The sequence below is a fragment of the Streptomyces sp. NPDC055013 genome (genome assembly GCF_053608645.1).
The window spans coordinates 1-55152 of record NZ_JBSGVW010000040.1 but is presented as its reverse complement, the minus strand read 5'-3'; the positions used below and the strand labels follow the sequence as shown (position 1 = coordinate 55152).

Sequence of the window (55152 nt, the reverse complement as noted above, 5' to 3'; positions counted from 1 at the left end):
CACCACCGGCGCCCGCACCGGCCGCCCGCACACCACCCCCGTCGGCTACCTCCCCGACGGCGCCGACCGCATCCTGGTCATCGCCTCGGCGGCCGGCGCCCCCAGCCACCCGGCGTGGTTCCACAATCTCCTCGCGAACCCTCAAGTCACCATCGAGAGCGGCGCGTTCACGTACGAGGCGCGGGCTGCCGTACTCGACGGCGAGGAGCGTGACCGGGCCTTCGCGCGGGCCGTGGAGGCGGATCCGGGCTGGGCGGAGTACCAGGACAAGACGCGGCGGGTGATCCCGGTGGTCGCCCTGCACGAGATCGCCCAGGACGGCCCTCCGAACATCAACGCCTCGTCCATGGGCGAGGCCATCAAGGTCGTCCACGACGCCTTCCGCCGCGAACTCGCCCTGATCCGCGAGGAGATGGCCAAGGGCGGCGCCACTCTGGGCGCCCAGCTCCGCGTCAACTGCCTGACCTTCTGCGCCGGACTGCACAACCACCACACCGGCGAGGACGTCGCCCTGTTCCCGTTCCTGGCCGACCGGCACCCCGAGTTCGCCCCCGTCCTGGCCCGTCTCGGTGAGGAGCACGAGCGCATCGCCGCCCTCGTCGAGGACCTGCGCCTCGCCGTGACCGCCGACCACCCGGACCCGGCCACCGCCCGCGACGAGGTGGAGCGTCTGACGGCGGAGCTGGAGGCGCATCTGGCGTACGAGGAGGAGCAGTTGATTCCGGTGCTGGACGCCGCGTAGGGAAGCACGGGAGGCCGTCCGCACGCCACCGCCCGCAGAGCTCTCCGGGCCTTCAGAGCTCTGAGGCCTCTCAGGTCTCTCAGGTCGCTCAGAACGGCAACGGCCTCCCGTGCACCACCTCCAACCCCGCCACCGCCCGCGTCACCACCACATACAGCCGCTGCAACCCCCGCTCCTCCGCCGCCACGATCGCCGCCGGCTCCACGGCGACGACATGGTCGTACTCCAGCCCCTTCACCACGCTCGCCGGTACGACGGTCACCCGCGCGCCCAGCTCGTCCGCACCCCCCGCCTCGATCCCGGCCGCCACCAGTGCCTCCCGCACCCGGTCCGCGTCCGCGTCGGCCGCGACGACCCCGACGGAGCCCTCCCGGCCCAGCGCATCCCGCACGGCCCCCACGACCGCCCCCGGCAGATCGCCCTCGGCCTCCCGGAACCGCAGCTCCCCGTCCCCCCGCAGCGAGCGAGCCGCCGGCACCTCCACGTCCAGCCGCTCCAGCAGCCGGTTGGCCAGCGCCAGTACCGCGCCGGGCACCCGGAACCCCGTCGTGAGCGGGACGACCACCGCGTCCGGCTTCCCCAGCTGCCCCAGCACGCTCTCCCACGACCGCGCCGCCCACGGCGTCGTCCCCTGCGCCAGGTCCCCGAGCACGGTCACCGACCCGAAGACCGCCCGCCGCGCGATCGCCCGGCACTCCATCGGTGACAGATCCTGCGCCTCGTCCACGACGACATGGCCGTACCCCTTCGGATGCTCGACGAGCCCCGCCACCTCGTCCAGGAGCACGAGGTCGGCGGCCGACCAGCGCGCCGACTTCCACGATCGCGGCGGCTTCGCCCACAGCACGGCCTTCTGCTCGTCCGCGTCCAGCAGCCCGTCGGCGGCGTCCCCCAACGCCCCCGGGTCGCCGAGCAGTTGAGTCACGACCTCCTCGGGCCGCACCCGCGGCCATACGGCATCGACGTAAGCCCCGACCGCACGCGCCCGCGAGATCCGCTGCACCCATGCGTTGCTCCGCGGCCCGGCCCGCCGCTCGGCCTGCGCCTGGATGCGTCGCACCACCCGCGTACGCACCCGCTCCCGACCGACGCCGTACGGCGGCGCCTCGGCCCGCACCCCCGCGACGATCCGCAGCAGTTCCTCCTCCGGAACCCGCCACCGATACGAACCGTCGGTCAGCACGAGGGCGTCGACGCGGGGCGGTCCGCCCACTCGCGCGTACAGCGCCCGCCGCAGCACCTCCGCCATCCGGGCGTCGTGCTTGAGACCGGCGGCCCTCTCGTCATCCACCCCGGTGACCGGATGCCGTGCGATCTCGTCCCGCAGCGTGGACTGCCGTACCCCGGTCTCGCCGAGGGCGGGCAGCACCTCGGAGATGTACGACAGGAAGGTCGGGTTGGGCCCGAGGATCAGCAGGCCGCCGCGCCGGATGCGCTGCGGGTGGGTGTAGAGCAGATACGCGGCGCGGTGCAGGCCGACGGCGGTCTTGCCGGTGCCGGGAGCGCCCTGCACACACACGGAGACGGCGAGGTCACCTCGTACGAGATCGTCCTGCTCGGGCTGGATGGTGGCCGCGATGTCCCGCATGGGCCCGACGCGGGGCCGTTCGATCTCCCGGGCGACGATGTCGCTGACGCGCGACTCGCCCCGGTCGAGGTGCTCGTCCTCGAGGCCGGTGAGGTCGGCGGAGTCGCCGCGGCTGCCGGGTGCCCAGCCGAACCGGCGCCGTACGTTGACGCCCTGCGGGTCGCGCGGGCCGGCCTGGTAGAAGGCGCGGGAGACGGGAGCCCGCCAGTCGACGACGAGGGGCGGGGCGGCGACATCCTCGCTGATCCGCATCCGCCCGATGTGCAGCGCCTGCCGATCGGCGTCCAACCGCCCGAAGAACAAGGGCCCTACGGGCAGCTCCCGCATCGCCTTCGCCCGGCTGCGCAGCCGGTATCCGAGCACCTCGGCGTCGGCACCGGAGGCGGAGACGTCCTCGGCGGTGACGACGTGCTCCTGGGCGCCGTCGACCATGGCGGCGAGGGCGGTTCGGCAGCGGTCGTGGTGGGCGCGTTCGCGGGCGAGCTCGTGTTGCAGTGACGTCATTCCAAGAAGCGTACCGAAATAACGTGACCGAGTTAAATTTTTTACTGAGCCTCATCCATCGGTGCGTCGACCCGCGGCAGGCACCCCCGCCGCCAACAGCCCGAACGCCCGCTCGGCCGCCGCCACGGCATCCCCCCGCACATCGGCCGCCCGCTCTCCCGCCGCGATCCGCCGCCAGTTCTCCAGCGCGAGAATCCGCTGCACGGCGACGATCTGCCCGGCGGCCAGCCGCCCGTCCAGCCCTCCCCCCAGCGCCTCGGCGAGCGCGGCCTCCGAACGCTCCAGATAGCCGTACAGCCGGGCGGCCAGCGCGGGTGTCCCGTACAGCAGCGACTGATAGGCGAGCACCTCGGGATGATCATTCAGCCCGGTGATGGGGTCGCACCGCTCCAGCCCGTCGAGAAAATGCCGCCGCAGCGCCTCGACGGGCGAGCCGCTCCCCTGCCGCACCACCCGGGCCGCCTCGCCCTCATGATCGGCGAACCGGTACAGGACGAGGTCCTCCTTCGCCGGGAAGTACCGGAACAACGTCGGCTTGGAGATCTCGGCGGCGGCGGCGACCTCGGCCACGGAGACGGCGTCGAAGCCCTTCTCGAGGAAGAGGCGGATGGCGGTGTCGGAGACGGTTCGATACATCCGCTGCTTCTTGCGCTCGCGCAGGCCGGTCGCGCCCGCACCCGCCCCGTTTCTGCCGGTCTCGCTCATGCGGTGAGCCTACGCGCGGCCGGAGCGGGGGTGCGGCGTGCGGCGGCGCGGCGGTGCCATCAGGCTGGCGCCCACCGCGGCCAGTCCGGCCTCTTCGCCAGGGATCAGAGGTCTGCGGTCACCTCCGCAGCCGCGATGCCCGACAGGACGTCATATCCCCGTGGACGAACCGCCTTGGGTGAAGTCACAGTGCCGACTAACTCAGGGCACGGGCAAGATACGGGTTCGCCGCCGGGCCGGCCGGCAGGCCGAGAAAGGCGGTGGCCGCGGCCAGGGCCATCGGGTATGAGTCCACTGCGCGGCGCACGTCGGAGGCGTCCAGGCTCGCGCCGGTGACCAGGCGGTCGAGGTCCACATAGGCGGAACGAACGGTCTCGATGCCCCGGTAGACCGGCCAGTCACGCCGCCAGTTCCTGGTGCACTCCCCCGGCAGCCCGCGCTCCCAGCGCCGGAACATACGCTCCCGGATCTCCGCCCTGGTCGGCGTGAGGTGCATGTGCCGGACCAGGTCGTAGAGGGGGTCGCCGACCACCGCCATCTCCCAGTCGATGATGGTCACCGCGAGGCGGTCGTCGCGGCGCACGAGATTCCACGGGTTCAGGTCACCGTGCAGCAGGGCCGGCTCCCGGTCGGTCAGCTCGTAGCGGGACAGGATCACTCGCAGCCGGTCGGCGTCGGGCAGTCCGAGGAGCCGGGCCAGTTGCTGCGACTCCTTCGGCAAGTCCCGTACCCACAGCACGAGTTGGTCCCTGAGCCACTGGAAGAAGCCCCCGCCGCCGGCAGCCGGGTCGACCTGCTGGTAGTCCACCTGTGTCAAGGCGCACAGCTGGTCGACAAGCCCGTCCGCCTCGTGCGGCAGCAGGCCGTGCACGGGGTGGCTGGGAGGAAGGTCGCGTGACCCCACGTAGGTGTGGATGGCGAAGGGGTCGCTCGGATAGCTCGCGCCCAGCGCGAGGGCCTTCGGCGCCGCCACGTCCACGGCCGCCTCTTCGATCGCGCGGAGTACGGCGTGCTCGCTGAGATGGCTGGGCTCCCGGCGGCAGACGCCCGGCAGCCTGCGCCGCACGACAACGGGGAAGTCGATCCCGGGCACCGAGACGACCGAGTTGAGGTGCGCGGTGCCCTTGAACACCCGGCCCGCCGGGGCGGCTCCTTCCACCAGGAGGGCCTTGCGTACGGCTGAGGCCGGAAAGTCGGTCCGCTCGCCGAGCCGCCGGTCGGGCTTCCAGGTGAAGGCCTTCCTGACCCAGGCCCGGCCGTTGATTCCGCCGTGGCTGCGCGAGGCCAGCCATCGGAAGAGGGCGCGTTCGATCTCGGGTCCGCTCGGCACGTTCCCCAGCCGGAGCGGTTCCGCCGCCGTCTCCAGCGCTCGCAGCACCTCCGCCGTCGCCTCGTCGAGTCTCTTCTGAGTGAACGGTTCCTCCAGCGACCGCGCGGCGCGCATGACGTCCGGGTAGACGGACTGTGCCCGCTCGAAGGCCAGGTAGTGAGGCAGATCCTTGCGCAGCCCGTTGACGGCCGCGGGACGGATCTCCAGCATTGCCTCGGCCCAGGCGTCGGTCACCTCGGCCCACTGGTGGGACGGATACCGCATGCGCACCAGGTGCGTCGCCAAGTCGTGCAAGGGATCGCCGTAGGTCGCCAGCTCCCAGTCCACGCAGATGAGGGGCGGATCACCGTCGTACGACACGATCAGGTTGTCCCGGTGCAGGTCCGCGTGGAGCAGACTGTACGGCCGCCGGGCCATCGCGGGCACTCGCTCGGCGAACCGGATCAGCGCATCCTCAGGGATGCCGAGGGCAGCGAACAGCCCGCCGAATGCCTGCCAGTTGGGCTGCCGGATCTGCCGGTCGGCAAGGCGCGCCAGCGTCTGCAGAAACCCCTGGCTGTCCGTGTCGTTGCGCGGCCAGGCCGTCGGCAGCGGGGGCAGAGCGCCTCTGCGCACCTGGGCCATCTGGGCAAGCAGGCCGGCCAGCGCCCTGACGAGCAGAGTGTCGACGGGTTTGCCGTCCCCGCAGACGCTGGAGAGCGGCACGCCGTCCACATAGCTGTGGATCGAGAAGCCGTCACGTTTGACGAGGCACCGGGGCGCGTGAGGCAGGACTCCCCTGATGGCGTCGAGGATCTGCGCCTCGTCGTGCCAGGTTCTGATCACGACGCGCAGCGCGTCCTCGCGCCGGATCCGCACCGTCACGGAAGTGCCGGCCTCCCGGCCCACCAACGGGGCCACGCAAGCCGTGAGTGGCACCACGTAGTTCCGGTTGTGATGTCCACTGCTCGCGGTGCCCAGCCTCTCGGCCCGCTCCACGAACTCCCTGATGGTGTCGTCGAGCATGTCACGCCCGCCATGCAAAGGACGGGCGAGAGGAGGTGCGCCCACTGGCCGCTCCCGGGTGTCACGCGGAGGAGGGACGGAGCAACACCATACGACCACAACCACACTCGGAGCAGTCAGTCAGTGTGAAGCGCACTCACCGGTTCCTGGGCACGGCACCATCGTCTGAGCGCCGTCATGATCTGAGGCGGACTCGGAACATGATCCAGCCCCAGCGGACCGGCGGCGGCCGTCAGGATGCGCCACAGCTTCAGTGCCGAGTGGACAAGTTGTCCCCAGTTTGAATCCGGCTCCCCACCCAGCTTCAGGGCCTCGCGAATGACGTCGGTGAACACGGACTGGGCCCGTTTGTAGTCAATGAGCCGATCCAGATCGTCCTCCATACCCTTCGTGCCACCGGGACGGACTTCATCGACGGCCAAACGCCACTGCTTCGCCATCCGGCGCGCCTGACGCTGCGGGTACCGCATCAGATACAGATGCGTGGCAAGGTCGTAGAGCGGATCACCGACCATCGCCAGTTCCCAGTCGATCGTCCAAAGCGTTCGCTCAGGATCGACGATGAAGTTCTCCCGATGCAGATCGGCGTGCAGCAGGGAAAAGGGACGCGGCTGAAGACCCGCCACGCTCTTGCGCAACTGCTTGAACGCGTCGGCCTCCACCCCGAGGTCTTCGAAGAGCTGCCCGAATCTACTCAGGTTCGCCCCATAGACTTGCTCTTCGGTGAAACAAACCAGGCGTTCCAGGAATCCGTCGGTGTCACGGTCCTCCTGCCGGTCCGCGGAGTCGCACCGCCGGTCGACTGCGAGGTCATCGGCAGCCACACCCACCAATTGACAGAAGAGATCCACGATCTGCCGGAAGAGGTGCTCGGGAATTTCTTGCCCGGACTCATGAAGCGACCCGAGAGTGACCCCTTCGATGAATCGCTGCAGGCGAAAACCATTGACGTCGATCACGTCCGGGATATAACTGATTCGCCCCCGCAGAGCGGGCAACAGCTGCTCCTCCGAAGCGAAGCACCGTCTGTCGAACCACAGCAGATTGCTACGAGGTTCCCGGCATTTCCACCGCACCCGATCCCCCCAGCCCGCTCTCGTGGGCAGCGACAACACATAGGTCTCGTGGTGGTAGCCCTTAAGTGGTCCCTCGACCGCACCGGGGTCTCCACTCATCCCGACCGCGTGCAGTCGAGCGACGGAAGCTGGTTCGGGTGACATGGCCCGTTTCTTTCACCTTGGGCCCTTGACAGAGGGGCACCGGAGTGGCAGCACAGTACTCCCCGTCGGCCAGTATCGTGCCAGAAGCCCGCGACACGTCGGAGTCGAACCCACTCCTCACGGCTGACAGCCGCGCACGGCTGCGCCGAGAGATACACCCGTCGCACCCATCCAGGTCTGAATTGCAGGCCATGACCAGCGAAGCTGGCCGCCCGAACCGCAGTGGTCCACACTGAATCGAGTGGCCGGGAGGAGACCGATGGGCGACTCGTCAGACGAACAGGGAACCTTGCTCGCACTTCTCGAGAGCGCGGAGGCCGTGCTTCTCGACTTCGACGGTCCGGTGTGCGATCTCTTCGGGGACACCTCCACCGCACCCGTCGCCCGCGAGATCAAGGCCGCCGTGTACTCCGCCTGGGGCCGTGACCTGGATCAGAGGGTCAAAGAGTGCGACGACTCCCACGGCATTCTTCGGCGCGTCAGAGAGATGTACGACGGTCCGGAGCCCCTGCCCGACCGACTTCGCGAGGCTCTGAAACTGGCGGAGGACATCGTGCAGGACCAGGAGTTCGCCGCCGTCGCATCGGCCCGCCGGGCACCGGAGGTCGTCCCGCTCGTGAGGGCGCTCCGTAAGAAGGGCAAGCGCCTCGCCATCGTCAGCAACAACGCCCCGGACCCGGTCGCGTCGTACTTGTCGCGCCTGGGAGTGCGTGGGGAGTTCGCTGCCGTCATCGGCCGCGACCCGCACAATCCTCTCCTCATGAAGCCCGATCCCTATTCCGTGAACTGCGCCGTGAAGTCCCTGGGACTACCGCCGTCAGCCTGCATCCTGATCGGCGATCAACTCACCGACCTTGACGCCGCTCAGGCCGCCGGCACCCCCTTCATCGGATACACCCAGTCCCCGGAACGCGCGGCACGGATGAGGGATCGCGGCACCAACGCCGTCGTGTCGTCGCACCGGCCCCTCATCAGCGCTGCGAAGATGCTGCGGAAGCCGAACTGACCTTCTGGCGCTGCCGAGTTGGCCCGTGCATCATGGGACGTTCGGAGATCGACAGGCATCGTTGCCGCGTACGTCCCGCGGCGCACAGGGGGTACAGGTGTCGCCTCACGGTCCGGGGGACGGCAGCCCGTCCAGACTGGAACTCGTACGTCATGCGCTCAGCGCGTGGAAGCCCCGGATCGTCAAGTCGCTCCTGGTCTGTGTCGCAGCTCTGGGCATCGCGGCCGAGGTCATCGATCCTCTTGGGGCCCTGCTCAAGGGCCAGGGTTTTATGGGCGGTTCCTTCGCCGCCATCATCGCCCTCATCCTCTTCGACGCAATCAGCGGATCCGATTCCCGGCAGGAGACCGACGGCGTCCACGTCATGGCGACGTGGCACGACATGTTCCACCCCATGCGTGAAACGTTCAGGGCACGGCACGTCCGTATCGACTTCTCCGGATTCACGATGGAGACGCTGCTCACGTTACTCAGGCCGTCCCTCGAGAGGCTGGCCGATGAAGAAGTGCACACTCAGGAACTGACCCTGCGCATCATCATCGCCCACCTCAATCTGCCGATGAGCCTCCCGGGCAGGCTCGAACCCGCGCCCGCGAGCGCCGGCCTGCCCGCCGGGACTCTCTACTTCACGGACTCCATCGAGAACCGCGAGCGCATGCGGGACCATTTCACCAAGCCCAACTGGAACGAACTCAAAGGTCTACTGGACCGGGTCCGCGAGCGAAATCCGCGGATCACCATCACCTGCGAGGTGCGGGAGTCGCCGAAGATTCCGGAGCGGAAACTGTACATCCTGAATCAGGAGAAGGTCTTCCATCAGCCGTACGGAATCAAGGACCGGACGTTCGACTGGAACGGCAGCGATCTCCACATTCTCGACACGGAGGGTTTCGGGCACAGGTACGGCAAGGCTCGTGTCGTCGGGTGGGACATGCGCTCGACCTCCCGGCAGAACCAGGAGATAGCGGAGCATCACATGGAGTGGCACCGGAATCTCTGGGAAATGCTGGAGTACATAAAACCCCAGAGTCCCGTCATCGCCGATCCGCGTTGGGTGCCGCCCGAGGCGCGGGGCGGACGGTGACAGGTCGGCCCCTATTCGCCCTCGGACAGCAGAGCCCAGACAGAGTCGAACCACTTCTGCATGCTGTCCACGAATACCGTGCCCGATGAATCGGGATCCTCGTCCTTCGCGTGGTGGGTCAGCGTCGCGTTCAGGCCCAGGACGTCGAGCGCTGTGAGCACTTCGTCGTCCTCCAGCATGATCTTGCGCTCGATCACCTCATACGGCCCGTGCAGCGCTTCGGCCCCGTTGAACAGGTAGAGCTTGAAGGCCGGGGTGAGCGGCGCTCGGCGGATCTCGACGTCGACGGACGGCACCAACTCCTCGGCCTGGAGGGATGCGAGCGACTCCCGCAGCGACTTCGCATGCCGCTCCGTGATGTCATGCAGCCGCTCACGCAACCGCGGATCCCCCTTGTCGTCCTTGACGCGGGGATACGGCAGAGACTGTGTCTCGGCAGGCAGGAGCATGCGCAGGGTGATGCGTCCGGGGCTGATGGAGCGCCCGCGGATGCGCTCGGCCTGCTGCTGGATGCGCCAGTACAGGGACTCGGACGTCAACGTGTAGACGTCCAGGGTCACTTCGGGCTGCTCGAAGGCCTCGCTGATGAGGGACTCGAGGGTGATGCCCCGGCGCGACCGGGTGGCCTTGGGGGTCGGCGAGTGTATCCGCTGGGCCTTGATCACCCGGGACCCGCTGCCCTGCCGCGACTCGATCCAGCCCTCGTCGACCAGGTCCCGCAGGGCACGTTGGACGGTGTCCCGGGAGACGCCGAACTCATCCGCGAGGTCACGCTGGGACGGCAGGTAGGAGCCCGGCGAATACGGCCCCTCGGTCATACGGGCGCGCAGCTCGTCAGCGACGCGCCGGAACTCCCTGTGGCCGCCGTCCACCCCGCCCACTCCACGATTCATCCCCTGAGAATGTCCAGCAACGGCCTCAGCGAACCCACGATGTGTGTGGCCCCCTCTTCCTGCAACAGCCTCTCCTTGCGCCCGTTACGCGCGTAGCCCAGGAACGGCACACCGGCCTTGCGGGCGGCCTCGCAGTCCGTGGGAGCATCGCCGATGAACAGGGCAGTCGACGGTGCGGCTCCCATGGCCGTCAGAGCGCGGTTGAGGTAATGCGGGTGCGGCTTGAGGTACTGGAGGTCCTTGGTACGGCCGTAGATGTGGGGACGGAAGCAGCCCAGAAGCCCTCGGTCAGCCAGATATCCGTGAACCGCCTTGGGAGAGTTGTTCGTGGCGATGGCCAGCCGGGCCCCCACCGCGGTCCAGGTACGAATCAGCGGGTCGGCGAACGCGGTGGGCATCGCCTTCGGTACAGCCCGCAGTTCCTCCTGTGTGAGACGTTCCTCCAGCTCCGCCACCAGGTCGCTGCCCGGATGCCGGCGGTCCACGGCGCGCAGTACCGCGTGCGGGTCCGCGGTGTCCCGTTCGCCTTCAGCCAGCAGGCCGTGCAGCCCTCGCCCTTCGAGCCACTCCACCAGCTCGATCGCCACCCGCGCCGCCGAATGCCCGGCGAAGAGCCGGCAGATCGGCCCGTCGAAGTCCCAGACCACGACGCGGGCATTTCTGATCATTTCGCGCGCAAACTCCGTCTGTATTGCCACCTGTTCAGTCTGCTTCGTATCAGAAGTCACTAGGAGAGTGTCATGTCCGTGGTGATGGTTTCCCAGAGGGCGTCGAACCACTTCTGGGATTCCTCCACGAACGCGGCGTCGCGCTGCCCGGCCTGCTTGACGAAGGAGAAGAGGAGGGACTGGGAGCCCAGGGCGTCGTACATGTCCAGGGTGCGGCTCTCGTACTCCTCCTGGCGTTCGGTGAGGACGTAGTAGCCGATCAGCGCTTCGTCGCCGTTGAGGAGGTAGAGCTTCACCGGGGGTGTGAACGGCAGGGCGCGGAAGGTGACGTGGACGTCGATGCCGTGGGTGGAGCGGACGGCCTGGAGGTTGTGGCGGAGCACCTGGGCCTGGGCGTTGCGCATCGCCAGCCAGCGTTTGTGGACCGGGTCGTCGTCCCCCCGCCCGTCCACCAGGACCGGAAAGGCGAGATGGATGTCCCGGGACGGCAGCAGGAGCCGGACATCGATCGACTCGGGATGGATCGAGCCCTCGTGGATCAGGCGGAGGGGTTCGCCGAGGGCCAGCATCAGGGTTTCCGAGGTGTGGCATACGACGTCCACGCGGACGTGCGGTGCGGCGAAGGCCTCCGTCAGGCGGGGGGCCAGACTGACCATCGTCGGCTGCGGTGCGCCCCGGGTGGGGGCCGGCAGGGCGATGCGCGGCGGGCTGCCCTTGCTGACGTTGGTCAGGAGGCCGTCCTCCTGGAGTGCGCGCAGGGCCTGGCGGACGGTGCCTCGCTCCACGCCGAACTCCTCGGCCAGCTCGGCCTGGGTGGGCAGGCGGTCGCCCGCCTTGAGCTCTCCGACGCGGATCCGTTCCCGCAGGATGTCGGCGATCTCCTGCGGCGAGAGTCTCCTGCTGCCGTTCACTGCCACGTTCTCCTGAGTCACGACCAAACGCTACAACTCTCACCCATCTATGGGCAGTTGTTTGTAGCTTGTTTCAAAGTAGGCGCCAAGTGGGGACAACTTAGTTGGAGTTGGCGCCAAGTTGGTTGAGTTGGCGGAAGTAATCCTTCCATCCCCAGAAGCCCGAAGGGGGAAACACCGATGCCCGTTCTCGCACTCCTCTCCGCCGTGTTCGTCGTCGGCGTCGAGCAGACCCTCCAGTGGAAGTACGGTGCCACCGGCATTGTCGGCCTGCTGCTGCTCACCGTAGGCATCAAGGCCAAGAGCCCGACCGTGAGCTCGATAGGGGCCGTAGTCCTCGCGATCCTGCTTTCGGGCCCCGCCCTATGACAAGGACAAAACACTCAGGTCAAACACTGTGGGGGATGATCAGCTCGTGAGCAGCAGCTCCGAACTGATCGTCTCCCACAGCGCGTTGAACCACACATGCGACTGCTCCACGAACGTCGTGTCCCGCAGCCCGGCCCCCTGCTCGAAGGCGAACAGCGTCGACTGGATGCCGGGGGCGTCGTACATCTCCAGGTGCCGCTGGCCGATCTCCACCTCGCTGCGCGCCAGCGTGTAGTAGGCGAAGAGCGCCTCCGTGCCATTGAGGAGGTAGAGCTTCACCGGCGGCGTGAACGGCAGCGCCCGGAAGGTCACCTGCACGTCGATGCCGTGCGTGGCGCGCAGCGCCAGCAGATTGTGCCGGAGCACCTGGCCCTGGGCGTTGCGCTGGGCCAGCCAGCGCCGGCGCAGCTGTCGGTCGGCGTCGTCGGCAGAGGCGTCCACCGCTGTCGGGAACGCGAGCGAGATGTCGCGGCTCGGCAGCATGACGCGGACGTCGACCTTGGCCGGTTTCAGCTGTCCGGCGTGGATCTGGCGGAGCGGTTCGCCCATGGCGAGCGTGAGGGAGACCGAGGTGAGGCACAGCGCGTCGATCTCGACGTGCGGGGCGGCGAAAGCGGCCGCTATCCGCGGGGCGAGGGCCACCATGGTCGGCTGCGGTGCGGCTCCGGGGCCGGTCAGCGCCCTGCCGAGGTCGGGGGCGACGGTCGCCGGGGCCCCTTTGGACACGTTGGTGAGCAGATGCTCCGACTGCAGGATGCGCAGCGCCTGCCGTACGGCTCCGCGCTCGACGCCGAACTCGTCCGCCAGCTTGGCCTGGGTGGGCATGCGCTGGCCGGGCTGCAAGGCGCCCGAGCTGATGCGGGCGCGCAGCTCATCGGCCACGTCCCGATGTGACTTCTGTGGCCGCTGTGAACTCTTCCGCCCATTGACGGAGGCGTGTTTCGGCTCCACGACCAAACACTACAACTTCCCGCCATCTTTAGGCAGTTCCAGGGATGGTGGTTATGAGACGTTCCAAGCGGTCATAAGTACAGTGAAGTTGGTCGCCAACTTAAGCAACATGGTCAAACTTCAAGAGGGTTGGCCACCAGAGTCGGTTCTGTCGACCATCGTCCCCGAGAGGAGACCGGCATGCCGCTCATCTACCTGGTCGTAGCCGCGGTCGTCATTGGATTCGAGCAACTCATCCAGTGGAAGTACGGCCCGATGGGCATCATTGCCTTTCTCGCCCTGACCATCGGTATCAAGGCCAAGAACACCATGATCGGCGGCATCGGCGCGGTGATCCTCGTCATGCTGCTCGCCCACTAGGCCTTCCCGCGAAGGCTTGGCGACCAGGTTCGGCCGTCCGGGCTCCCTTCCGGAGGGGAGCCGGGAGCCCGGTCGGTCAGCACAGCCACAACTTCACACCGACAACCGAATATCGATCGCACAGCCACAACCGCTCGGCCCAACCGGATACGGGCGCACAGCCCACCACCACAACTGAACAGCTCGCTACGGATGAGCAGACCTGTCACCGGCAGAGAGGAGACCTCAGAAAACGTCTGGGCACCACGGTCGCCTGGACGTACGCAGCAGGGCGTCGGCCACCCGGGCGGCGCCCGCTCGTTCTTCCCGGACCCGCCCCAGCGCGGTGAGCCGTACGGCGGACTCGTCTCCGAGCCACAGGCTGCCCAAGTCGGCGACGTCGAGGGTGAGTTCGGGCGCCGCCGTGGTCGGCGCGCAGGAGGCCCCGTCGGTCGACGCCTCCAGCAGGTAGCGTCCGCCGGCCAGCCCGCCGCCGTCCACGACCTCCAGCACCAGCGATCCCTGCCCCTGGTACGTCCGCGCCTCCAGCGCCCGTACGACGTCCAGGATCCGCACCCACAGCCAGTCCGCCAGCGTGGTGACCCTGGCCGCCCGCGGGTCGGGGAGGTAGAGGGGCAGGAGGTCGTCGGGAGCCCGCCAGCCGCTCTTGACCGTCGTGATCCAGTCGATCGAGCACAGGTAGCGCCACAGGGCGCGCTCGGCGTCCGGGGTGGCGGCGACGAGCCAGTCCACGGTCGCCGTGTTGAGCGGCTGCTTGCCGTCGCCCCAATGGTCGTCCGCCTTGTACGACGCCAGTCCCTGGACCTCGCCGCCCGCCGACCGGTACACGGCGAAGAAGGGCTCGGTCCACGGGGACCTGTCCAGGCGCAGCGCCCCGGTGCTGACCTGCCACCAGCGCTCGTCCCGGTCGACGGCGCCCGGCTGGGCGCGGCGCACCCGCTCGTACAGCTCCGGGCCGATCTTGCGTACGTCCGCGCCGTCCACGAGGTCGATACGGCCGCCGTCCTCGGGGCCGGACCACCTCGGGTCGAGGCCGGTGCGGGGGACGTCCACGGTCCACTGGGCCGTGTAGGTGGCGGGGCCGAAGCCGTAGCGGCCGTAGATCGGGTACTCGGCGGCGATCAGGGTGGCGACGACGTCGCCGCGGTCCTTCGCGGCCGCCAGGTCGTGGGCCATCATGCGGCTGAGCAGGCCGCGGCGGCGGTGGGTGGGGGAGACGGTGACGTTCGAGACGGCGTCGGCGGGGACCGGGGCGCCGCCGACTGCGGTGATCTCCTGTGCGAAGGAGCGGAAGGTCGCCACGCAGCGGCCGCTGTCGAAGGCGCCGAGCGTGCGGGACGGGACGATGTACGACGCGCGGTCGGCGACCTCTGTCTCGGCGACGTCGGGGCTGCGCAGGAAGCCGGTGTTCAGGGCCCGGGTCCAGTCGGGGATGTCGGCCTCGGTGATCGGGCGGACGTCTATGGGGGTGGGAGGTTCGGGACGGCTCATGGGGTCACGGTAGGTGGGCGGGCATGAGGTGTCGCCGGGTTTTTACTCGCCCTCGAACTCCCTCAAAGGGGGCACCCCCGGCCGGGCAAAAGGCAAAGCCCCCTCCCGGGTGGTGGGGGCTCGCCTCAGGCGCCGGACCTCGGACTGCTCCGACCGGCGTGCTACGTCAGCAGGTCGTCCACCTGCGCCTCACCGTCCCGGTACCGCCGTGCGATCTCCGCGCTGCAGTCGTCGGCCGTCCGCTGCAGGCGTTGGCGGCGGCGGGACACCTGCTGCTCGTAGCGGACGAGGCGTCCCATGGCGGTGTTCAGTTCGGCGTCCGTGCGGGCCTCGAGGTCCGAGAGTTCGACCTCGGCCAGCATCTCGGCCGCCAGCAACCGGTACTCCTCGCTCTGCGGGGTGCCCAGCGTCACGTGGCGGGCCGAGGAGCGGTGGCGGGCCGGGGCGTCGGTCAGGATCTCCGGGAGGCGGTCGACGACGGACGCCGCGCCCGCCGGCGAGCGCCGTGCCACCTCCGCCCGCAGGATGTCGATCCGCCCCTGCAGCAGCCGTCGTACATAACTCAGATCCGCCTCGTCGCGCTGGGCGTCCCGGCGCAGGGTGCGCAGCTCGGGCAGGCTGAGTGCGGTCAGGTCGTGCTCGGGCGGTTCCACGGGCAGCCTCGGGCCCGGATCCTCGGCGGTGCGTTGCGTGGGCGGCCGCAGGCCGTCCAGCTGGGCCGCGTGGCTCAACACGACAGCCCCAGGAGGCTGCCCTGAACTCGGTGTGCTCATATGCCTCTACCGTCCCCTCGACCGGCGTGTGGAAGCATGGTGCCATCCCAACTGGCCGCAATGTGACCGAGTGCCCCCGAACGGGCCCAGATGGGCGGTTAAGGATCAAAAAAGAAACCCCCGAAGAGGCCACTCCCCCGCACACGGCATGATGGCCGCATGCGAGCTGTGGTGCAGAGGGTGGACGGCGCGAGTGTCGTCGTGGACGACGAGACGGTCGGGGAGATCGACGGCGAGGGGCTGTGCGTACTCGTCGGCGTCACGCACGAGGACACCAAGGAGAAGGCGGCCCAACTCGCCCGCAAACTCTGGTCGATCCGCATGCTGCACGACGAGAGGTCCTGCAGCGACATCGACGCCCCACTCCTCGTCATCAGCCAGTTCACCCTGTACGGCGACGCCCGCAAGGGCCGCCGGCCCACCTGGAACGCGGCCGCCCCGGGCGATGTCGCCGAGCCGCTCGTGGACGAGGTCGTCGCCCAACTCCGCGCCCTGGGCGCGACGGTGGCGACGGGTCGGTTCGGGGCCCGGATGCGGGTGGGCTTGACGAACGACGGCCCGTTCACGGTACTGATCGAAATCTGATCACCGGCTGATCACTTCCGATCGAGATCCGGTCATCGCTGCCACCGTCCTGGGGGGACCATGAAGAGATCCGCGTATGTCACCGGAGTCGCTCTGCTCGCACTCGTGGCCTGCTCGGCGGAAGGGAAGACCGAGGCCGGCACCAAGGGGAGCAAGGAGCAGCAGGCCCCGACGGTTCCTCGTGCCTCTCCCTACACGGCGAAGGAACTGAAGACCGCACTGCTCACCACGGCGCAGACGCCGAGCGGCTTCGAGGTATACCGAACCACCGCCACCGAACCAAGCAGCCCTCCGGCCGATGCCTCGGAGAAGGTACGGCCGGCGGAGTGCGCGGTGCTGCGCAATCCGGACGTCAAGGCGAAGGGGGAGACCGTCTTCGCCAGGGCGCAGCTCCACCGGGCCAGCGAGGGACTGGACCTGCACAGCATGGCCCTGGCCGGCTGGTCCGAGACCGACGCGAAGGCTCGGATGGCGGCGCTGCGGAGCGCGCTGGAGAAGTGCGGGTCGATCGAGTACGAGAACATCGACAGCAATGGCGTCAGGCAAGCCCGCTTCCAGGCCGAGAAAGCCCCGGATCTGGGCGACGAGGCACTGCGGTTCTCACTGAAGTCGCCCTCGTCCTACCAGGGTTTCACCGTCGTACGCGTTCAGGGAGTGATCACGTACGTGAGGTCCGATACCATCTTCGGCCCGAACCTGACCGACCGGCAGCGCGAAGAACTCACCCCCGAACACCAGGAGCAGCTCATCCGCGCCCAGGTCGCCAAGGTCGAACGAACCCTGCGCTAGCGGCGCCCACGGTCAGGGCTCGACCACCGTCTCCTGCGCCGCGGCCGTCGTGTCCGCCATCAGCGGGGCGTCCACCGGGATGTTCCGCTTGACCAGCGCGAGCGCGACCGGGCCGAGCTCGTGGTGCCGTACGGACGTCGTGATGAAACCGATCTTGCGGCCGTCGGGGCCCTCGTCGGCGAGGCGGATCTCGGTGCCGGGCGTCGGCAGGTGCACCTCGCTGCCGTCGAGGTGCAGGAAGACCAGCCGGCGCGGCGGCTTGCCGAGGTTCTGGACCCGGGCGACGGTCTCCTGGCCGCGGTAGCAGCCCTTCTGCAGGTGCACCGCGCTGCCGATCCAGCCCAGCTCGTGCGGGATGGTGCGGTGGTCGGTCTCGAAGCCGAGGCGCGGGCGGTGGTGTTCGACGCGCAGCGCCTCGTAGGCGAGGATTCCGGCCGGCGGGCCGGCCTTCTCCGCGTACGACTCCAGGTCGGCGCGCGGGAGGAACAGGTCGCGGCCGTACGCCGTCTCGCGTACGACGGCGTTCTCGGGCACCTCGGCGATGGACCCGGCGGGCAGGTGCACGACCGCGAACCCGGCGGTCCGGTCGGCGACTTCGACCTGGTAGAAGAACTTCATCGACTCCAGGTACGCGATCAGCGCGTCCTGGGTGCCGGGCTCGACATGGGCCCAGACCGTCGTGCCGTCGTCGACCAGGTACAGCGCGTGCTCGATGTGGCCGTGCGCGGAGAGGATCAGCGCCTCGGTGGCCTGGCCCACCGGGAGATCGCTGAGGTGTTGCGTGAGCAGCAGGTGCAGCCAGCTCAGCCGGTCCTGGCCGGTGACGGCGATCACTCCGCGGTGCGAGAGGTCGACGAAACCGGTGCCGTCGGCGAGGGCACGCTGCTCGCGGAACAGGTCGCCGTAGTGGGCGGCGACGCCTTCGTCCACGCCCTCGGCGGGCACGGCACCGGGCAGGGTCAGCAGGGGGCTCTTCATGGGCACAAGCCTACGACTCGGTAGTTGAACTCTTGCCGTTCGAGCCCTGGGCCGAACGGTCCGGCTGACCTGCACGCTCCGCGCAGTCCTTGCAGCGGCCGAAAATCGCGAAGTGCTTCATGTCCGTGTCGAACCCGAAGGTCTCGCGCAGTTTCGCCGTGAAGTCCGCCGCCACCGACACATCGGCCTCGATCACGTTGGTGCAGTCGCGGCAGACCAGGTGGAGGTGATGGTGCCGGTCCGCCAGGTGGTACGTCGGCGCGCCGTGCCCCAGGTGGGCATGGCTGACCAGCCCGAGCTCCTCCAGGAGCTCCAGGGTCCGGTACACGGTGGAAATGTTGACCCCCGACGCCGTCTTCCTCACTTCCACGAGGATGTCGTCGGGGGTCGCATGCTCAAGGGTGTCCACGGCTTCCAGGACAAGCTGACGCTGAGGCGTCAGCCGGTAGCCGCGCTGCCTGAGGTCGCTCTTCCAGTCGGTGCTCACCACACCCAAGAGTCTAGGACTACTTGAAGAAAGCGATGCCGTCGTCCGGCATGTCATCGGGCAGGGCCTTCGCCCAGCGCTCGACGTCCTCCGGGCTGACGACCTTCTTCAGGTGGGCCGACATGTAGGGGCGCAGCTCGACCTCGGGGGTCTGCTTCTCGCCGACCCACATGAGGTCGCTCTTGACGTAGCCGTACAGCCGCTTGCCACCGGTGTACGGGCCGGAGGCGGCCGTGCGGGCCACCGCGTCCGTGACCAGGTCGATCTGCGGCTTCTTGTCGGCCAGCTCGCCGTACCAGATCTCGACGACGCCGTCGTCGCGGACCATGGTGACCTCGACCTTGCGGTCGGCGTCGATGCGCCAGAAGCCGTACTCGGACTCCAGCGGCTTCACCTTGTTGCCGTCGTTGTCCAGCACCCAGGTGTGGGACCGGTACTCCAGGAAGTCCCGGCCGTCGTGGGTGAAGGTGACCTCCTGCCCGAAGTTGCACTTCTCGGAGCCGGGGAAGTCGTGCACGCCCGCGCCCGCCCAGCTGCCGAGCAGGAAGGCGAGGGGGACGAGGTCCTTGTGAAGGTCGGACGGGATCTCGATCATGAGCAGCTCAGAAGTCTCGTACGTCGGGTGATGGGGATCAGCGCTGGCCCTGGTACAGCTTCTTCACGGCCAGCCCGGTGAAGGCGAGGACGCCGACGCAGACCAGGACCAGCAGGGCTTCGAAGAAGATCTCCACGGGGTTGCTCCTCGATTGAGCGGAGAGTGTGCGGTACGTACACAGGGCCGGGCCCCAGCTTACGCGGCCGGGGACCGGCCCTCCGTGTGAGGTGCGCCCTCGCGGGATCAGCCGAGCAGCTGACTCTGCAGGACCACCGTCTGCTGGAACGGGACGGCCGCGGCACCGCCCTTGCGGGACTGCACGACCAGCCCCAGGACGTCACCCGACACCAGGTACGCCTGCCGTACCTGCTCGGCGCCGTACGGCTTGGCCTCGGTGTACGCGTAGTGCCGTACGTCGCCGACCCCGGCCTCGGCGGGGAACTCCTCGTCCGTGTGCACCTCGGCGGCGCCACGCAGGGCGTGCTCGGGCGAGTCGTAGCTGGTGAAGTGGTCCTGCTGGAGCACGTCGGCCACCTGGGCGGACTCGAACTGCAGCAGGTAGATCCGGGTGTGCGTGCCGTCCGGGGTGGTCCAGCCGCGGGCCGCGACGTGCCGCAGGGCGTGGTCCTTGAGCACCTGGGCGAGCGCGTCCCGGTCCTCCGCCGACTCGTACGCCGCCAGGAAGTCCTTCGTCGCCAGCCAGCCGTTGCGTCCGCTCAGCGCCTTGTCGGCCTTGTCCGTCCTGGCCCCCGCGGGCGCCGGCAGCAGCAGCTTGCGCAGGTCCGCGTGGTGCAGGGCGGCCGCGTTCTCCTCGGCGAAGGGCGCGGGGCTGCCGGAGGGCAGCGGCGGTTTGGTGATCGCCGGGTAGGCCCAGCGCCCGTCCGCCTCGGTCTCGAGACCGGGGACGTCCGTACGTTCCATCCGCGTGATGCCGTACGCGGTCGAGGCGCCGACGGCGGCGAAGACGACGACGGTGGCGGTCCAGCGCAGGACGGCGCGCAGGACGCGGCGATCCTTCTTCACCGGAGGGGACGGGCTCTCCGGGTTCACCAGGCTTTCCGGAGTCGCGGGGGGAACGGCAGGGACGGGGGGTGCCTCCGGCGTCGGCGGCGCGTCCGCGGCGGGCGCCGTCGCGATGGGCTGCTGCTCGGTCATACGGCCTTCCCCGGGTCGTCGATGCGGTCGAGCTGTCGGGTGACGAACATCCCGATGCTGTTCAGGTCGAGCGGTCGGATGCCCGACGCGGTGGCGCTGATCAGCACGTCTCCCGAGTAGGCCGCGCAGAACACCCGGTCGAGCTTCTCGTCGTCGATCTTGGGTGTCAGGAAGCACTTGGCGTTCTTGTGGCCCTCGATCTTCGGGCCCTTGCGGAAGATGCCGAGGGCGGAGAGGAACTCGTTCTGGGCGGTCGCGACGTCCCGTGCGTCGTCGCGGCTGTCCATCCGCGCCAGTACGACGCTGACGGAGAACGCCGTCTTGTGGTGCACGTCGTAGGGGTCCGCGTTGAAGTAGCTGCGCATCGCCATGCCCTTGAGGCTCCGCTTGTCGAGCTCCTTCTCCAGCTTCCGGCGCTCGCTGCGGGGCAGGTCCTTGAGCGACTCCTTGCGCAGGGCGGTGGCCTGACGGCCACTGAGCTCGGCGTCGGAGCCGAACTCCCCGAGGTCGGGGCCGCGGGTGTAGCCCTTCTCGTCGTACGGCAGCAGCAGGCCGGCCAGCCCCGTGGCCGTCCCCTTGGCCTCCTCCGTCTTGTCGCCGACCGCGGCGGGCTTGGGGAACTTCCAGGTCGGCTTGCCCGCATCGCGGTCGGCGTCCTGGACGGTCACCACGGTGTAGCCGGCACCGCCGACGACGGCACCGAGCAGCAGAACGGTCCCGGCGAGGGCGGCGATGCGCGCGGCGCGCGGCCGCTTGGGGCCGGGGCTCGCGGGGAGGTTCTCGGGGCCGGAGAGGATCTCGGCGCTGTCGGAGGTCGGCAGGGCCTCAGGGCTCTGGAGTCCCTCGGGGCTCCGAACCTCCTCAGGTGTCTCGCTCACAGCCGGCCCACCTGCCGCTTGGCCAGGTCCATGATCTTCTCCTTGGGGATCGGCTTGGTGTCGTAGACCCAGATGTCCACCGCGAGGTCACCGCGCCAGGCGTGCGCCTCGGCCGAGTACAGCGGGAGGTAGCCGGGCTTGCGATCCGGGGTGTCGTGCACGTACGCCATGCCGTCACCGGTGCCGGGAATCGGCCAGCTGCGGGTGTCGGACTGCTCTTCGGCCCAGTAGTAGGAGCCCTCCGCGTTCTCGGCGGCCGACAGTGCCTGCTCCTGGCGGTACTGCACCAGGTGGATCATGACGTTCTGCGTGCTGCCCACCCGCCAGCTCGTGCCGGCGGCACGGCGGAACTGCTCCTCGATGAGATCGCCGACGACCTCGTCCGGCTTCTTGAAGGTCTCCGCGTATTCGGCGAGGTCCATCCAGCCGTCCGTGCCCAGCTCGAAGACGGTGTCCCGCGCGCCCTTGGGCCGCTTGAGCAGCAGCTTGCGCAGGTCGCCGTCCGTCTTCACCCGACGGTCCTCGGCGGCGGACAGCGGCTCGACCTCGCCCGTGGCCTGCTTGACCACGGGCTGGGACAGGGACGGCAGCTCCGTGGGCTCGCGGTCGGCCTGCACGAGATACCCGGTGCAGGTCCCGGCGACGACCCCGAGCACGACGGCTCCGGCGATCAGCAGTGCCGTACGCCCCCGCCGACGGGGCCGGGGCACGGCCTCGCCGACTTCTTCAGATTCATCCAAAACGTCCCCCCACGGAACGTGAAGTGCGCATTCCGTATGCGCGCGCACAGGAGACCCATGGCCAATGCACCAGGTTGTAAGGGAGTTGATTACGATTCGGCCATGGCGAAGAAGCTGGTGATCAAGGTGACGGCGGGGGCCGATGCCCCCGAACGCTGCTCACAGGCGTTCACGGTGGCGGCGGTGGCGGTGGCCAGTGGCGTCGACGTCTCCGTGTGGCTGACCGGCGAGTCCGCCTGGTTCGCCCTCCCGGGCCGTGCCGCCGAGTTCGAACTCCCGCACGCGGCCCCGCTCCCCGACCTGATCGACTCCGTCCTGGCCACCGGCCGTCTCACCCTGTGCACGCAATGCGCGGCCCGCCGGGACATCACGGAGAAGGACGTCATCGAGGGCGTACGGATCGCGGGCGCGCAGGTCTTCGTGCAGGAAGCCCTCGGGGACGACACGCAGGCGCTCGTCTACTGAGACAGCCACGCACCTCGCGGCGGGCCGGACCGCCGGGCGCCGCTCACTGCCGCGGCCGCTTCTTGCCGTCCAGTTCGTCCCACCACTCGTCGGACTGGGGGTCGCCGGACGGGTCGTCCCACCAGCGGTCCTCCGGGCCGCGGCGGTTGGCGACCATGGCGGCGAGCGGCGGAATGACCATGGCGACCAGGCACATGCCCACGGCCACCGGGACCGACCAGAGGCGTACGACGCCCCAGGCCAGGACGAAGAGCGTGATGCAGATCCCCATCATGGCGAAGTACCGGTGACGTCGCCGTGCGTACATGACTCCAGGGTAAATCCGCGTCGGCCGGCTCACAGGTTTCCCTCCGCGGAGGCCGCGACCGCCCGCCTCCGCACAGGACGAAGGGCCGCACCCCAGGCGTCCAACCCGCGGGGTGCGGCCCTCCGGCCGATCAGGAGTGCCTCAGACCGCGATCGCGATCTCCGCCAGGCCGCCCTGCTGGGCGACGACGGTACGGTCGGCGGTGGCGCCGGGGACGAGTGCGCGCACGGTCCAGGTGCCCTCGGCCGCGTAGAAGCGGAACTGGCCCGTGGCGGAGGTGGGGACCTCCGCGGTGAACTCGCCGGTCGAGTCCAGCAGACGGACGTAGCCCGTCACCGGCTCGCCGTCGCGGGTCACCTGACCCTGGATCGTGGTCTCACCGGGCTTGATCGTCGAGGCGTCCGGGCCGCCGGCCTTCGCTCCACACATGTCTTTCTCCAGAAGGGGTCTGACCGGAAGGAAGGCCGGTCGGGATTTGCGGGTCTGTGCTCTTGCTACGGGGCTTACTTGTTGGCGCCGAGCTCGATCGGCACGCCGACGAGGGAGCCGTACTCGGTCCAGGAGCCGTCGTAGTTCTTGACGTTCTCCACGCCGAGCAGCTCGTGCAGCACGAACCAGGTCAGCGCAGAGCGCTCACCGATGCGGCAGTAGGCGATGGTGTCCTTCGCCAGGTCGACCTGCTCCTCGGCGTAGAGCTCCTTGAGCTCGTCGTCCGACTTGAAGGTGCCGTCGTCGTTGGCGTTCTTCGACCACGGGATGTTGCGGGCGGACGGGACGTGGCCCGGACGCTGCGACTGCTCCTGCGGCAGGTGGGCCGGCGCGAGCAGCTTGCCGCTGAACTCGTCGGGCGAACGGACGTCGACCAGGTTCTGCGAACCGATGGCCGCCACCACGTCGTCACGGAAGGCACGGATGGAGGTGTCCTGGGCCTTGGCCTTGTAGTCGGTCGCCGGGCGCTGCGGAACCTCCTCGACCAGCTCGCGGGCGTCCAGCTCCCACTTCTTGCGGCCGCCGTCGAGGAGCTTGACGTTGTCGTGGCCGTAGAGCTTGAAGTACCAGTAGGCGTACGACGCGAACCAGTTGTTGTTGCCGCCGTAGAGGATCACCAGGGTGTCGTTGGCGATGCCCTTCGCCGACAGGAGCTTCTCGAAGCCCTCCTGGTCGATGAAGTCGCGGCGGACCGGGTCCTGCAGATCCGCGGTCCAGTCGATGCGGATCGCGTTCTTGATGTGGTTCTTCTCGTAGGCGGACGTGTCTTCGTCCACCTCCACGATCGCGATGTTGGGGTCGTCCAGGTTGTCCTGGACCCAGTCGGCGTCGACGAGGACGTCGCTGCGGCTCATGCTCTTTCTCCTCCGGGGCAGTTGCGGCGGGGCGTGCGAGTGAGAGGGGTGCGCGCTCGGACCGAGACGACGCACCTGTGCCCTGGTCAGGGCAGCGGGGAAACGCAGAAGTCGGAGCTTCCGCTCAGAAGGGGCGACAGAGCATGGCGGCAACGCGGCAGAGGTCTACTGCCCGCCGCTTCGTGAGATCCGCCTGTCGCTTCATGGGCTCGATCGTAGGGACGGACAGGCAGGCGTGTCACCGGCGTGTCGCATGCTGAGACGAGATTGTCCGGGATGCGGGACGCAAGGACCGCCGAGGCGGCTCCGGCCGGGCTTCCGGGCGGACGTATCGGCGGTCACATCTACGGTGCGGACGGCACCGTCTCATCAGCCGGACAGGGGGCAGCCGGGGGCCGGAGCACGCCCCCGGGACCGACACCGGTCCCGGTACTACCCGGCGAGGCGGACGTTCGAACCCCGCACCGTGATCTCGACGCCGTCGTTCGCCGCCCGGACGCTGTCGAGCCGGATGCCGCCGGGGAGGCCGTCGATCTTCTGCTCGAAGTCGGTGATCGCGCGGGCGCGGTCCTCGGCGATGTCGGCGCCGCCGAAGTCGGGCAGGGTGTCGGCCTTCACTCGCACGGTGTCGCCCTGCGCGGAGACCGAGCTGAGGACGTAGACCGGGTTGGGGAGCTTGGTGCCGAGGACGGTGGCCTCGATGGCGACCTTGATCTTGCCGTTGCCGCCGTCGGAAAGGCCGACGACGTTCGCGGTGACGCCGGGGGCGACCTGGGTGGGCTCGGACTTGGCGGTCTTCAGCAGCTCGGCGTAGGTGATGGACGCGGTGCCGGAGGCGGTCGTCGCGGTGGCGGAGCTGTAGTCCCCGGAGAACTCGACGCCCTTCATGTTCGCCGTGAGGTCGTCGATCCGGATCGTCTTGCCTTCGGTGCCGGCGGTGGCCTCGTAGTCCTTGATCCCCACCTCGACGTCGTCCAACGAGCCGCTCGCGACCTGCGTGAGGAACGGGAACCCCTTGATGGACACGTCCGGGGCTGCGGCAAGGTTCTCGCTCGCCTGAAGCTTCCCGGCCGCCTCATCCTCGGCGAACCCGACGGCCAGCCGGTCGGCCAGCACGAAGAGGCCGCCCAGGATCACGACGACTATCAGCAGTATCCGCAGGGCGCGCATGTTGTGGTGTTCCCCCCACCTCGGCGTACGTCAACGACGCGAGGGTAACCCCGTGGCGGGGTTGACCGGCGAATTGTCGATCATCTGTGACAGGGGGTTTGCCTGCGGGCCCCGCCCTCAGCGGCTACGCCCCTCGGCGCCGGTCCAGACATTCCAGCCCGTCCGGCGTTTGAGGACTGAAGAACCCCCGCCTCAGACCAGCGCCCGCCCCAGCAAGTAGACCGCCGGAGCCGCCGCCGCCAACGGCAGCGCAACCCCCGCCGTGAAGTGCACGAACCGCGACGGATAGTCGTAGCCGGCCACCCGATGGCCGATCAGGGCACACACCCCGGCCCCGACCCCGAGCACGGCCCCACCGGACCCCATCCCCGTCATCGCACCGACAACAGCCCCCGCCCCGGCCCCCGCCACCAGAGCGGCCACGACAGAAGCCACCGTCGGCAACGGCAACGCCCGTGCCAGCACCGCGACAGCGACCGCCACCGCCCCGACACTCACCGCATCCGGCTCAGCCGCGAGATACCCCGCCGCGACGATCGCCAGCGCCGCCGAGACAACCGTCGCCATCAGCCCGTACATCCGCTCGTCCGGATCGGCGTGCGAACGCAGCTGCAGAACCAGAGTGAGCAGCACCCAGACACCCAGCGTGCCGAGGATCGCCGCAGGCGCCCCGTCGGCCACCAGCAACGCCACATCCGCCGCCAGCGCCCCCGCGAAGGCCAGCGCGATGCCCTGCCGGGCAGGCCACATGCCGTTCAGCCGGAACCAGCCGGCGGCCGTCACGGCCTGCAGGGCGACCAGGGGCACCAGCAGGGCGTACGACCCGACCGCGGCCGTGACCGAGAGCAGCAGTCCCAGCAGCGCGGTGAGCGCGGCCGGCTGAATCCCGGGCTCGATGATCGGCGAACGGCCCTCGAGCCGGGCCCGCTGGGCGTCCGTGACCCGGGTGTTGCCGGCGACGGTCGCGGGACCGTAGTCGGGGCCGTCACCGGTTCCCGCCTCCGCCTCGGCCCGGGGGGCCTGGGCGTGGGACGGCTGAGCTCGGGATCGCTGAGCGTGGAAGTGCTGACCATGGCCCTGCTGGGCGCGCCCCTGCGGCTGAGCGGCGGCATGCCGGCCGTGGGCCTGGGCCTGCGACACCCCGTCCCACCCCTGGGGCTCCGAAGCACCGCCGTACCCCGCATACGCCCCCGCGCCCTGCGAGGGCAGGTAGGACGTCTCCGCCGCAGAAGCCGGCGGCTGCACCTGGGTCTCCCAGGTCTGCCCCTGCCACTGCTGCGTGTACTGCTGGGCGGCCTGCGGATCGTCGTACGCCTGCTGCCCCGGCCACCCCTGCGGCGCGGTCGGCTGCTGCGGCTGCTGCGGCTGCTGCTGCTGCTGCTGATACGGGTCGTACCCGTCGTAACCGTCGTACCCCTGATACGGCTGGTCGGTCATCGTCACCCTCCTGCGAACGGCGGGAGCACCTCGACCGTGCCGCCGTCGGCCAGCCGTACCGTCTCATGTTCGCGGGTGCCCACGGGGTCACCGTCGACGAGGAAGGAGCATCGCTGCAGGACGCGCACGAGTTCACCGGGGTGTCGCTCGCGTGCGGCGTCGAGCGCCTCGGCGAGGGTGGCCGCGTCGAACGGCTCCTCGGCGATCCCGGCCGCGGCCTTCGCGGCGGCCCAGTAGCGCACCGTGACCTTTGGCATCCGGTTCCTCTGTCGATCGGCTGTGTACCCCGTCAGGCTAGCCGCCCCGTGCCGCGGCCCAGCCCCCGATCCGGGCCAGCAGTTCCTCGGAGGCCGCGTGCTCCGCATGGCCCATGCCGGGCTCCAGCCAGAGTTCGCCGTGGTCACCGGCCGCCTGGGCCAGCATGCGGGGGTGGTCGAGGGGAAAGTAGCCGTCCAGCTCGCCGTGCACGATCAGCAACGGGGTCGGCGCGATCCTCGGGACCGCCTCCACCGGGGACATCGGCACGGGGTTCCAGTCCCGGTGGTGGATCCGGGTGCGGAATCCGTAGCGGCCCACCAGCCGCCCCTCGGGCCGGGTCACCAGCCAGTGCAGGCGGCGCATGCGGGGCGTGCCCCGGTAGTACCAGCGCGCAGGCGCGCTGACGGACACCACCGCGTCCGTGTGCGCACCGCGGCCCCGGTGCGCCCCGGGCGTCCCCAGCTCCTCGCCGGCCTCGCCGCCCCCATCGTCCCCGCCGTTCTCTCCGTACAGCGCCGCGTGCCGCAGCACCACCGAGCCGCCCATGGAGAAGCCGATGGTCGCCACGCGCGTGTGCCCGAGTTCGCGGGCCCATCGCACCGCGGCCGCCAGGTCGAGCACCTCCTTGTCCCCGACCGTGGACCGCCCGCCCGACGCGCCGTGCCCGCGGAAGGAGAAGGTGATGACGGCCGCGTGCCGGGTGAGGACCTGCGCCACCCGTCGTACATGCGGCCGGTCCACATCGCCGGTGAAGCCGTGAGCGACGACGAACACCAGGTCACGGGCAGATGGACGTGAGGAGTCGTATACGACCGCACCCGGGTCGTATACGGAATCGATCGTCACGCCGTCGTCCGTGTGCAGAAACGTCCGCATAGGTGTACGTCTGGTTGTCTCAGAGTTCGGACGAACCGTAGATCGTGCCACATCACCTGCCGGACCCATGCTCATGTGGGCTATTCTGCTGGGCAGAGGACTCGGGCAGCGTAGCCCCCGGGTCCTTTTGTGCTTTCGGAAGCGTTGTATACGACGCGGGAAACCTCAGGTGACCGCAGGTGTACGGGCCCCCGGGATCGCAGAGCAGTTCCGTACCGCACACGTCCTCGCAGGGACCGAGGAGGAACCAGACGTATGAGTTCTCTGCTGCTCCTGACCAACGCCCTCCAGCCGTCGACAGAGGTGCTGCCCGCACTCGGCCTGCTGCTGCACAACGTGCGCGTGGCTCCCGCGGAAGGCCCGGCACTCGTCGACACCCCGGGCGCCGACGTCATCCTGATCGACGGACGCCGCGACCTCCCACAGGTCCGCAGCCTGTGCCAGCTCCTGCGCTCGACCGGGCCCGGCTGTCCGCTCGTCCTCGTCGTCACCGAGGGCGGCCTCGCCGCGGTGACCGCCGACTGGGGCATCGACGACGTCCTCCTCGACACCGCCGGCCCCGCCGAGGTCGAGGCACGGCTGCGGCTCGCGATGGGCCGTCAGCAGATCGTCAACGACGACTCCCCCATGGAGATCCGCAACGGCGACCTGTCGGTCGACGAGGCCACCTACAGCGCCAAGCTCAAGGGCCGGGTCCTCGACCTCACCTTCAAGGAGTTCGAGCTCCTGAAGTACCTCGCCCAGCACCCGGGCCGCGTCTTCACGCGCGCGCAGCTCCTCCAGGAGGTCTGGGGCTACGACTACTTCGGCGGCACCCGGACGGTCGACGTCCACGTACGCCGGCTGCGCGCCAAGCTCGGACCCGAACACGAGTCGCTGATCGGAACCGTCCGGAACGTCGGTTATCGATTCGTTACGCCCGAGAAGGTGGACCGCGCCGCCGAGGAAGCCAAGGCCAAGGCTGACCGGGCAAAATCGGCGGATGCGGACGAGATGGCCGCCCTGGACGGCGCCGAGGTCCGTGCCGAGGCGTGACGGGCGCCCGGACGGGGTGTCGCGGGCGTCGCGTTCGCGCGGAGAGTGACGGCGGGGCGGCAGGCAAGCTCCTTCACGCCCTGCCCAGAGCAGGTCCATCCGCGTAGACTCCGCGCGTGGCCAAGGTGACTCGCGATGACGTCGCACGGCTGGCAGGTACCTCCACTGCCGTCGTCAGCTACGTCATCAACAACGGACCCCGGCCGGTCGCCCCGGCCACGCGCGAGCGTGTCCTCGCCGCGATCAAGGAACTGGGGTACCGGCCCGACCGGGTCGCCCAGGCCATGGCCTCGCGGCGCACGGACCTCATAGGCCTGATCGTTCCGGACGCCCGCCAGCCCTTCTTCGGGGAGATGGCGCACGCGGTCGAGTGGGCCGCCGCCGAGCGCGGAAAGATGGTGCTCGTCGGCAACTCCGACTACGTCGGCGAGCGCGAGGTCCACTATCTGCGCGCCTTTCTCGGTATGCGGGTCTCGGGGCTCATCCTCGTCTCGCACGCCCTGAACGACCTGGCCGCCGCCGAGATCGAGGCCTGGGACGCCCGGGTCGTCCTCCTCCACGAGCGGCCCGAGGCCATCGACGATGTCGCCGTCGTCACCGACGACCTGGGCGGCGCCCAGCTCGCCGTACGCCACCTCATCGAGCACGGCAACGAGTACGTCGCCTGTATGGGCGGCACCGCGGAGACCCCCGCGGTCGGTGACCCGGTTTCCGACCACGTCGAGGGCTGGCGGCGCGCGATGGCCGAGGCCAAGATCCCCACCGAGGGACGGCTGTTCGAGGCGCCGTACAACCGCTACGACGCGTATCGCATAGCGCTCGACCTCCTCTCCGGGCCGCAGCGGCCGCCGGCGATCTTCTGCTCGACCGACGACCAGGCGATCGGCGTGCTGCGAGCGGCGCGGGAGTTGCGCATCGATGTGCCGGGGGAGCTGGCTGTCGCCGGTTTCGACGACATCAAGGAGGCGGCGTTGACGGATCCGCCGCTCACCACGATTGCCTCTGATCGGTCGGCCATGGCTCGGGCCGCCGTGGATCTGGTCCTGGATGACGGATTGCGGGTCGCGGGTTCCCGACGGGAGCGGTTGAAGGTGTTTCCGTCGCGGCTTGTCGTCCGACGGTCGTGCGGGTGCGCCTGAGCACTCGGGGGGCTCTGATGTCGGGCGGCTCACGGTTGTGTGTGGTTGCTCGCGCCCACGCGGCGGAGCCGCACATTGATACAGCCCCGCGCCCCTAAAGGGGCACTGCCAGAACCGTCTTTACATCGGGCATACGGCCTTCTGCCGGGCTTCTCAGGCGGCGCTCAGGAAGCTCTCATGGTCGGGCGACAAGCTCATTGCCATGACCGAGAGCTTCCGCCGCAGCGGCGATTACGAGAACCCGTACCAGGGCGCCCAGCAGCAGCACGCCTCCTCCCCCGTGAACCCGGAGTGGCCGCCCCCGCCGGCGTACCGGCCGTCGGCGGAGCAGGCGGGCGGCGGAGCCCCCACCGCTCTCCTGACCGAGCCCGTCGCCCAGCAGCCGAGGTCGCGGCGCCGGCCCCGCGGCCCCGTCGCGCTCCTCGCCGCCGTCGCGATCGTCGCGGCGGCGATCGGTGGCGGCACGGCGTACGGCATACAGGAGCTGACCGGCAGCGACACCGTCGCCGCGTCCAGCTCCACCAGCACGAACGCCGTCCCGTCCAGCCAGAAGGGCACGGTCTCCGGGGTCGCCAAGGCGGTCAGCCCGAGCATCGTCGAGATCAACGCGGCCTCGAACGCCGGGTCGTCCACCGGCTCAGGCGTGATCATCACCGGTGACGGCGAGATCGTCACCAACAACCACGTCGTCGCCGGCGCCTCCTCGGTCAAGGTGACGACCAGCGACGGCAAGGAGTACACCGCCGAGGTCGTCGGCACCGACAGCAGCAAGGACCTCGCGCTGATCAAGCTGCAGAACGCGTCCGGCCTGCAGGCGGCCACCCTCGGTGACTCCTCCGGTGTCCAGGTCGGCGACGAGGTCGTGGCGATCGGCTCCCCCGAGGGCCTCACCGGCACGGTCACCAGCGGCATCGTGTCCGCGCTCGCCCGTGACGTGACCGTCTCGACGGACGAGGGCCAGCAGCAGCAACAGCAGCAGGGCGGCGGCGGATGGCCGTTCGAGTTCGGCGGTCAGGAGTTCAACGGCGACACGGGTTCGTCGACGACGACGTACAAGGCGATCCAGACGGACGCCTCCCTGAACCCCGGCAACTCCGGCGGCGCGCTGATCGACATGAACGGCAACATCATCGGCATCAACTCCGCGATGTACTCGGCCGCCGGGTCGAGTTCGTCCAACGCGGGCAGCGTGGGCCTCGGCTTCGCCATCCCGATCAACACCGTCAAGGCCGACCTGGCGAAGCTGCGGTCGGGATCGCAGAGCTGAGCCGAGCTCACCGAGCTGAAGGGGTACCTAATGATCAAGCAGCTGGAGAAGGTCGGCCGGGTCGAGCACACCGCGGCCGGCGTCGGACCGGCCGACCTCGGCCTGGCCCTGGCGGTCGCCGGCGCCCTGCCCGCGCCCACCGCCCCGTCCCGGTCGCCGGAGGTGGCCACCACCCGCCCGGTCACGGCTCGCCGGACGGCCGCCGCCCGCAGCCGCCGCCGTACCGTACGAGGCTGAGAAAGCATGCGAGGCTGAAGGCGTCCAGCCCACTCAGCCCGCTCAGCGCCTGTCCTGCCCTCCCGTCCCACCGCACCCGAGGATCCCGAGCCCATGAGCCCCGCCGACGGCGACCGTGACCCCCAGCGCATCCTGATCGTCGACGACGAGCCTGCGGTGCGTGAAGCACTCCAGCGCAGCCTCGCCTTCGAGGGATACGACACGGAGGTCGCGGTCGACGGCGCGGACGCGCTGGAGAAGGCGACCGTCTACCGGCCCGACCTGGTGGTCCTCGACATCCAGATGCCCCGCATGGATGGCCTGACCGCCGCCCGCCGCATCCGGGGCGCCGGCGACACGACGCCGATCCTCATGCTGACCGCCCGTGACACCGTCGGCGACCGTGTGACGGGCCTGGACGCCGGGGCCGACGACTACCTGGTCAAGCCCTTCGAACTGGACGAGCTGTTCGCCCGGGTCCGCGCGCTGCTGCGGCGCAGCTCGTACGCGGCGGCGGCCGGTGCGGGCGCGGTGGAGGAGGACGAGGCACTGACCTTCGCCGACCTGCGCATGGACCTCGCGACGCGCGAGGTGACGCGGGATGGGCGGCCGGTGGAGCTGACCCGTACGGAGTTCACGCTGCTGGAGATGTTCATGGCGCATCCGCGCCAGGTGCTCACGCGTGAGCAGATCCTCAAGGCGGTGTGGGGCTTCGACTTCGAACCGTCGTCGAACTCGCTGGACGTGTACGTCATGTACCTGCGCCGCAAGACCGAAGCGGGCGGCGAGCCGCGGCTCGTGCACACGGTGCGGGGTGTGGGGTATGTGCTGCGCCAGGGCGGCGCCGAGTGAACAAGGTGCTACGCCGGTTCCGGTCCCTGCCGATTCGCTCGCGGCTGGCGATGCTGGTGGCGGCGGCGGTGGCGTTCGCGGTGGCGGCGGTTTCGGTGACGTGTTGGTTCATTGTGCAGGGCCGGCTCTACGACCAGGTGGACGACGATCTGCAACAGGCTCGGATGAAGCCCGGGCAGAATTTCGAGATGTCGAGCGCGCTGTCCAACTGCACGCAGACCCCCCAGGGCACCCAGCCCTTCCGCAACCTCTACTCGCAGGTCGTCAAGGCGGACGGAACTCCCTGCGTCACCGACGAATCTGTCGGCAGGATTGAGGTCACCCAGGCCGACAAGGACGTGATCAAGGACGGTGGTGCCAGCGATGGCATCATCCGCAACGGCACTGCCGAGGACGGCACTCCGCTGCGCGTGATGACCATTCCACAGGTCGCCAGGAACCAGGCCACGGGCGAGCAGTCCTACGTCGCCGTCACCGTCGCCGTGTCCCTCAAGGGCACCCAGTCCACCCTCAACGACCTGGCCCTCATCCTTCTCCTCGTCTCCGGCATCGGAGTCATCGGCGCCGGTGCCGCCGGCCTGGCAGTCGCGCGGGCCGGACTCCGTCCCGTCGACAAGCTCACCGAGGCCGTCGAGCACGTGGCCCGCACGGAGGACCTGAACGTCCGTATCCCGGTCGAGGACGACGCCGAGGACGAGGTCGCCCGGCTGTCCCGTTCCTTCAACTCCATGACGTCCGCCCTGGCCAGCTCCCACGAGCTCCAGCAGCAGCTCATCGCCGACGCCGGCCATGAACTGCGCACCCCCCTCACCTCCCTGCGCACCAACATCGAGCTGCTCACCCGCAGCGAGGAGACGGGCCGTCCGATCCCCGAGGCCGACCGCAAGGCCCTCCTCGCCTCGGTGAAGGCCCAGATGACGGAACTGGCCTCCCTGATCGGCGACTTGCAGGAGCTGTCCCGCTCGGAGGGCCAGCGCGGCGAGCGCGTTCAGGTGGTCTCGCTGGAGGACGCGGTCGAGTCGGCCCTGCGCCGGGCACGGCTCCGCGGCCCCGAACTGACAATCACCGCAGACCTCCAGCCCTGGTACGTACGGGCGGAACCGGCGGCCCTGGAGCGCGCGGTCGTCAACATCCTCGACAACGCCGTGAAGTTCAGCCCCGAGGGCGGCGCCGTCGAGGTGCAGCTCGCCGGCGGCGTCCTCACCGTCCGCGACCACGGCCCCGGCATCCCCACCGACGAACTCCCCCACGTCTTCGACCGGTTCTGGCGATCGCCGAGCGCACGCGCGTTGCCGGGCTCGGGCCTGGGCCTGTCGATCGTGGCGCGTACGGTGCAGCAGGCGGGCGGCCAGGTCACCCTGGCCCGCGCGCAGGGCGGCGGCACGGTGGCGACCGTACGGCTGCCGGGGGCGCCGACGGCTCCGCCGGAGACGCCGTAGGGCGCTCCCGAAGGCCCTGGAGGGGGGTCGAACGGCTCTCCCGGGGCGGCAACCTTTCCGTGCGAGGCGGCGACTGATCCGCGGACCATCCCCCGCACGGAACGGATCGCCGCATGAGTGAGCAGCACAGCAAAGCGCGTCACCGCAGAGGCAGGAAGGCCCTTGCGGTCGGGGTCCCGCTGACCCTGGCCGCCGCCGGAGCCCTCGCCTACGGCACGGACCTCGGCGTCCTCGGTGCCGGTGTCCGGCAGGCGTCCGCCGCGACCGCCGCCGCCCCCGCCTGGGCCACCGCCACCGCCGACGGCTTCGCGTCCGTCAACTCGCTTGGACATAACGGCACTTATGGCGGGCGGGACGGACAGACCGTGACCGTCAGGACGCAGGCCGAGCTGGAGAAGTACGCGACGGCCACCGAGCCCTACGTCATCGTCGTGGCCGGGACGATCACCATGAATCCGGTCGGCAAGGAGATCAAGGTCCGGTCGGACAAGACCATCGTCGGGTCCGGGACGTCCGGACACATCGTCGGCGGAGGGTTCTTCCTCGGCACCGGCGTGCACAACGTGATCATACGGAACCTGATCATCCGGGACGCCTACCAGGGCATCTGGAACGACAAGGACCACGACTTCGACGCCGTCCAGATGGACGGCGCCCACCATGTGTGGATCGACCACAACGACCTGCGGCACATGGCGGACGGACTCATCGACGTCCGCAAGGACAGCACGAACGTGACCGTGTCCTGGAACAAGCTCAGCCAGAACAACAAGACCTTCGGCATCGGCTGGACCGAGAACGTCACGACGGACATCACGATCCACCACAACTGGATCCGCGAGACCGAGCAGCGCAACCCGTCCACCGACAACGCCGCCCACGCGCACCTCTACAACAACTTCCTGGAGGACGTGGCGGGCACCGACATCACGTCGTCGTACGGCAACTACTCGCGCGGCCGGACGGCGATGGTCCTGGAGAACTCCTACTTCCAGGGCATGAACAACCCCGTCACCAAGGACAGCACCGCGACGCTCGTCCAGCGCGGCAACGTCTTCACGGGCACCAGCGGCCGTAACGAGAGCGGCGGTACGGCCTTCGACCCGAAGGCGTACTACTCGTACACCCTGGACTCGGCCGCGAACGTGCCGTCGTTGCTCAAGTCGGGTGCCGGGCCGAGGAGTTCCATCGGTACGGCGGCGACGGGAGCCACCGCGAGCACCAGGGCCGCGACGACGCTCACCGTCGCCAAGGACGGCAGCGGGCAGTACCGGACCGTGCAGGCCGCGGTGGACGCCGTACCCGCGAACAACCCGTCCCGTGTCGTCATCTCCGTGAAGCCGGGGACCTATCGCGAGGTCGTGAAGGTTCCGGTCGACAAGCCGCACGTCACCATCCAGGGCGCGGGCGGCAGCCGCAAGGACACGGTCATCGTCCACGGCAACGCGGCCGGCATGCAGAAGCCGGACGGTTCGGGGACCTACGGCACCCCGGGCAGCGCCACCGTCTCCCTCCAGTCCGACGACTCGCAGCTGCGCAACCTCACCGTCACCAACGACTTCGACGAGGCCGCCAACCAGTCCCTCTCCGGCCATCAGGCCGTGGCGCTGCTGACCTCCGCCGACAAGATCTTCCTCGACGGGATCATCGTCAACGGCGACCAGGACACCCTGGAGCTGGAGACCGCCGCCAAGGACAAACCGGGCCGCGTCTACATCGCCAACTCCTACGTCACCGGCAACGTCGACTTCATCTTCGGCCGGGCGACGGCCGTCGTGGACAGGTCCGTCATCACGCTGAAGAAGCGTTGGAACGGCACGTCGGCGAGGTACGTCACCGCACCGAGCACCCCCGGCAACCGCAAGGGCATCCTCATCAACCGGTCCACCGTCAACGGCGACGTGGCGAGCGGCAGTTTCCACCTCGGCCGCAACTGGCACCCCGGCGGCGACACCACCGTCGACCCCCAGACCACGGTTCGGGACAGCACGCTGAGCGCCGCCGTCAAGGCCACGCCCTGGTCGGACATGGGCGGCTTCTCCTGGAAGGACGACCGCTTCGCCGAGTACCGGAACACCGGCCCGGGTGCCGGTTCCGCGAGCTCCGAGCGGCCCCAGCTGACCGACGCCCAGGCCGGCGGGCAGGAGGTCGCCGACTGGCTGGGGGACTGGACGCCCACGGCCTCCTGAGGCCCTGCGGCAACCGCTCAACGTCAAGGCGAGCGCGGGAGAACGTCAAGGGCGGTCCAACGTTCGATCATGACTTCCCCGCGCTCGACCATGATTCAGCAACGTGAACATGTGTTTCGATGCTCGGGCGTACGTTCCACGCCGTGAACTCCGACAGATCCGTCGGCGCCCAGCCGACCGCGGCCGCCCACCAGCGGTTCGCCCTTGCCTCTCCCGCCCGCCGCGCACTCCTGCGGTTCGGGCTGACCGGGGCCGCGGCGCTGGGGGCGACCGCAGCCCTCGGCACGGCTCCCGCCTCCGCCACCACCCCCACCACCGCCTCGCGTCGCCGGCCCGGTACGCCGGAGGAGGCCCTGCGGGAGCTCGCCGCGGGCAACCTGCGGTGGCGCACCTTCCGGCAGCGCCATCCCGACGAGTCGCCCGCCGTGCGGCAGAGCCTGACGTCGGGTCAGCAGCCCTTCGCCCTCGTCCTCGGCTGCATCGACTCCCGGGTCCCTCCGGAGCTGGTCTTCGACCAGGGCCTCGGCGACCTGATGACCGTGCGCTCCGCCGGCGAGGTCCTCGACGAGGCCGTACTCGGCAGCGTCGCCTACGGCGTCCTCGAACTGAACATCCCCCTGGTCATGGTCCTCGGCCACCAGTCGTGCGGCGCCGTGAAGGCCGCCGTCGAGTCGGATCTGTCCGGCGAGCGGCTGCCGGCCCACATCCAGTACATCGCCGACCGGATAGCCCCGAACATAGACCGCGCCCAGGAGGGCGACGCCCGCATCGACTCCACCATCGACGCCAACGTACGGGCCATCCGCACCCACCTCGCGGCCGAACCGGACCTCGCCGCGAAGGTGACCTCCGGCCAACTGGCCATCGTGGGCGCCCGTTACGAGCTGACGACCCAGCGGGTCCATCGGGTCGGCTGACAGCCGGGAGCGGCGGCGGGGTCAGCGCCTGAGGACGAGGGTCTCCTCCGTGGGCACCCCCGGCACCGGCCCCGCCAGCCCCCCGTACACCCCGCCCCGCGCCACCAACTCCGCGTGCGTACCCGCCTCCACCAGCCGCCCGTCGTCCACGACCAGCACCCTGTCCGCCTCCGGCGCCAGGCTCAGGTCGTGCGTGATCACGAGGGTCGTACGGCCGGACATGAGGCGGCGAAGCGGCTGGACGACCTGGCGGGCGGCCACCGAGTCGAGACCGGCCGTCGGTTCGTCCAGGACCAGGACGGGGGCGTTGCGCAGCATCGCGCGGGCAATCGTGAGCCGCTTGAGCTGACCGCCGGAGAGGGCGGCCGTGCCGGGGGCGATGCGGGTGTCGTATCCCTCGGGGAGCGCGGCGATGAACTCGTGGGCCGCCGCCGCGCGCGCCGCCCGCTCGATCTCCCCGTCGCTCGCGCCCGGTCGGCCGCACGCGATGTTCTCGCGGACGGTGCCGTTGAGGATCAGGGTCTCCTGCGGCAGCAGCGTGACGTTCTCGCGCAGGAACCCCAGGTTCAGGTGCGGGAGCGGCACGCCGTCCAGGGTGATCGCTCCGGCCCCGGGGTCGTAAAACCGGGTCAGGAGCTTGGCCGCCGTCGACTTGCCGGCGCCGCTTCGGCCCGTGATGATCACCAGCTCGCCGGGGCCGGCCGTGAAGGTCAGGCCGGTCAGTGAGTCCCGTGTGGCGCCCGGGTGGCGGAAGGACACCCCGTGGAAGCCGACCCAGCCTCGGACCGGCCACGGCCCGACCGGTTCAGCGGGGTCGGTGACGGCCGGCTCGGCGTCCAGGATCTCGCCGAGGCGCTGGGCTCCGGCGGTGGCGGCGGTGAGGGTGAGGCCGAGTTGGCCGAGGTTGCGGACGGGCGGGTAGAGGTAGCCGATGAAGGCGGCGAAAGCGAGGAGCTGCCCCAGGGTCATACGGCCGGCGGAGATCTCCCACACCCCGAGGCCGATCACCGCGAGCACGCAGATCGTCTCCACGACCTCGACGAACTGCTCGTACATCTCACTCAGCCGCGCACCCCGCACCGACGCCTTCATCCAGGCCCGTGCCTCGCGGTCGAGCCGCTTCTCCTCGTCGCCGTGGCGGTTGTAGGCCTGGGTGAGGAGGACGTGGCCCAGCGACTCCTCGACCACCGAGGTGATCGCACCGTCGGCGACCCGCTCGTCCTGGGAGGCGGTGCGGATACGGCCGGCGAAACGGCGCGCGGCCAGCAGGAACAGGGGCGCCAGGACGAAGGTGGCCAGGGCCAGGTCCCAGCGCAGACACAGGGCGGCCGCCGCGTAGAAGACCGTCGAGAACGCCGCCGCGACCGCGCCGACCACGCCCGAGACGACCATCTCCTCGATGGCCTCGACATCCCCGGTGAGCCGCTCCACCAGGTCCCCGCGCCGGTGCTTCCGGAAGAAGTGCGGCGGCAGGTCCTGCACATGCCGGAAGACCTTCGCGCGCAGCCGCAGCACGAATCTCTCGGCGGTCCAGGTGGCGAGCGAGTTCCCGAGATACCCGACGACCGCCCCCAGTACGGCCACGCCCAGCCAGGCCGCCGCCGGACCCCAGAAGGCCGAGAGCGAACCGGCTTTCAGCGCGTCGTCGGTGAGTTCCGCGAACAGCAGGATCGACGCGGTCTCGGCGAGCGCGGCGACCACCACGCAGGCGACGATGACCGCGAGCCACTTGCGGTGGCCGCGCGTCAGCGGCCAGAAACGCCGGAAGGCCGTACGCGATTCCCTCATGCTCAAGTCCCTTTCCCAGCACCCGACATGACGGGCATAGGACATGACGGAGGCGGGGCCCCCGAAGCCCGATCGCTTCGGTGACCCCGCCTCCCGTGTCGTGTCCTCAGCCCTTGTGTGCGACCGGACGCCGCTTCGGAGCGGCCTTCTTCGCCACCGGCTTCTTCTTGTGCGCCGGGGCCGGGGCGGCGGGCTTGCGGGTCTTCTTGACGGGGGCGATCTTGTGGAAGCTCATCATGTTCTCCTTTGTTTCTGAATCGATTGCATCGATTGCGCCGATCGCATCGATCGCTTTCGACACGGAAAACATTACGGGACCTCGAACCACGAAATCGCCAATTCCGCTGAGACCTCTATTAATTGAGCCTGAGAGGTTTTTCAGGGAATTCCCGGAACTAATCGCGAACTCACACAGAATTGATTACCGGCGCCCCACCGCCAGCCCGGCGCCTTGCAACCGCACCCTGATCCCGTCCTCCTCCACCCGCACATCCCGCAGCCGTACGTCCCCGCTCGGCGGCTCCGGGAGGCGGAAGCCCAGGGAGAGCCGGTCGGCGAGGACCGGGCGGGTCAGGCGGGGGAGGGCGTCGAGGAGGGCCGGGTCGAAGCCGAGGAGTTTGAGGAGCTGGGGGTGGTCGAGGGCCAGGTCGATCAGGTTCAGGCGCATGGCCTGGCGGATGAACTTCGGCGTGCCGGTCAGCTCGGTGAGCTTGGACTCGTGGCGCAGGGCCTCGCGGACGACCGAGTCGGGCACGCCCAGGCGCCGCACGACGGCCGGGACGGACAGCAGCGCCTTCGCCTTGCGGGTCTCGTGGGCCAGGCGGGCCGCCGACGCACGGCTCAGGTGCAGGCCCTCCGAGGTGCGAGCACCCGGGCGGTACGTGGCCAGGTCGCCGATGTCCAGGCGCATGCCGCCGATGTGGGTGGCGATGCCGCGGTCGCCGTTGCGCAGGATGCGGGCCTCGGCGCGCAGGTTGAGGTCGTGTCCGGCGACCGGCAGGGTGCCGCGGGCCCGGATGCGGTCGTGCCCCTCGCCGGTGAAGGTGACCTGGGACGCGCCGAGTTCACGGTTGAGGTCCGCGAAGGAGAGCAGGACGTCGCCCTCCAGCTCGGGGACGTCGGCGCCGCGCACCGACAGCGGGCCGTCGGTGTCGAGCCGTACGTCTGACGCCGTCGCCGTCACCTGGGCGAGCGAGATCCGGTCGGCGGCCACGTCGGGGACCGTCACCTTCACCGAGTCCAGCCGCTCGTCGGCGAGTTGGGTGAAGAAGGGGAAGCCGCCGATCTCCACCTCGGGAGCGGCCGCGAGGTCCAGGTGGGTCTTGAGGGTGTCCGCCGCTTTGCGCTCGGCGTAGAGGAGGGCCCAGCGGTCGGCGAGGCTGAGGAAGGCGGCGAGGACGACGAGGCCGACGACCGCCTTCATCGCGAACGGAAGTCCCGCGAAGCGGCCTCTGCGCCGGCGGCGGCCGTTGCGGCGGTGATTGGGCGCGGCCCAGGGATCGTCCTGGGCCGCCGCCGCGTCCGCTTCGTCCGGCTCGTCCGGTACGTCGTCGTGGAGGAACTCCTCCAGCGGACCGCCGTCCAGTCTGCCGAGCTCCTCGTACGGGTTCGTATAGGGAGCGTTTGGATGGGGATGCGCCGTTATGTGGTGGGGGGAACGCATCGGCCCATCCGACCATGCGCACGCCCCCCACCCGCAACCTCTACCGGAGGTTTGCGATCTAGTTCACGCTACTTCACTTCACTACTGCACAACCGTGATCCGGTTCGCAGCCGGCGGAGCGATCGGGTTCGTCGCCGAGGAGTTGGCCGTCAGGTACTTCTCCAGCACCGTCAGGTCGTCCGTCCCGACCAGGTCGTTCGTGCCCTGGCCCAGCGTGGGGAAGCCGTCGCCGCCGCCCGCGAGGAAGTTGTTCGTGGCGACCCGGTAGGTGGCCGTCGGGTTGATCGCCTCGCCGTTGAGCTTGATCGAGTCGCTCACCACACGATCCGCGCCCGACTTCGTCAGGTCCAGCGTGTACGTCAGGCCCGAGGAGATCTGCAGCACCTTCGGCGAGGCCGCGTTCGTCCCGCTCACCTGCTCCTTGAGCACCTGGATCAGCTGCGCGCCGGTGAGGTCCTGCAGGTTCACCGTGTTGGAGAACGGCTGCACCGTGAAGCCCTCGGCGTAGGTCACCACACCGTCGCCCTCGGCGCCCTTGGCCGCGAACGTCAGCGGCGCCCGGATGCCGCCGGGGTTCATCAGCGCCAGGTCCGTCTCCGGGTCCAGCTCCTTGCCGTACGCCAGCTGCGCGTCCGCGATCAGGTCGCCGAGCGGGGACTCGGTGCCGGCGCTCGGGATGTCGGCGGAGATGTAGCCGATCGCGCGGTTGCCGATGGGCGCCGCGAGGGTGTTCCACTTGCTGATCAGCCGGGTCATGTCGGGCGCCTTGGGGACATCCCGGGTGACCACACGGTTCGCGGACTTCACGGCCGTACGGGCGATGTCGCCGGTGTAGCGGTCGTACGTCAGCGTGGTGTCCGTGTAGAGGCGGCCGAAGGACGCGGCCGACGTGACCATGCGGGGCTTGCCCGACGGGTCGTCGATCGAGCAGACGTACGCGGCGTGCGTGTGGCCGGTGACCAGCGCGTCGACCTGCGGCGTGATGTTCTTGGCGATGTCGACGATCGGGCCGGAGACGCCGTCGCCCGCGCCCGGGGCCTCGCAGTCGTAGTTGTACGAGGCGGAGGCCGGGGCACCGCCCTCGTGGATGAGCGCGACGATCGACTTCACGCCCTGGCGCTGGAGCACCTTGGCGTACTTGTTGATCGTCTCGACCTCGTCCTTGAACTTCAGGCCCTTGACGCCCTCGGCGGAGACGACGCCCGGCGTGTCCTCCAGGGTCACGCCGATGAAGCCGACCTTGACGTCCCGCTTCTTCCACACCCAGTAGGGCTTGAGGATCGGCTTGCCGGTCTTCTCGTCGAGGACGTTCGCGGCGAGGTAGGGGAAGTCGGCGCCCTTGAACTTCTTGTCCGTGTAGCAGCCGGCTGTCGGGTGACAGCCGCCCTTCTGCAGGCGGGCCAGCTCCTTGGCGCCCTCGTCGAACTCGTGGTTGCCGACCGAGGTGACGTCCAGGTCGAGCTTGTTCAGCGCCTCGATGGTGGGCTCGTCGTGGAAGAGGCCCGAGATCAGCGGGGAGGCGCCGACCATGTCGCCGCCGGCCGCGGTGATGGAGTACTTCTCGCCCTCGCGCGCCTGGCGCAGATGCGTGGCGAGGTACTCCACGCCGCCCGCGTCGATGGTCTTCGTCGTGCCGTCCGCCTGCAGTTCGGTGACCCGGCCGGAGGAACCGGCCGGCGGCTCCAGGTTGCCGTGCAGGTCGTTGAAGGACAGCAGCTGGACGTCCTGGTAACGGCTGTGCTGGTGCCCGTGGCCGCCCTTGTCCGAGCGCTCGCCCGCCGACGCCGTCGCGGGCAGCGCCGCGGCGAGCGCACCCACGGTGGCGAGACCGGCGGCGGTCGCGATCAGTGCGTACGTACGGCGTCTGCGGTGCTGCTGGTGGGATGTGGCTGACATCCGCCCCCCTGTGAGTCGTGAGTCGTGGGTGACATGGCCCCGTCGGGCGGCAGCCTAGAGTCAACGCGCGTAGCGCGACAGGGGGTTCCGGGTTACAGGCTGGTTGCTTCTGTGCCGGGACTTTGGCGGAGGCGCCCCTTACCCTCGTACGCATGACCAGCGACGACACCGCACACCCGCTTCCGACCCGTTCCATCGAGACCCGTCTCGCGCTCTCCCCGGAGCAGACCGAGGCCGTGCTCGAACTGCTCGCGGAGGCCGCCCGGAACGACGGGCAGCAGGCGGTGTCCGAGCAGGGACGGCTGCAACTGGGTGGCGGGGAGCGCGAGGGCGTGTCGCATCTGCTGCTGACGGTCGGCGGCGAACTCGTCGGCTACGCCCAGCTGGAGGACACCGACCCGGTGGAGGCCCCCGCCGCCGAACTGGTCGTGCACCCCTCGCACCGCGGCCACGGACACGGCCGCGCGCTGGGCTCGGCCCTCCTCGGCGCGTCCGGCAAGCGGCTGCGGGTGTGGGCCCACGGCGGCCACGCCGCCGCCCGCCACCTGTCCCAGGTCCTCGGCCTCACGCTGTTCCGCGAACTGCGCCAGATGCGCCGCTCGTTGACGGACCTGACACTGCCGGACCCGGTGCTCCCCGAGGGCGTGACGGTCCGCACCTTCGAGCCCGGCCGGGACGACGCGGCCTGGCTCGCGGTGAACGCCGCCGCCTTCGCCCACCACCCCGAGCAGGGCTCCCTCACCCAGCGCGACCTCGACGACCGCAAGGCCCAGCCGTGGTTCGACCCGGCGGGGTTCTTCCTGGCGGAACGGGCCGGCGAGCTCATCGGCTTCCACTGGACGAAGGTCCACGCGGAGGAGGGGCTCGGTGAGGTGTACGTCCTCGGCGTGCGACCGGGCGCGCAGGGCGGCGGCCTGGGCAAGGCCCTCACGACGATCGGGCTGCGCCACCTGGCCGCGCAGGGGCTGCCCACGGCGATGCTCTACGTCGACGCCGACAACAAGGCGGCGGTGTCGGTGTACGAACGGCTCGGGTTCACCACGTACGAGACGGACCTCATGTACCGGACCGAGACCTGACATTCAGCGCGTAAGGGGCGGCGATCTTGACGCCGCCCCTTTCTTGCACCACCCTTTCACTACTCAATTAGTGAAAGGGTGGTGGAACGGATGGTCGAGTACCGCATCGACCGGCGCTCCGGCGTCGCCACCTATGTGCAGATCGTCCAGCAGACCAAACAGGCCCTGCGCCTGGGCCTGTTGGAGCCGGGCGACAAGCTGCCCACGGCCCGTGAGGTCGTCGAGGCAACCGCCATCAACCCCAACACCGTCCTCAAGGCCTACCGCGAACTGGAACGCGAAGGCCTGGTCGAGGCACGCCGGGGGCTCGGCACGTTCGTACGGCGCGGACTGAACACCGCACCGGCCGACTCGCCTCTGCGCATCGAACTGGACGCGTGGGCCGTACGGGCCCGCGAGGCCGGGCTGGACCGCGACGACGTGGACGCTCTCTTCACTTCCGTACTGGACACGCACTTCAAGGGGGACGAGTCATGACCGAGACCGCCATCGAGGCGGCCGCACTGGGCAGGAGGTTCGGGCGGCGCCGCAAGCGGGCGCTGGACGGCTGCGACTTCCGCCTCCCCACGGGGACCGTGTGCGCCGTCGTCGGGCCGAACGGCGCGGGCAAGTCGACCCTGCTCTCCCTCGCCGCCGGTCTGCTGCCCCCCACCGACGGCACGATCAGCGTCCTCGGCCGGGCCCCGGCGGCGGTCCGCGAGCGGATCGCGTACGTCGCCCAGGACAAGCCCCTGCACCCCCAGCTCACCATCGCCGACACCCTGCGCTTCGGCCGCGAGCTGAACCCCGGCCGTTGGGACGACCGGGTCGCCGAGCGGATCGTCGCCGAGGGCGACCTCGACCCGGCAGCGAAGATCCGCACGCTCTCCGGCGGCCAGCGCACCCGCGTCGCACTCGCCCTCGCCCTCGGCAAGCGCCCCGAACTGCTGCTCCTGGACGAGCCGATGGCCGACCTCGACCCGCTCGCCCGGCATCAGCTGATGGCCACGCTCATGGCCGACGCGGCCGAGCACGGCACCACGGTTGTCATGTCCTCGCACGTCGTGGCCGAGTTGGAGGGCGCCTGCGACCACCTCCTGCTGCTCGGCGCCGGCCGGGTCCGCCTCGCCGGACCGCTGGACGACCTGCTCGCCGCGCATCGGCTCGTCACGGGCCGCGCCGACGCGCCCCTGGACCCGCACACCGTGGTCGAGTCCCGCTCCACCGGGCGCCAACTGACCGCACTCATACGCCCCGAGGGCCCCCTCGGCGACGCATGGCAGGCCACCACCCCAACCCTGGAGGAACTGGTCCTGGCCCACCTGCGCGCCCCCGAGGCCCCGGCTCTGCGCCTCGACGACGTACGGGAGGCCGCCGGATGACCACCGTGACCATCGAGACGTCCACCACCGCCATGCCCTCCCGGGGGCCGCGCGGCCTGGTCTGGACGATGCTGCGACTGCACCGCTCGGCGCTGTGGTTCTGGGTGATGCTCGTGGCCGTGGCCGCCGGGTCGCTGCTGTGGGCGTACGGGCCGGGAGCGGACGCCGCCTGGGCCGCGTTCCGGAAGATGGGCTGCGCCTCGCCCCAGGACGGAATGGGCTGCGACGTCACGGCCCCCGCCGTATCCCGGTACGGCACGGTCGTCGCCGTCGGCGCCGGGCTGCTCGCCCTCACGCCGGTCCTGACCGCCGCCTGGGCGGGCGCCGCCCTCATCGGGCGTGAACTGGAGAGCGGTACCGCCCAGTTGGCGTGGACGCAGTCGGTCTCGCCGGCCCGCTGGCTGGCCGCCAAGGCCGCCGTCCCGGCCGCCCTGCTCGTCTCCGGCACACTCCTGCTCACGCTGCTGCACCGCATGCTGTGGTCGGCCGACGGTGCGCTGCTCGCCACGAGCTCGCGCCAGTGGGACGACAGCACCAGCTTCGTGGCCAACGGCACCCTCGCCACCGCCTACGCCCTCCTCGGCCTCGCCGTCGGCATCCTCGCGGGCGTGCTCCAGCGCCGCGCCCTGCCCGCGCTCGGCACGGCGGTCATCGGCCTGATGACCCTGCTGTACGCGCTCACCGCGCTGCGCCCGCATCTGTGGCCGGTCGAGACGCTCGTCGACAAGGACGAGTACCCGCCGTACATCGGCATGGTCGTCGGCGAGGGCGCCCTCACCTCCGCCGGCGCCCGCGTCCCGGACCCCATCTGCGTCGACGACGCCAAGTGCCTCGCGGACCACGACATCGTGGGCTTCTACCGCGACTTCCACCCGTCGTCGCACTTCTGGCCGCTGCAGCTGATGGAGACGGGCATCGCCCTCGCCGTCGCGGCGCTGGCGGTCTGGATCGCCTTCCGGCTGCTGAAGCGGCGTACCGGAGCCGCCGTATGACGACCGCGCTCACCGCCACGACCGCCCCCGCCGGGCGCACCCCGCGCGGGCCGCGGGGCCCCATCTGGACCGTCCTGCGGGTGCACCGCACGGCGCTCGTGTTCTGGGCGCTGGCCCTGCTCGCCGCCACGGCCGTCCTGATCTGGATGTACGTCATCGGCGACGAGGCCCGCAAGGGCAACGTCCCGTGCGCCACGCCGGCCCACGACGGCTACCCCAGCTGTGCCTCCGTCGAGGCGATCACCGTGGACGACGTCTACGCCGGCTGGATCGCCTTGATCGCCACCGCCCTGACCTACGCGATCCTGCCCGTCGCCGCCTGGGCCGGCGGCGCGCTCGTCGGCCGCGAGCTGGAGAGCGGCACCGCGCGGCTCGCCTGGACCCAGTCGGTCACCCCGACCCGCTGGCTGGCCGCCCAGCTCACCGTCCCGGCCGTGCTGCTGGCCACCGGCACCGGCACGCTCGTCCTGCTGAACAACTGGGCACGCGGCGACGGCAACCCCAACCTGGTCGGCGACTGGTACAACGCGGACGCGTTCGTCGGGACCGGTCCGACCGCCGTCGCCTACCCCCTGGCCGGCCTCGCCCTCGGCGCGCTCGCCGGCCTGCTGACGCGCCGGGCCCTGCCCGCCGCCGGGGTGGGCCTCGTGGTCGCGCTCGTCCTCTGCGGCGTGCTGGAACACGCCCGCGACAGCCTGTGGCCCACGGCCACGCGCACGGCGACCGGCACCCTCGAAATGCCCCGCTCGGCCCTCGTGACGTCCTGGGAAACCGCGACCACGGACGGTGTCCGGCACACCCGGGTGACCTACCACCCGGAGTCCCACTACTGGCCGCTCCAGTACGTCGAGACCGGCGTCCTTCTCGCCGTGGCCGCCGTCGCGACCCTCACCGCCTTCCGGCTGCTGCGCCGCCGCATGCCCTGAGCCGGCCGGGCCGCACGTCCCTCCACGGGGGGAGGGACGTGCGGGTCTTGGCATATGACTGACCGCGTAGACGTCCGCGAGCCGCCCCCCGCTATCCCGCACGCCATGTCTCCGTAACCATTGGTTCAGACGGGCTTGCGACGCTCGGCCAATGACCCCCGCCGTGCCAGAGCCTTCGCCGCACCCGGGAGGGAGCGCGAGGAACGGGGCCGCCCGACGCCTCCCCGCCAAGCTCCCGCCCGCGCTTTCCGACGCGCCCATAAGCCTCGGCACGCGGAACAATGGGCATATGAGCCAGTCCTCGAACGCCCAGGCAAAGGTCCAGCACGCGCAGCCCTCCGTGGGCTCCATTGCGGCGCACCGTCCGCACGGGGTCACCTCGGCAGTGGTCTCCGACCTGGAACCCGACATCGATGCCGACCTCGACGCGTACGAGGTCACCGAGATCGACGGCGTCCAGTTGCCCCAGGGACGCTTCCTGGACCGGGAGCGCAGCTGGCTCGCGTTCAACGAGCGCGTCCTCGAACTCGCCGAGGACCCGAACACCCCGCTCCTCGAACGGGCGAACTTCCTGGCGATCTTCGCCAGCAACCTGGACGAGTTCTTCATGGTCCGGGTGGCCGGTCTGAAGCGCCGTATCGCCACCGGTGTCGCCACCCGGTCCGCGTCCGGCCTGCAGCCCCGCGAGGTCCTGGAGATGATCTGGGCCCGCTCCCGCGAGCTGATGGCCCGGCACGCCGCCTGCTACCACGAGGACGTCGCCCCCGCGCTCGCGGAGGAGAGCATCCACCTGGTCCGCTGGAGCGAGCTGACGGAGAAGGAGCAGGCCCGCCTCTTCACCCTGTTCCGGCACCAGATCTTCCCGGTCCTGACCCCGCTGGCGGTCGACCCGGCGCACCCCTTCCCGTACATCTCGGGCCTGTCCCTGAACCTGGCCGTACGGGTCCGCAACCCCGTCACCGGCACGCCGCACTTCGCCCGCGTGAAGGTGCCGCCGCTGCTCTCCCGCTTCCTGGAGGCCTCCCCCGGCCGGTTCGTCCCGATCGAGGACGTCATCGGCGCGCACCTGGAGGAGCTGTTCCCGGGCATGGAGGTCCTGGAGCACCACGCCTTCCGGGTCACCCGCAACGAGGACCTGGAGGTCGAGGAGGACGACGCCGAGAACCTCCTCCAGGCCCTGGAGAAGGAGCTCATGCGGCGCCGCTTCGGGCCGCCGGTGCGCCTGGAGGTCGAGGAGAACATCAACCAGGAGGTCCTGGACCTGCTGGTGCGCGAGCTGAAGATCAGCGAGGCCGAGGTCTACCCGCTGACCGGCCCCCTGGACCTCACGGGCCTCTTCCGCATCGCCTCGATCGACCGGCCCGAACTGAAGTACCCGAAGTTCGTCGCGGGCACCCATCGCGATCTCGCCGAGGTCGAGTCGGCGTCCGCGCCGGACATCTTCGCCGCGCTGCGCAACCGGGACGTGCTGCTGCACCACCCGTACGACTCCTTCTCGACGTCCGTGCAGGCCTTCCTGGAGCAGGCGGCCGACGACCCGGACGTCCTCGCGATCAAGCAGACCCTGTACCGGACGTCCGGCGACTCCCCCATAGTCAACGCGCTCATCGACGCCGCCGAGGCCGGCAAGCAGGTCCTGGTGCTGGTCGAGATCAAGGCCCGCTTCGACGAGCACGCCAACATCAAGTGGGCGCGCAAGCTGGAGGAGGCCGGCTGCCATGTCGTCTACGGCCTCGTCGGCCTGAAGACCCACTGCAAACTGTCCCTGGTGGTCCGCCAGGAGGGCGAGACGCTACGGCGCTACAGCCACGTCGGCACCGGCAACTACCACCCGAAGACGGCGCGGCTGTACGAGGACCTCGGCCTGCTGACCGCCGACCCGCAGGTCGGCGCCGATCTGTCCGACCTGTTCAACCGTCTGTCGGGCTACTCCCGCCGGGAGACGTACCGCCGTCTGCTGGTGGCCCCCAAGTCCCTGCGTGACGGTCTGATCTCGCGGATCAACAAGGAAGTCCAGCACCACCGTGCCGGGCGTCCCGCCTATGTCCGCATCAAGGTCAACTCCATAGTCGACGAGGCGATCATCGACGCCTGCTACGCCGCCGCCCAGGCGGGCGTGCCGGTCGACATCTGGGTTCGCGGCATCTGCGCGATCCGCCCGGGCGTCGCGGGACTGTCGGAGAACATCCGCGTCCGCTCGGTCCTCGGCCGCTTCCTGGAGCACTCCCGGGTCTTCGCCTTCGGCAACGGCGGCGAACCCGAGGTGTGGATCGGCAGCGCCGACATGATGCACCGCAACCTCGACCGCCGTATCGAGGCCCTGGTCAGGGTCACCGACCCGGCCCACCGCGCCGCGCTCAACCGGCTCCTGGAGACCGGTATGTCCGACACCACCGCGTCCTGGCACCTCGGTCCGGACGGCGAGTGGACCCGGCACGCGACGGACGCGGAAGGCCAGCCCCTGCGCAACGTCCAGGAGATGCTCATAGACGCCCGGAGGCGCCGGCGTGGCACAGCAACACCTTGATCCGACGGACCCCATGGCCGGGGCCGTGACCGGGGACGCCCTCGCGGGCTACCTGCGCGCCCAGGCCACGGAGTTCCTCCGAGCCCTGCGCATGCACCGGGAGACCGGCGGCGGCACGGCGGGCGGTGGCTCGGAGGAGTCCGTCGACGCGGCCCGGGCCCTGCGCCGCTCGGCCCGCCGCATCAGCGCCAGCCTGCACACGTTCCGCCCGTTGCTGGACACCGACTGGTCCGAGGCCATCCGCCCCGAACTGGCCTGGCTGTCGGGCACGCTGGCGATGGAGCACGCGTACGCGGCCCGTCTGGAGCGCCTGCTGCTGGCGCTGCACCGGTTGTCGGGGGCGGCGGTGCTGCCCGGGCAGACGGGGGTGGCCGGCGTGCCCGGCGCGGGCAGGTCCGCGGGCGGGGCCGCGGGGAGCGGTTCCACCGATGCGTCCCCGGGCAGCACTGCCGGAGTCGGCCCTCGGAAAGGGGAACCTGCTGAGGCCGGTCCCCCGGCCCACCCGGCGGCCACCCCGGAGCGCGGCAATCTGACCGTCGGCGCGGCGAAGGCGGGCGCCCTGCTCGACCGCCAGCTCACCCTGGCCCGGACACGAGCGCACAGCACGGCACTCCAGGCCCTGGGCAGCAGCCGTTTTCACGCCGTGGCCGACAACATCGCCGTACTGGCCAGCGAGGTCCCCCTCACCCCGGCCGCGGCGACCGCCGACCTGCGCCCCCTCGCGGCCGCCGCCGAGGAGCGGCTCACCGACGCGGTGACGGCACTGCCCCTGGTGACCGCGGGCCACCCCTACAACGCCGAGGCCCTGATCCACGGACTGTCCCCGGACCCGGCCCCGCATCCGCAGGACGCGCCCTGGCACCAGGTCCGCCTGCTGCTGCGCCTGCACCGCTACGCCCGCGAGGTGCTGCACGGCGACAGCGGCCCGGTGGACGTACGGCTGCTGGCGACCGGTCAGTCCCTCAACCGGCACCGCGACGCCTCCGAGGCCGCGGCCGCCGCGGCCCAGGCGGCCCGCACCCCGCGGATCGCCCCGGCGACGGCGTACGCCCTCGGCGTCCTGCACGCCGACCAGCGGCACGAGGTGGAGGCGGCACGCTTCGCGTTCCAGCAGTCCTGGGAGCGACAGACGGTGGGCACGCCCTAGGCATGCCTGAGACGGGAACTCCCGCATCAGGAACTCCCGAAGGAGGCTTCATCCCGTGACGCACGCGAACGACCTCACCGTCCATGCGGCCGGCTGCGTGCTGTGGCGCCGTTCGCCGGTAGACGGTGAGCTGGAGATATGCCTCATCCACCGGCCGAAATACGACGACTGGTCCCATCCCAAGGGAAAGCTGAAACGCGACGAGGCGCCCCTGGCCGGTGCGCTGCGCGAGGTCGCGGAGGAGACGGGGCACTCCGCCCGGCCGGGCGCCGAACTGCCGACGATGCGGTACACGGCGAACGACCGCCCCAAGGAGGTCCGCTACTGGGCGGCCGAGGCGGGCCCCGGCACGTTCGCCCCGAACGAAGAGGTGGACCGCATGCTGTGGCTCTCGCCCACGGCTGCCCGCAGCCGCCTCACCCAGCCGAGAGACCGCTCCCTCGTGGACGCCCTGCTGGAGTCGCTGCGCCCGGCATAGTCCGCAACAACCCCCCACAAAGCCTCGGAATGCACCCGTGTCCTCAACGTAAGCGTTCCGTGACCTCACCGCACCGTCCCCAGGGGTTCACCCCCCGTTCATTTACGCCCTTCGGCGCCTTCACCTGTTCTGCCTAATTTCGGCCTTGCACGATGACGGACCGCGCCCGGGGGACGGGTCCGCATCACCCATTCTTCGCACGCCGCCGAATTCAGGACGGCGGCTCCTGGAAGGAACTCTTTCAAGTGAAGCTTCAGCGCAAGAACCGGCGGGCTCTCGCTCTCGGCGCTCTCGCCGTCTCCGGCGCCCTGGCCCTCACGGCGTGCGGCTCCGACGACACCGGCACCAACGGCGGCGACTCGAGCGCCAGCGCCGGCGCCAGCAACATCAAGTGTGACGACGCCCAGGGCCAGCTGCTCGCCGACGGCTCCTCCGCGCAGAAGAACGCGATCGACGCCTGGGTCAAGCAGTTCACCGCCGCCTGCAAGGGCGTCCAGATCAACTACAAGGGCGGCGGCTCCGGCGCCGGCGTCACCGCGTTCACGCAGGGCCAGGTCGCCTTCGCCGGTTCCGACTCCGCGCTGGACGAGGAGGAGATCACCGCCTCCAAGAAGATCTGCTCCGGCGGCCAGGGCATCGACCTGCCGATGGTCGGCGGCCCGATCGCGGTCGGTTACAACGTCCCGGGTGTCGAGAACCTGATCCTGGACGCGCCGACCCTCGCCAAGATCTTCAACGACAAGATCAAGAACTGGAACGACGAGGCGATCGCGAAGCTGAACCCCGAGGCGAAGCTTCCCGACCTGAAGATCCAGGCGTTCCACCGCTCGGACGAGTCCGGCACCACGGACAACTTCACCAAGTACCTGATCGCCACCGCCAAGTCCGAGTGGCCGTACGAGGGCGGTAAGGCCTGGCAGGCCAAGGGCGGCCAGTCCGCCGCCGGCTCCTCCGGTGTCGCCCAGCAGGTCAAGCAGACCTCCGGCGCCATCAGCTACATGGAGCTGTCGTACGCCAAGGACGGCATCAACTCGGTCCAGATCGACACGGGCGCCGCGGCCCCGGTCGAGGCCACCACGGCCAACGCCTCCAAGATGATCGCCGCCGCCAAGCGCGTCGGCACCGGCAAGGACATGGCGCTGGAGCTGGACTACGCCACCAAGACCGACGGTGCCTACCCGATCACCCTGGTGACGTACGAGATCGTCTGCGACAAGGGCAACAAGTCCGAGACCCTGCCCGGCACCAAGGCGTTCCTGCGCTACATCGCTTCCGAGGACGGCCAGAAGATCCTCGAGGAGAACGACTACGCCCCGATGCCCGAGGAGATCATCTCCGAGGTTCGTACCACCATCGATGGCCTGAGCTGACCTGAGTGCGGTCCGGTCCGGAGCTGAAAAGACCCGGACCGGCCCGCACCGTCCGGTGCACCGCCGCCCGGAGCCGTACACCACCCACGGCTCCTCCGAGCCACCGCAGACCCGCGTGGCTCCGCAGACCGGAGAACCCGATGGACATAGCGACACAGAACACTCAAGCACCTCCCCCCACTCCACAGCCCGCGGCCGCCGACCAGAAGCGCGCCACCCGTGGCGCCACCCGGCCCGGTGACCGGGTCTTTCTCGCGCTCTCCCGCGGTTCCGGCATCTTCCTGCTGGTGATCATGGCCGCCATCGCGGTCTTCCTCACCTACCGCGCGACCCTCGCGATCAGCAAGGACGACGCCAACTTCCTCACCGCCTTCGAGTGGAACACCGGCGTGATCCCGCCGAAGTTCGGCATCGCGGTCCTGGTCTACGGCACGATCATCTCCTCGATCATCGCCATGGTCATCGCCGTCCCGATCGCCGTCGGCATCGCCCTGTTCCTCACCCACTACGCACCGCGCAAGCTCGGCGGCCCCATCGCGTACGTGATCGACCTGCTCGCCGCCGTGCCGTCCATCGTGTACGGCCTGTGGGGCGCCCTGATCCTCGTACCGAACATGGACGGCCTCTTCGGCTGGCTGGACCGGTACCTCGGCTGGACCGGGATCTTCTCCTGGGAGGGCGGCGCACCCCGCTCGATGCTGACGGTCGGCATCCTGCTCGCGATCATGATCCTGCCGATCATCACCAACGTGAGCCGCGAGGTCTTCCGCCAGGTCCCGCAGATGCACGAGGAAGCGGCCCTGGCGCTCGGCGCCACCCGCTGGGAGGTCATCCGCATGTCGGTCCTCCCCTTCGGCCGCTCCGGCGTCATCTCCGCCTCGATGCTCGGCCTCGGCCGCGCCCTCGGCGAGACGATGGCCGTGGCCACCGTGCTCTCCCCCGACTTCGACATCCACGCCAGCCTGCTCAACCCCGGCGGTGGAACCTTCGCCCAGAACATCGCCAGCAAGTTCGGTGAGGCGTCCGAGTTCGGCCGTGACGCGCTGATCGCCTCCGGCCTGGTCCTCTTCGTCATCACCCTGCTGGTCAACGGCGCGGCCCGCGCGATCATCGCCCGCCGCAAGGAGTACTCGGGGGCCAACGCATGAGCCACGCACTCGCCGACAAGCCCAGCAGCCTGCGCGGGGCCCGTCTGCCCAAGTGGTCCCCGTACGCCATCGCCGGCGGCTCCATCGCCGTCGCGGTCGGCATCGGCCTGGGCGCCGGCCTCGACAGCCGGATCCAGTGGGGGCTGATCGCAAGCCTCCTCTTCATCCTCGGTACGTACGTCATCGCCGCCCGCGTCGAAGGCCGCCGTCAGGCCAAGGACCGCATCGCCACGACGCTGGTCTGGGTGGCCTTCATCCTCGCCGTCATCCCGCTGGCCTCCCTGGTCTGGGCGACCGTGCAGCGCGGTGTGAAGGTCCTCGACGTCTACTTCCTGACCCACTCCATGGGCGTCGTCGCCGACTCCGAGCCGGGCGGTGGCATCTACCACGCCATCCTCGGCACCCTGGAGCAGGTCGGCCTCGCCACCCTGATCGCCGCGCCGGTCGGTGTGCTCACCGCGATCTACCTCGTGGAGTACGGGCGGGGCAACCTCGCCCGGGCCATCACCTTCTTCGTCGACGTCATGACGGGTATCCCGTCGATCGTCGCGGGTCTGTTCATCCTCAGCCTCATGCTGATGATGGACATGCAGCCCTTCGGCTTCGCCGGTTCGCTGGCGCTCGCGATCCTGATGATGCCGGTGGTCGTCCGCTCCACGGAGGAGATGCTCAAGCTCGTCCCGAACGAGCTGCGCGAAGCCTCCCTGGCGCTGGGCGTGCCCAAGTGGCGCACCATCCTGAAGGTGGTCGTACCGACCTCCATCGGCGGCATCACAACCGGCATCATGCTCGCGGTCGCCCGTATCACCGGAGAGACCGCGCCGGTGCTGCTGCTCGTGTTCGGCAACAGCTTCATCAACTCGAACCCGTTCGAGGGTGCGCAGGCGTCGCTGCCGCTGTACATCTACCAGCAGTACGCGAACAGTGCCGGGTCGTCGGCGGCGTACGACCGTGCCTGGGCGGCATCGCTCACGCTGATCGCGTTCGTGATGATCCTCAATCTGCTGGCCCGCGGGATCGCCCGCTGGAAGGCCCCGAAGACCGGTCGCTGACGCGGCCACGGCGACTGATCCGAATCTGGAAGTGAAGTAGACATGGCCAAGCGAATCGACGTAAGCGGGCTCACCGCCTACTACGGCTCCCACAAGGCAATCGAAGACATCTCGATGACGGTCGAGCCCCGCTCGGTGACGGCCTTCATCGGCCCCTCCGGCTGCGGCAAGTCGACGTTCCTGCGCACGCTGAACCGCATGCACGAGGTGACGTCGGGCGGCCGTGTGGAGGGCAAGGTCCTCCTGGACGACGAAGACCTGTACGGCGCCGGCATCGACCCGGTGTCGGTGCGCCGTGAGGTCGGCATGGTGTTCCAGCGTCCGAACCCGTTCCCCACGATGTCGATCTTCGACAACGTGGCGGCGGGCCTGCGGCTTAACGGCAGCTTCAAGAAGAGCGAGCTGCAGGACATCGTGGAGAAGTCCCTCAAGGGCGCGAACCTCTGGAACGAGGTCAAGGACCGCCTGAACAAGCCGGGTTCCGGCCTCTCCGGTGGTCAGCAGCAGCGTCTGTGCATCGCTCGTGCGATCGCGGTCGAGCCCAACGTGCTCCTCATGGACGAGCCCTGCTCGGCCCTGGACCCGATCTCCACCCTCGCCATCGAGGACCTGATCGGTGAGCTGAAGGAGCGCTTCACGATCGTCATCGTGACGCACAACATGCAGCAGGCGGCGCGTGTCTCGGACCGCACGGCCTTCTTCAACCTCTCCGCCGTGGGCCAGCCCGGCAAGCTGATCGAGATCGACGACACGGAGCGCATCTTCTCCAACCCGTCGGTCCAGGCCACGGAGGACTACATCTCCGGCCGCTTCGGCTGACAGACCCCTCGCGGTGCTGCATGGCGGTGCCACCGCGAGGCAGATAAAGGGCCCGCCCCCCGGCTCCCGGGGGGCGGGCCCCTGTCTGTGCCGCGATGCCTGCGGCGGCCTGTTGCTGTGTGGTGGGGGTTCGCGTAGCGCCTGCTGTTTCGTTGTGGGTCGGGGCCGTGCCGGGGGGTGTCCGTCCTC

Annotated in this window: 56 protein-coding genes (1 of these 56 only partly in view); 28 read left to right on the top strand and 28 right to left on the bottom strand. The window is 69.9% G+C overall.

Going from position 1 to position 55152, the window contains the following annotated elements; translation table 11 throughout:
* Positions 1 to 742 carry the 3' portion of a nitroreductase/quinone reductase family protein gene (locus ACWGDB_RS35110; protein ID WP_453826163.1) on the top strand. Its footprint begins 98 nt before the window's first position, so 742 of the gene's 840 nt are visible here — the last part of the coding sequence; its start codon lies beyond the left edge, outside the window; its stop codon occupies positions 740 to 742.
* An 88-nt stretch (positions 743 to 830) separates the two neighbouring features.
* Here the strand turns inward: ACWGDB_RS35110 and ACWGDB_RS35105 are convergent, their stop codons facing one another.
* The 4 genes from ACWGDB_RS35105 to ACWGDB_RS35090 all read right to left on the bottom strand — a co-directional run bounded on the left by ACWGDB_RS35105 (position 831) and on the right by ACWGDB_RS35090 (position 7049).
* Entirely contained in the window at positions 831 to 2834 is a 2004-nt protein-coding gene (locus tag ACWGDB_RS35105; RefSeq protein WP_453826162.1) for a HelD family protein, read from the bottom strand.
* A 51-nt stretch (positions 2835 to 2885) separates the two neighbouring features.
* On the bottom strand, positions 2886 to 3539 hold the full coding sequence (locus ACWGDB_RS35100; RefSeq protein WP_453826161.1) for a TetR/AcrR family transcriptional regulator: 654 nt from the start codon (positions 3537 to 3539) through the stop codon (positions 2886 to 2888).
* Positions 3540 to 3735: 196 nt separating this feature from the next.
* The gene (locus tag ACWGDB_RS35095) at positions 3736 to 5874 is read right to left on the bottom strand and encodes a phosphotransferase (protein ID WP_453826160.1); all 2139 of its coding nucleotides are present in this window, start codon (positions 5872 to 5874) and stop codon (positions 3736 to 3738) included.
* A 116-nt stretch (positions 5875 to 5990) separates the two neighbouring features.
* Positions 5991 to 7049, bottom strand: a complete 1059-nt coding sequence (locus tag ACWGDB_RS35090) for a phosphotransferase family protein (RefSeq protein ID WP_453826186.1) — start codon at positions 7047 to 7049, stop codon at positions 5991 to 5993.
* 304 nt (positions 7050 to 7353) lie between these two features.
* On the opposite strand from ACWGDB_RS35090, the gene ACWGDB_RS35085 reads away from it, so the two are divergent.
* Entirely contained in the window at positions 7354 to 8100 is a 747-nt protein-coding gene (locus ACWGDB_RS35085; protein WP_453826159.1) for an HAD family hydrolase, read from the top strand.
* A gap of 97 nt (positions 8101 to 8197) precedes the next feature.
* Positions 8198 to 9184, top strand: a complete 987-nt coding sequence (locus ACWGDB_RS35080; protein ID WP_453826158.1) for a hypothetical protein — start codon at positions 8198 to 8200, stop codon at positions 9182 to 9184.
* An 11-nt stretch (positions 9185 to 9195) separates the two neighbouring features.
* Here the strand turns inward: ACWGDB_RS35080 and ACWGDB_RS35075 are convergent, their stop codons facing one another.
* The 3 genes from ACWGDB_RS35075 to ACWGDB_RS35065 are packed head-to-tail and all read right to left on the bottom strand — an operon-like array spanning position 9196 to position 11683.
* Entirely contained in the window at positions 9196 to 10077 is an 882-nt protein-coding gene (locus ACWGDB_RS35075; protein ID WP_453826157.1) for a GntR family transcriptional regulator, read from the bottom strand.
* Complete coding sequence (locus ACWGDB_RS35070; RefSeq protein WP_453826156.1) at positions 10074 to 10856, bottom strand: HAD family hydrolase; 783 nt, start codon at positions 10854 to 10856, stop codon at positions 10074 to 10076. Before ACWGDB_RS35070 ends, ACWGDB_RS35075 begins: the two co-directional genes overlap by 4 nt.
* Positions 10805 to 11683 (bottom strand): winged helix-turn-helix domain-containing protein, encoded by an 879-nt coding sequence (locus ACWGDB_RS35065; RefSeq protein ID WP_383627157.1) that lies wholly within the window; start codon positions 11681 to 11683, stop codon positions 10805 to 10807. The genes ACWGDB_RS35070 and ACWGDB_RS35065 overlap by 52 nt, the downstream gene beginning before the upstream one ends.
* A gap of 153 nt (positions 11684 to 11836) precedes the next feature.
* Here ACWGDB_RS35065 and ACWGDB_RS35060 point away from each other — a divergent pair, with 153 nt between their 5' ends.
* A complete protein-coding gene (locus tag ACWGDB_RS35060; protein WP_453826155.1) occupies positions 11837 to 12025 on the top strand; it encodes a hypothetical protein in 189 nt (62 codons plus the stop codon).
* 39 nt (positions 12026 to 12064) lie between these two features.
* Here the strand turns inward: ACWGDB_RS35060 and ACWGDB_RS35055 are convergent, their stop codons facing one another.
* On the bottom strand, positions 12065 to 12982 hold the full coding sequence (locus ACWGDB_RS35055) for a winged helix-turn-helix domain-containing protein (protein WP_453826154.1): 918 nt from the start codon (positions 12980 to 12982) through the stop codon (positions 12065 to 12067).
* Positions 12983 to 13156: 174 nt separating this feature from the next.
* Here ACWGDB_RS35055 and ACWGDB_RS35050 point away from each other — a divergent pair, with 174 nt between their 5' ends.
* A complete protein-coding gene (locus ACWGDB_RS35050; protein ID WP_453826153.1) occupies positions 13157 to 13336 on the top strand; it encodes a hypothetical protein in 180 nt (59 codons plus the stop codon).
* Between the two features lie 225 nt (positions 13337 to 13561).
* Here the strand turns inward: ACWGDB_RS35050 and ACWGDB_RS35045 are convergent, their stop codons facing one another.
* Both ACWGDB_RS35045 and ACWGDB_RS35040 read right to left on the bottom strand, forming a co-directional pair.
* Positions 13562 to 14827, bottom strand: a complete 1266-nt coding sequence (locus ACWGDB_RS35045; protein WP_453826152.1) for a GNAT family N-acetyltransferase — start codon at positions 14825 to 14827, stop codon at positions 13562 to 13564.
* A 161-nt stretch (positions 14828 to 14988) separates the two neighbouring features.
* Positions 14989 to 15600, bottom strand: a complete 612-nt coding sequence (locus ACWGDB_RS35040; RefSeq protein WP_383607189.1) for an RsiG family protein — start codon at positions 15598 to 15600, stop codon at positions 14989 to 14991.
* A gap of 159 nt (positions 15601 to 15759) precedes the next feature.
* On the opposite strand from ACWGDB_RS35040, the gene dtd reads away from it, so the two are divergent.
* Both dtd and ACWGDB_RS35030 read left to right on the top strand, forming a co-directional pair.
* Positions 15760 to 16185 carry a D-aminoacyl-tRNA deacylase gene (gene dtd, locus ACWGDB_RS35035; protein ID WP_453826151.1) on the top strand — a complete coding sequence of 142 codons (426 nt, stop codon included), beginning with the start codon at positions 15760 to 15762 and terminating at the stop codon, positions 16183 to 16185.
* Positions 16186 to 16245: 60 nt separating this feature from the next.
* Entirely contained in the window at positions 16246 to 16974 is a 729-nt protein-coding gene (locus ACWGDB_RS35030) for a hypothetical protein (RefSeq protein ID WP_453826150.1), read from the top strand.
* 12 nt (positions 16975 to 16986) lie between these two features.
* Here ACWGDB_RS35030 and ygfZ read toward each other — a convergent pair whose 3' ends face one another.
* The 6 genes from ygfZ to ACWGDB_RS35000 all read right to left on the bottom strand — a co-directional run bounded on the left by ygfZ (position 16987) and on the right by ACWGDB_RS35000 (position 21777).
* Positions 16987 to 17952, bottom strand: coding sequence for a CAF17-like 4Fe-4S cluster assembly/insertion protein YgfZ (gene ygfZ / locus ACWGDB_RS35025; protein ID WP_453826149.1), 966 nt, complete (start codon positions 17950 to 17952; stop codon positions 16987 to 16989).
* Between the two features lie 10 nt (positions 17953 to 17962).
* Positions 17963 to 18442, bottom strand: coding sequence for a Fur family transcriptional regulator (locus ACWGDB_RS35020; RefSeq protein WP_383607195.1), 480 nt, complete (start codon positions 18440 to 18442; stop codon positions 17963 to 17965).
* 16 nt (positions 18443 to 18458) lie between these two features.
* A complete protein-coding gene (locus tag ACWGDB_RS35015; protein ID WP_383607197.1) occupies positions 18459 to 19034 on the bottom strand; it encodes an FABP family protein in 576 nt (191 codons plus the stop codon).
* Between the two features lie 243 nt (positions 19035 to 19277).
* Positions 19278 to 20189, bottom strand: coding sequence for a hypothetical protein (locus tag ACWGDB_RS35010; protein ID WP_453826148.1), 912 nt, complete (start codon positions 20187 to 20189; stop codon positions 19278 to 19280).
* Positions 20186 to 21067, bottom strand: a complete 882-nt coding sequence (locus ACWGDB_RS35005) for a hypothetical protein (RefSeq protein WP_453826147.1) — start codon at positions 21065 to 21067, stop codon at positions 20186 to 20188. The genes ACWGDB_RS35010 and ACWGDB_RS35005 overlap by 4 nt, the downstream gene beginning before the upstream one ends.
* On the bottom strand, positions 21064 to 21777 hold the full coding sequence (locus ACWGDB_RS35000) for a hypothetical protein (RefSeq protein ID WP_453826146.1): 714 nt from the start codon (positions 21775 to 21777) through the stop codon (positions 21064 to 21066). Before ACWGDB_RS35000 ends, ACWGDB_RS35005 begins: the two co-directional genes overlap by 4 nt.
* A gap of 132 nt (positions 21778 to 21909) precedes the next feature.
* On the opposite strand from ACWGDB_RS35000, the gene ACWGDB_RS34995 reads away from it, so the two are divergent.
* The gene (locus ACWGDB_RS34995) at positions 21910 to 22272 is read left to right on the top strand and encodes a DsrE family protein (RefSeq protein WP_369271939.1); all 363 of its coding nucleotides are present in this window, start codon (positions 21910 to 21912) and stop codon (positions 22270 to 22272) included.
* Positions 22273 to 22315: 43 nt separating this feature from the next.
* Here ACWGDB_RS34995 and ACWGDB_RS34990 read toward each other — a convergent pair whose 3' ends face one another.
* The 8 genes from ACWGDB_RS34990 to ACWGDB_RS34955 all read right to left on the bottom strand — a co-directional run bounded on the left by ACWGDB_RS34990 (position 22316) and on the right by ACWGDB_RS34955 (position 27738).
* Complete coding sequence (locus ACWGDB_RS34990; protein ID WP_453826145.1) at positions 22316 to 22579, bottom strand: DUF3099 domain-containing protein; 264 nt, start codon at positions 22577 to 22579, stop codon at positions 22316 to 22318.
* A 141-nt stretch (positions 22580 to 22720) separates the two neighbouring features.
* Positions 22721 to 23008: a DUF1416 domain-containing protein gene (locus tag ACWGDB_RS34985; RefSeq protein WP_328426615.1), complete on the bottom strand. Its 288-nt coding sequence runs from the start codon at positions 23006 to 23008 to the stop codon at positions 22721 to 22723.
* Between the two features lie 74 nt (positions 23009 to 23082).
* Positions 23083 to 23922: a sulfurtransferase gene (locus ACWGDB_RS34980; protein WP_453826144.1), complete on the bottom strand. Its 840-nt coding sequence runs from the start codon at positions 23920 to 23922 to the stop codon at positions 23083 to 23085.
* Between the two features lie 124 nt (positions 23923 to 24046).
* A complete protein-coding gene (locus ACWGDB_RS34975) occupies positions 24047 to 24127 on the bottom strand; it encodes an Ms5788A family Cys-rich leader peptide (RefSeq protein WP_350751515.1) in 81 nt (26 codons plus the stop codon).
* A 227-nt stretch (positions 24128 to 24354) separates the two neighbouring features.
* Entirely contained in the window at positions 24355 to 25092 is a 738-nt protein-coding gene (locus ACWGDB_RS34970) for an LmeA family phospholipid-binding protein (protein ID WP_453826143.1), read from the bottom strand.
* A gap of 192 nt (positions 25093 to 25284) precedes the next feature.
* Positions 25285 to 26529 (bottom strand): hypothetical protein, encoded by a 1245-nt coding sequence (locus ACWGDB_RS34965; RefSeq protein WP_453826142.1) that lies wholly within the window; start codon positions 26527 to 26529, stop codon positions 25285 to 25287.
* A 2-nt stretch (positions 26530 to 26531) separates the two neighbouring features.
* The gene (locus ACWGDB_RS34960; RefSeq protein WP_030052141.1) at positions 26532 to 26786 is read right to left on the bottom strand and encodes a MoaD/ThiS family protein; all 255 of its coding nucleotides are present in this window, start codon (positions 26784 to 26786) and stop codon (positions 26532 to 26534) included.
* A 37-nt stretch (positions 26787 to 26823) separates the two neighbouring features.
* Positions 26824 to 27738, bottom strand: a complete 915-nt coding sequence (locus ACWGDB_RS34955; RefSeq protein ID WP_453826141.1) for an alpha/beta hydrolase — start codon at positions 27736 to 27738, stop codon at positions 26824 to 26826.
* 180 nt (positions 27739 to 27918) lie between these two features.
* On the opposite strand from ACWGDB_RS34955, the gene ACWGDB_RS34950 reads away from it, so the two are divergent.
* From ACWGDB_RS34950 to ACWGDB_RS34915, 8 genes are all read left to right on the top strand, one after another.
* Positions 27919 to 28698 carry a winged helix-turn-helix transcriptional regulator gene (locus tag ACWGDB_RS34950; RefSeq protein WP_453826140.1) on the top strand — a complete coding sequence of 260 codons (780 nt, stop codon included), beginning with the start codon at positions 27919 to 27921 and terminating at the stop codon, positions 28696 to 28698.
* Positions 28699 to 28814: 116 nt separating this feature from the next.
* Entirely contained in the window at positions 28815 to 29837 is a 1023-nt protein-coding gene (locus tag ACWGDB_RS34945; protein WP_328426601.1) for a LacI family DNA-binding transcriptional regulator, read from the top strand.
* A gap of 202 nt (positions 29838 to 30039) precedes the next feature.
* The gene (locus ACWGDB_RS34940; RefSeq protein WP_453826139.1) at positions 30040 to 31104 is read left to right on the top strand and encodes a S1C family serine protease; all 1065 of its coding nucleotides are present in this window, start codon (positions 30040 to 30042) and stop codon (positions 31102 to 31104) included.
* Between the two features lie 30 nt (positions 31105 to 31134).
* A complete protein-coding gene (locus ACWGDB_RS34935; RefSeq protein WP_453826138.1) occupies positions 31135 to 31341 on the top strand; it encodes a hypothetical protein in 207 nt (68 codons plus the stop codon).
* Positions 31342 to 31434: 93 nt separating this feature from the next.
* Positions 31435 to 32172, top strand: a complete 738-nt coding sequence (locus ACWGDB_RS34930; RefSeq protein ID WP_453826137.1) for a response regulator transcription factor — start codon at positions 31435 to 31437, stop codon at positions 32170 to 32172.
* On the top strand, positions 32169 to 33611 hold the full coding sequence (locus ACWGDB_RS34925) for a sensor histidine kinase (RefSeq protein ID WP_453826136.1): 1443 nt from the start codon (positions 32169 to 32171) through the stop codon (positions 33609 to 33611). Before ACWGDB_RS34930 ends, ACWGDB_RS34925 begins: the two co-directional genes overlap by 4 nt.
* Positions 33612 to 33724: 113 nt before the next feature.
* Positions 33725 to 35800, top strand: a complete 2076-nt coding sequence (locus tag ACWGDB_RS34920; RefSeq protein ID WP_453826135.1) for a pectinesterase family protein — start codon at positions 33725 to 33727, stop codon at positions 35798 to 35800.
* 143 nt (positions 35801 to 35943) lie between these two features.
* Positions 35944 to 36717, top strand: coding sequence for a carbonic anhydrase (locus ACWGDB_RS34915; protein WP_453826134.1), 774 nt, complete (start codon positions 35944 to 35946; stop codon positions 36715 to 36717).
* A 21-nt stretch (positions 36718 to 36738) separates the two neighbouring features.
* Here the strand turns inward: ACWGDB_RS34915 and ACWGDB_RS34910 are convergent, their stop codons facing one another.
* The 4 genes from ACWGDB_RS34910 to ACWGDB_RS34895 all read right to left on the bottom strand — a co-directional run bounded on the left by ACWGDB_RS34910 (position 36739) and on the right by ACWGDB_RS34895 (position 42064).
* The gene (locus ACWGDB_RS34910; protein ID WP_453826133.1) at positions 36739 to 38505 is read right to left on the bottom strand and encodes an ABC transporter ATP-binding protein; all 1767 of its coding nucleotides are present in this window, start codon (positions 38503 to 38505) and stop codon (positions 36739 to 36741) included.
* A gap of 106 nt (positions 38506 to 38611) precedes the next feature.
* Positions 38612 to 38806, bottom strand: coding sequence for a hypothetical protein (locus tag ACWGDB_RS34905; RefSeq protein WP_453826132.1), 195 nt, complete (start codon positions 38804 to 38806; stop codon positions 38612 to 38614).
* A gap of 120 nt (positions 38807 to 38926) precedes the next feature.
* Positions 38927 to 40168 (bottom strand): LmeA family phospholipid-binding protein, encoded by a 1242-nt coding sequence (locus ACWGDB_RS34900; RefSeq protein WP_453826131.1) that lies wholly within the window; start codon positions 40166 to 40168, stop codon positions 38927 to 38929.
* 81 nt (positions 40169 to 40249) lie between these two features.
* Entirely contained in the window at positions 40250 to 42064 is a 1815-nt protein-coding gene (locus ACWGDB_RS34895) for a bifunctional metallophosphatase/5'-nucleotidase (protein WP_453826130.1), read from the bottom strand.
* Between the two features lie 152 nt (positions 42065 to 42216).
* Here ACWGDB_RS34895 and mshD point away from each other — a divergent pair, with 152 nt between their 5' ends.
* The 12 genes from mshD to pstB all read left to right on the top strand — a co-directional run bounded on the left by mshD (position 42217) and on the right by pstB (position 54963).
* Positions 42217 to 43143 (top strand): mycothiol synthase, encoded by a 927-nt coding sequence (mshD, locus tag ACWGDB_RS34890; RefSeq protein WP_453826129.1) that lies wholly within the window; start codon positions 42217 to 42219, stop codon positions 43141 to 43143.
* Between the two features lie 90 nt (positions 43144 to 43233).
* Positions 43234 to 43620 (top strand): GntR family transcriptional regulator, encoded by a 387-nt coding sequence (locus tag ACWGDB_RS34885; protein WP_383607219.1) that lies wholly within the window; start codon positions 43234 to 43236, stop codon positions 43618 to 43620.
* Positions 43617 to 44504, top strand: coding sequence for an ABC transporter ATP-binding protein (locus ACWGDB_RS34880; protein WP_453826128.1), 888 nt, complete (start codon positions 43617 to 43619; stop codon positions 44502 to 44504). Before ACWGDB_RS34885 ends, ACWGDB_RS34880 begins: the two co-directional genes overlap by 4 nt.
* Entirely contained in the window at positions 44501 to 45496 is a 996-nt protein-coding gene (locus ACWGDB_RS34875; protein ID WP_453826127.1) for an ABC transporter permease, read from the top strand. Before ACWGDB_RS34880 ends, ACWGDB_RS34875 begins: the two co-directional genes overlap by 4 nt.
* A complete protein-coding gene (locus ACWGDB_RS34870) occupies positions 45493 to 46422 on the top strand; it encodes a hypothetical protein (RefSeq protein ID WP_453826126.1) in 930 nt (309 codons plus the stop codon). Before ACWGDB_RS34875 ends, ACWGDB_RS34870 begins: the two co-directional genes overlap by 4 nt.
* Positions 46423 to 46573: 151 nt before the next feature.
* Positions 46574 to 48949, top strand: a complete 2376-nt coding sequence (locus ACWGDB_RS34865; RefSeq protein WP_453826125.1) for an RNA degradosome polyphosphate kinase — start codon at positions 46574 to 46576, stop codon at positions 48947 to 48949.
* Positions 48930 to 50096: a CHAD domain-containing protein gene (locus ACWGDB_RS34860; RefSeq protein ID WP_453826124.1), complete on the top strand. Its 1167-nt coding sequence runs from the start codon at positions 48930 to 48932 to the stop codon at positions 50094 to 50096. Before ACWGDB_RS34865 ends, ACWGDB_RS34860 begins: the two co-directional genes overlap by 20 nt.
* A gap of 55 nt (positions 50097 to 50151) precedes the next feature.
* Positions 50152 to 50574 (top strand): NUDIX hydrolase, encoded by a 423-nt coding sequence (locus ACWGDB_RS34855; protein WP_453826123.1) that lies wholly within the window; start codon positions 50152 to 50154, stop codon positions 50572 to 50574.
* A gap of 245 nt (positions 50575 to 50819) precedes the next feature.
* Positions 50820 to 51944, top strand: coding sequence for a phosphate ABC transporter substrate-binding protein PstS (gene pstS, locus ACWGDB_RS34850; protein WP_453826122.1), 1125 nt, complete (start codon positions 50820 to 50822; stop codon positions 51942 to 51944).
* A 140-nt stretch (positions 51945 to 52084) separates the two neighbouring features.
* Complete coding sequence (gene pstC, locus ACWGDB_RS34845) at positions 52085 to 53092, top strand: phosphate ABC transporter permease subunit PstC (protein WP_453826121.1); 1008 nt, start codon at positions 52085 to 52087, stop codon at positions 53090 to 53092.
* A complete protein-coding gene (gene pstA, locus ACWGDB_RS34840; protein ID WP_369271965.1) occupies positions 53089 to 54144 on the top strand; it encodes a phosphate ABC transporter permease PstA in 1056 nt (351 codons plus the stop codon). Before pstC ends, pstA begins: the two co-directional genes overlap by 4 nt.
* A 42-nt stretch (positions 54145 to 54186) precedes the next feature.
* Positions 54187 to 54963 (top strand): phosphate ABC transporter ATP-binding protein PstB, encoded by a 777-nt coding sequence (pstB, locus tag ACWGDB_RS34835; protein WP_453826120.1) that lies wholly within the window; start codon positions 54187 to 54189, stop codon positions 54961 to 54963.
* Positions 54964 to 55152: the final 189 nt, after the last annotated feature.

Excerpts from the sequence above, each read along its gene's own strand:
- ACWGDB_RS35105 (WP_453826162.1), bottom strand. The coding sequence starts at position 2,834 with ATGACGTCACTGCAACACGAGCTCGCCCGCGAACGCGCCCACCACGAC.
- ACWGDB_RS35100 (WP_453826161.1), bottom strand. The coding sequence starts at position 3,539 with ATGAGCGAGACCGGCAGAAACGGGGCGGGTGCGGGCGCGACCGGCCTG.
- ACWGDB_RS35095 (WP_453826160.1), bottom strand. The coding sequence starts at position 5,874 with ATGCTCGACGACACCATCAGGGAGTTCGTGGAGCGGGCCGAGAGGCTG.
- ACWGDB_RS35090 (WP_453826186.1), bottom strand. The coding sequence starts at position 7,049 with ATGAGTGGAGACCCCGGTGCGGTCGAGGGACCACTTAAGGGCTACCAC.
- ACWGDB_RS35085 (WP_453826159.1), top strand. The coding sequence starts at position 7,354 with ATGGGCGACTCGTCAGACGAACAGGGAACCTTGCTCGCACTTCTCGAG.
- ACWGDB_RS35075 (WP_453826157.1), bottom strand. The coding sequence starts at position 10,077 with ATGAATCGTGGAGTGGGCGGGGTGGACGGCGGCCACAGGGAGTTCCGG.
- ACWGDB_RS35060 (WP_453826155.1), top strand. The coding sequence starts at position 11,837 with ATGCCCGTTCTCGCACTCCTCTCCGCCGTGTTCGTCGTCGGCGTCGAG.
- ACWGDB_RS35050 (WP_453826153.1), top strand. The coding sequence starts at position 13,157 with ATGCCGCTCATCTACCTGGTCGTAGCCGCGGTCGTCATTGGATTCGAG.
- ACWGDB_RS35045 (WP_453826152.1), bottom strand. The coding sequence starts at position 14,827 with ATGAGCCGTCCCGAACCTCCCACCCCCATAGACGTCCGCCCGATCACC.
- ACWGDB_RS35040 (WP_383607189.1), bottom strand. The coding sequence starts at position 15,600 with ATGAGCACACCGAGTTCAGGGCAGCCTCCTGGGGCTGTCGTGTTGAGC.
- dtd (WP_453826151.1), top strand. The coding sequence starts at position 15,760 with ATGCGAGCTGTGGTGCAGAGGGTGGACGGCGCGAGTGTCGTCGTGGAC.
- ACWGDB_RS35030 (WP_453826150.1), top strand. The coding sequence starts at position 16,246 with ATGAAGAGATCCGCGTATGTCACCGGAGTCGCTCTGCTCGCACTCGTG.
- ygfZ (WP_453826149.1), bottom strand. The coding sequence starts at position 17,952 with ATGAAGAGCCCCCTGCTGACCCTGCCCGGTGCCGTGCCCGCCGAGGGC.
- ACWGDB_RS35015 (WP_383607197.1), bottom strand. The coding sequence starts at position 19,034 with ATGATCGAGATCCCGTCCGACCTTCACAAGGACCTCGTCCCCCTCGCC.
- ACWGDB_RS35010 (WP_453826148.1), bottom strand. The coding sequence starts at position 20,189 with ATGACCGAGCAGCAGCCCATCGCGACGGCGCCCGCCGCGGACGCGCCG.
- ACWGDB_RS34995 (WP_369271939.1), top strand. The coding sequence starts at position 21,910 with ATGGCGAAGAAGCTGGTGATCAAGGTGACGGCGGGGGCCGATGCCCCC.
- ACWGDB_RS34990 (WP_453826145.1), bottom strand. The coding sequence starts at position 22,579 with ATGTACGCACGGCGACGTCACCGGTACTTCGCCATGATGGGGATCTGC.
- ACWGDB_RS34985 (WP_328426615.1), bottom strand. The coding sequence starts at position 23,008 with ATGTGTGGAGCGAAGGCCGGCGGCCCGGACGCCTCGACGATCAAGCCC.
- ACWGDB_RS34980 (WP_453826144.1), bottom strand. The coding sequence starts at position 23,922 with ATGAGCCGCAGCGACGTCCTCGTCGACGCCGACTGGGTCCAGGACAAC.
- ACWGDB_RS34975 (WP_350751515.1), bottom strand. The coding sequence starts at position 24,127 with ATGAAGCGACAGGCGGATCTCACGAAGCGGCGGGCAGTAGACCTCTGC.
- ACWGDB_RS34970 (WP_453826143.1), bottom strand. The coding sequence starts at position 25,092 with ATGCGCGCCCTGCGGATACTGCTGATAGTCGTCGTGATCCTGGGCGGC.
- ACWGDB_RS34965 (WP_453826142.1), bottom strand. The coding sequence starts at position 26,529 with ATGACCGACCAGCCGTATCAGGGGTACGACGGTTACGACGGGTACGAC.
- ACWGDB_RS34960 (WP_030052141.1), bottom strand. The coding sequence starts at position 26,786 with ATGCCAAAGGTCACGGTGCGCTACTGGGCCGCCGCGAAGGCCGCGGCC.
- ACWGDB_RS34955 (WP_453826141.1), bottom strand. The coding sequence starts at position 27,738 with ATGAGCATGGGTCCGGCAGGTGATGTGGCACGATCTACGGTTCGTCCG.
- ACWGDB_RS34950 (WP_453826140.1), top strand. The coding sequence starts at position 27,919 with ATGAGTTCTCTGCTGCTCCTGACCAACGCCCTCCAGCCGTCGACAGAG.
- ACWGDB_RS34940 (WP_453826139.1), top strand. The coding sequence starts at position 30,040 with ATGACCGAGAGCTTCCGCCGCAGCGGCGATTACGAGAACCCGTACCAG.
- ACWGDB_RS34935 (WP_453826138.1), top strand. The coding sequence starts at position 31,135 with ATGATCAAGCAGCTGGAGAAGGTCGGCCGGGTCGAGCACACCGCGGCC.
- ACWGDB_RS34930 (WP_453826137.1), top strand. The coding sequence starts at position 31,435 with ATGAGCCCCGCCGACGGCGACCGTGACCCCCAGCGCATCCTGATCGTC.
- ACWGDB_RS34920 (WP_453826135.1), top strand. The coding sequence starts at position 33,725 with ATGAGTGAGCAGCACAGCAAAGCGCGTCACCGCAGAGGCAGGAAGGCC.
- ACWGDB_RS34910 (WP_453826133.1), bottom strand. The coding sequence starts at position 38,505 with ATGAGGGAATCGCGTACGGCCTTCCGGCGTTTCTGGCCGCTGACGCGC.
- ACWGDB_RS34900 (WP_453826131.1), bottom strand. The coding sequence starts at position 40,168 with ATGCGTTCCCCCCACCACATAACGGCGCATCCCCATCCAAACGCTCCC.
- ACWGDB_RS34895 (WP_453826130.1), bottom strand. The coding sequence starts at position 42,064 with ATGTCAGCCACATCCCACCAGCAGCACCGCAGACGCCGTACGTACGCA.
- mshD (WP_453826129.1), top strand. The coding sequence starts at position 42,217 with ATGACCAGCGACGACACCGCACACCCGCTTCCGACCCGTTCCATCGAG.
- ACWGDB_RS34885 (WP_383607219.1), top strand. The coding sequence starts at position 43,234 with ATGGTCGAGTACCGCATCGACCGGCGCTCCGGCGTCGCCACCTATGTG.
- ACWGDB_RS34880 (WP_453826128.1), top strand. The coding sequence starts at position 43,617 with ATGACCGAGACCGCCATCGAGGCGGCCGCACTGGGCAGGAGGTTCGGG.
- ACWGDB_RS34875 (WP_453826127.1), top strand. The coding sequence starts at position 44,501 with ATGACCACCGTGACCATCGAGACGTCCACCACCGCCATGCCCTCCCGG.
- ACWGDB_RS34870 (WP_453826126.1), top strand. The coding sequence starts at position 45,493 with ATGACGACCGCGCTCACCGCCACGACCGCCCCCGCCGGGCGCACCCCG.
- ACWGDB_RS34865 (WP_453826125.1), top strand. The coding sequence starts at position 46,574 with ATGACCCCCGCCGTGCCAGAGCCTTCGCCGCACCCGGGAGGGAGCGCG.
- pstC (WP_453826121.1), top strand. The coding sequence starts at position 52,085 with ATGGACATAGCGACACAGAACACTCAAGCACCTCCCCCCACTCCACAG.
- pstA (WP_369271965.1), top strand. The coding sequence starts at position 53,089 with ATGAGCCACGCACTCGCCGACAAGCCCAGCAGCCTGCGCGGGGCCCGT.
- pstB (WP_453826120.1), top strand. The coding sequence starts at position 54,187 with ATGGCCAAGCGAATCGACGTAAGCGGGCTCACCGCCTACTACGGCTCC.